At 67.8% G+C, this 44643-nt stretch carries 38 protein-coding genes and 1 pseudogene; 27 read left to right on the plus strand and 12 right to left on the minus strand.

Translation table 11 applies throughout. The features are described 5' to 3' along the window. Positions 1–206: 206 nt before the first annotated feature. Positions 207–671 (minus strand): VanZ family protein, encoded by a 465-nt coding sequence (locus LQZ87_RS14125; protein WP_230104087.1) that lies wholly within the window; start codon positions 669–671, stop codon positions 207–209. A gap of 96 nt (positions 672–767) precedes the next feature. Between LQZ87_RS14125 and LQZ87_RS14135 the strand changes: the two genes are divergently transcribed. Further along, entirely contained in the window at positions 768–2195 is a 1428-nt protein-coding gene (locus tag LQZ87_RS14135; RefSeq protein ID WP_363317991.1) for a DUF1524 domain-containing protein, read from the plus strand. A gap of 176 nt (positions 2196–2371) precedes the next feature. Here LQZ87_RS14135 and LQZ87_RS14140 read toward each other — a convergent pair. After that, a pseudogene (locus LQZ87_RS14140) lies at positions 2372–2492 on the minus strand (transposase); the annotation flags it as partial. On the opposite strand from LQZ87_RS14140, the gene LQZ87_RS14145 reads away from it, so the two are divergent. The 12 genes from LQZ87_RS14145 to LQZ87_RS14200 all read left to right on the plus strand — a co-directional run bounded on the left by LQZ87_RS14145 (position 2476) and on the right by LQZ87_RS14200 (position 11946). Next, positions 2476–2949, plus strand: coding sequence for a hypothetical protein (locus LQZ87_RS14145; RefSeq protein ID WP_230104124.1), 474 nt, complete (start codon positions 2476–2478; stop codon positions 2947–2949). The pseudogene LQZ87_RS14140 and the gene LQZ87_RS14145 overlap by 17 nt on opposite strands. Positions 2950–3065: 116 nt before the next feature. After that, positions 3066–3911, plus strand: a complete 846-nt coding sequence (locus LQZ87_RS14150; protein ID WP_230104088.1) for a DUF2690 domain-containing protein — start codon at positions 3066–3068, stop codon at positions 3909–3911. 176 nt (positions 3912–4087) lie between these two features. Beyond that, positions 4088–4324, plus strand: a complete 237-nt coding sequence (locus LQZ87_RS14155; RefSeq protein WP_230104089.1) for a hypothetical protein — start codon at positions 4088–4090, stop codon at positions 4322–4324. Position 4325: 1 nt separating this feature from the next. Next, positions 4326–4700 (plus strand): hypothetical protein, encoded by a 375-nt coding sequence (locus LQZ87_RS14160; protein ID WP_230104090.1) that lies wholly within the window; start codon positions 4326–4328, stop codon positions 4698–4700. Positions 4701–4704: 4 nt separating this feature from the next. Next, positions 4705–6111: a hypothetical protein gene (locus tag LQZ87_RS14165; protein ID WP_230104091.1), complete on the plus strand. Its 1407-nt coding sequence runs from the start codon at positions 4705–4707 to the stop codon at positions 6109–6111. A gap of 44 nt (positions 6112–6155) precedes the next feature. Then, complete coding sequence (locus LQZ87_RS14170) at positions 6156–6686, plus strand: hypothetical protein (protein ID WP_230104092.1); 531 nt, start codon at positions 6156–6158, stop codon at positions 6684–6686. Between the two features lie 14 nt (positions 6687–6700). Beyond that, the gene (locus LQZ87_RS14175) at positions 6701–7600 is read left to right on the plus strand and encodes a hypothetical protein (protein WP_230104093.1); all 900 of its coding nucleotides are present in this window, start codon (positions 6701–6703) and stop codon (positions 7598–7600) included. A 172-nt stretch (positions 7601–7772) separates the two neighbouring features. Then, positions 7773–8048 (plus strand): hypothetical protein, encoded by a 276-nt coding sequence (locus LQZ87_RS14180; RefSeq protein ID WP_230104094.1) that lies wholly within the window; start codon positions 7773–7775, stop codon positions 8046–8048. Positions 8049–8446: 398 nt separating this feature from the next. Next, positions 8447–8689, plus strand: coding sequence for a hypothetical protein (locus LQZ87_RS14185; RefSeq protein ID WP_230104095.1), 243 nt, complete (start codon positions 8447–8449; stop codon positions 8687–8689). A 139-nt stretch (positions 8690–8828) separates the two neighbouring features. After that, positions 8829–9479: a carboxymuconolactone decarboxylase family protein gene (locus tag LQZ87_RS14190; protein ID WP_230104096.1), complete on the plus strand. Its 651-nt coding sequence runs from the start codon at positions 8829–8831 to the stop codon at positions 9477–9479. Next, a complete protein-coding gene (locus LQZ87_RS14195) occupies positions 9476–10351 on the plus strand; it encodes an RNA polymerase sigma-70 factor (RefSeq protein WP_230104097.1) in 876 nt (291 codons plus the stop codon). Before LQZ87_RS14190 ends, LQZ87_RS14195 begins: the two co-directional genes overlap by 4 nt. Before the next feature lie 62 nt (positions 10352–10413). Beyond that, on the plus strand, positions 10414–11946 hold the full coding sequence (locus tag LQZ87_RS14200; protein WP_230104098.1) for an HNH endonuclease signature motif containing protein: 1533 nt from the start codon (positions 10414–10416) through the stop codon (positions 11944–11946). Positions 11947–11990: 44 nt separating this feature from the next. Here LQZ87_RS14200 and LQZ87_RS14205 read toward each other — a convergent pair whose 3' ends face one another. Beyond that, a complete protein-coding gene (locus LQZ87_RS14205; protein WP_230104099.1) occupies positions 11991–12959 on the minus strand; it encodes an acetylxylan esterase in 969 nt (322 codons plus the stop codon). A gap of 175 nt (positions 12960–13134) precedes the next feature. Between LQZ87_RS14205 and LQZ87_RS14210 the strand changes: the two genes are divergently transcribed. Genes LQZ87_RS14210 through LQZ87_RS14225 form a run of 4 tightly spaced genes read left to right on the plus strand, consistent with a single transcriptional unit; the run spans position 13135 to position 18488 of the window. Further along, the gene (locus tag LQZ87_RS14210; protein ID WP_230104100.1) at positions 13135–14727 is read left to right on the plus strand and encodes a glycoside hydrolase family 43 protein; all 1593 of its coding nucleotides are present in this window, start codon (positions 13135–13137) and stop codon (positions 14725–14727) included. Beyond that, entirely contained in the window at positions 14724–15728 is a 1005-nt protein-coding gene (locus LQZ87_RS14215; RefSeq protein ID WP_230104101.1) for an ABC transporter permease subunit, read from the plus strand. The genes LQZ87_RS14210 and LQZ87_RS14215 overlap by 4 nt, the downstream gene beginning before the upstream one ends. Before the next feature lie 13 nt (positions 15729–15741). Continuing rightward, positions 15742–16701, plus strand: a complete 960-nt coding sequence (locus LQZ87_RS14220; protein ID WP_230104102.1) for a carbohydrate ABC transporter permease — start codon at positions 15742–15744, stop codon at positions 16699–16701. A 32-nt stretch (positions 16702–16733) separates the two neighbouring features. Continuing rightward, positions 16734–18488 (plus strand): ABC transporter substrate-binding protein, encoded by a 1755-nt coding sequence (locus LQZ87_RS14225; RefSeq protein ID WP_230104103.1) that lies wholly within the window; start codon positions 16734–16736, stop codon positions 18486–18488. A gap of 59 nt (positions 18489–18547) precedes the next feature. Here the strand turns inward: LQZ87_RS14225 and LQZ87_RS14230 are convergent, their stop codons facing one another. The 3 genes from LQZ87_RS14230 to LQZ87_RS14240 are packed head-to-tail and all read right to left on the minus strand — an operon-like array spanning position 18548 to position 22554. Then, positions 18548–19165 (minus strand): DUF624 domain-containing protein, encoded by a 618-nt coding sequence (locus tag LQZ87_RS14230; RefSeq protein WP_230104104.1) that lies wholly within the window; start codon positions 19163–19165, stop codon positions 18548–18550. Continuing rightward, positions 19166–20140 (minus strand): LacI family DNA-binding transcriptional regulator, encoded by a 975-nt coding sequence (locus tag LQZ87_RS14235; protein ID WP_230104105.1) that lies wholly within the window; start codon positions 20138–20140, stop codon positions 19166–19168. Continuing rightward, positions 20134–22554, minus strand: a complete 2421-nt coding sequence (locus tag LQZ87_RS14240; protein ID WP_230104106.1) for a glycoside hydrolase N-terminal domain-containing protein — start codon at positions 22552–22554, stop codon at positions 20134–20136. The genes LQZ87_RS14235 and LQZ87_RS14240 overlap by 7 nt, the downstream gene beginning before the upstream one ends. A gap of 60 nt (positions 22555–22614) precedes the next feature. On the opposite strand from LQZ87_RS14240, the gene LQZ87_RS14245 reads away from it, so the two are divergent. Genes LQZ87_RS14245 through LQZ87_RS14255 form a run of 3 tightly spaced genes read left to right on the plus strand, consistent with a single transcriptional unit; the run spans position 22615 to position 29527 of the window. Continuing rightward, positions 22615–24642 carry a beta-galactosidase gene (locus tag LQZ87_RS14245; protein WP_230104107.1) on the plus strand — a complete coding sequence of 676 codons (2028 nt, stop codon included), beginning with the start codon at positions 22615–22617 and terminating at the stop codon, positions 24640–24642. Then, complete coding sequence (yicI, locus tag LQZ87_RS14250; RefSeq protein WP_230104108.1) at positions 24639–26978, plus strand: alpha-xylosidase; 2340 nt, start codon at positions 24639–24641, stop codon at positions 26976–26978. Before LQZ87_RS14245 ends, yicI begins: the two co-directional genes overlap by 4 nt. Next, a complete protein-coding gene (locus LQZ87_RS14255; RefSeq protein WP_230104109.1) occupies positions 26975–29527 on the plus strand; it encodes a glycoside hydrolase family 3 C-terminal domain-containing protein in 2553 nt (850 codons plus the stop codon). The genes yicI and LQZ87_RS14255 overlap by 4 nt, the downstream gene beginning before the upstream one ends. 23 nt (positions 29528–29550) lie before the next feature. On the opposite strand, the gene LQZ87_RS14260 is transcribed toward LQZ87_RS14255, so the two are convergent. Together LQZ87_RS14260 and LQZ87_RS14265 are read right to left on the minus strand one after the other, a co-directional pair. Then, positions 29551–30861 carry a UDP-glucose/GDP-mannose dehydrogenase family protein gene (locus LQZ87_RS14260; RefSeq protein WP_230104110.1) on the minus strand — a complete coding sequence of 437 codons (1311 nt, stop codon included), beginning with the start codon at positions 30859–30861 and terminating at the stop codon, positions 29551–29553. Between the two features lie 115 nt (positions 30862–30976). Continuing rightward, positions 30977–32725 carry a DUF4012 domain-containing protein gene (locus LQZ87_RS14265; protein WP_230104111.1) on the minus strand — a complete coding sequence of 583 codons (1749 nt, stop codon included), beginning with the start codon at positions 32723–32725 and terminating at the stop codon, positions 30977–30979. A 442-nt stretch (positions 32726–33167) separates the two neighbouring features. On the opposite strand from LQZ87_RS14265, the gene LQZ87_RS14270 reads away from it, so the two are divergent. Beyond that, positions 33168–33488: a response regulator gene (locus tag LQZ87_RS14270; protein ID WP_230104122.1), complete on the plus strand. Its 321-nt coding sequence runs from the start codon at positions 33168–33170 to the stop codon at positions 33486–33488. A 27-nt stretch (positions 33489–33515) separates the two neighbouring features. Here the strand turns inward: LQZ87_RS14270 and LQZ87_RS14275 are convergent, their stop codons facing one another. From LQZ87_RS14275 to LQZ87_RS14285, 3 genes are read right to left on the minus strand one after another with little or no spacing between them, the layout of a single operon-like run. Continuing rightward, positions 33516–34241 (minus strand): aquaporin, encoded by a 726-nt coding sequence (locus LQZ87_RS14275; protein WP_230104112.1) that lies wholly within the window; start codon positions 34239–34241, stop codon positions 33516–33518. Then, the gene (locus LQZ87_RS14280) at positions 34238–34651 is read right to left on the minus strand and encodes an arsenate reductase ArsC (protein ID WP_230104113.1); all 414 of its coding nucleotides are present in this window, start codon (positions 34649–34651) and stop codon (positions 34238–34240) included. Before LQZ87_RS14280 ends, LQZ87_RS14275 begins: the two co-directional genes overlap by 4 nt. 21 nt (positions 34652–34672) lie before the next feature. After that, the gene (locus LQZ87_RS14285; protein ID WP_230104114.1) at positions 34673–35590 is read right to left on the minus strand and encodes a metalloregulator ArsR/SmtB family transcription factor; all 918 of its coding nucleotides are present in this window, start codon (positions 35588–35590) and stop codon (positions 34673–34675) included. 115 nt (positions 35591–35705) lie between these two features. On the opposite strand from LQZ87_RS14285, the gene LQZ87_RS14290 reads away from it, so the two are divergent. Then, positions 35706–37751: a heavy metal translocating P-type ATPase gene (locus tag LQZ87_RS14290; protein ID WP_230104123.1), complete on the plus strand. Its 2046-nt coding sequence runs from the start codon at positions 35706–35708 to the stop codon at positions 37749–37751. Continuing rightward, positions 37748–38188 (plus strand): hypothetical protein, encoded by a 441-nt coding sequence (locus LQZ87_RS14295; RefSeq protein WP_230104115.1) that lies wholly within the window; start codon positions 37748–37750, stop codon positions 38186–38188. Before LQZ87_RS14290 ends, LQZ87_RS14295 begins: the two co-directional genes overlap by 4 nt. 115 nt (positions 38189–38303) lie before the next feature. On the opposite strand, the gene LQZ87_RS14300 is transcribed toward LQZ87_RS14295, so the two are convergent. Then, positions 38304–39245, minus strand: coding sequence for a Ppx/GppA phosphatase family protein (locus tag LQZ87_RS14300; RefSeq protein ID WP_230104116.1), 942 nt, complete (start codon positions 39243–39245; stop codon positions 38304–38306). A 121-nt stretch (positions 39246–39366) separates the two neighbouring features. Between LQZ87_RS14300 and LQZ87_RS14305 the strand changes: the two genes are divergently transcribed. From LQZ87_RS14305 to glmS, 4 genes are all read left to right on the plus strand, one after another. Next, positions 39367–40401: a hypothetical protein gene (locus LQZ87_RS14305; protein WP_230104117.1), complete on the plus strand. Its 1035-nt coding sequence runs from the start codon at positions 39367–39369 to the stop codon at positions 40399–40401. Positions 40402–40459: 58 nt separating this feature from the next. Further along, on the plus strand, positions 40460–41413 hold the full coding sequence (gene coaA / locus LQZ87_RS14310; protein WP_230104118.1) for a type I pantothenate kinase: 954 nt from the start codon (positions 40460–40462) through the stop codon (positions 41411–41413). 107 nt (positions 41414–41520) lie between these two features. Beyond that, entirely contained in the window at positions 41521–42732 is a 1212-nt protein-coding gene (gene lhgO / locus LQZ87_RS14315) for an L-2-hydroxyglutarate oxidase (RefSeq protein ID WP_230104119.1), read from the plus strand. 50 nt (positions 42733–42782) lie between these two features. Continuing rightward, the gene (glmS, locus tag LQZ87_RS14320; RefSeq protein WP_230104120.1) at positions 42783–44624 is read left to right on the plus strand and encodes a glutamine--fructose-6-phosphate transaminase (isomerizing); all 1842 of its coding nucleotides are present in this window, start codon (positions 42783–42785) and stop codon (positions 44622–44624) included. Positions 44625–44643 lie beyond the last annotated feature (19 nt).

The raw sequence follows: 44643 nt of genomic DNA on the forward strand, positions 1-44643 counted from the left end.
GACGGGGGCCGGTGCGGGGGCGGCATCCGTCGTCGATGTCGGCGGCGTCGTCTGAGTGTTCCGGCGGCGCCATTCGCGGCGGCTGATGCCCTCGGGCGGGCGGTCGGACGAACGGAAGATCATGGGGTCAAGCGTACGGGGTGGGGCCTTCCTCACCCTTCGACAGGCTCAGGGATCGGACGGCGGCTCAGGGATCGGAAGTCGGGTCAGCGCGCAGCGACAGCGACAGGCGCCGTGCGGAGCGCGGGGCGGCGCTGGACGAACAACCGCACCAGCAGGCATCCGATCGCGGTGCCGAGGGTGTTGGCGATGACGTCGGACAACGTCGGGTAGCGGCTCGGCAGCAGCGTCTGCACGAGTTCGATCGTGGCGCTCGCCGAGTAGCCGATCAGCAGCACCACCCAGGCGTTCGATCGCGGCCAGGCGGCCACGAGAAGCAGACCGAGCGGCACGAACAGCGCGATGTTCGCCAGGAACTCGAAGACGGTGTAACTCGTGCCCAGAGCGACGCCGAAGTGCTCGCTGACGTACCGCGCCAAGCGGAAGGCGATACCGGTGACCTTCGAGGCCATGGTCGCCGGCAGCCAGACGATCAGTGCCACACCGATGAGGTACGGCACGAGCAGCACGCGCGCCACGATCGCGAACGGGGGAGTGCGGGTGTCGGGCATGAGGGGAGTCTAGGGCGGGTGACCTTGGGAACGGCTTACCGGCAGATGCCGCTGGTCGATTGTGACAGTTGACGGACTTCGCAAGGAGCTGGGGACATGACATCGATTCCGCCGGCCGGGTGGTACCCGGATCCCTCTGCCGACGCCGCTGGCCAGCAGCGCTGGTGGGACGGCGCCGCGTGGACCGCGCAGGTGCAGTCTGCCGCAGTGCCGGCGTACGCGCTGCTGCCACCGCCATCCGCACCCGACGTGAGCAGCCCCGCCAAACGTCGGATGCCGCTGTGGGCCTGGCTCGTGATCGGTATCGCCGCCGTCCTGCTCGGTGTGGTCCTTTCACCGATCTTCGCGCCGCTGTGGCTCGTCGTGCTCATCACCGGCATCGTCGCGCTCGTGAAGAACACGCCTACCTGGCTGCGGTTCCGCGACCGCAAGGTCGCGACGATCGTCACGGCCATCTCAGCCGTCGCCTTCCTCCTCACCGGAAGCATCGCCAACGCCGTCATCGGCGGGACTGCGAACCCGCCAGCGGCGGAGCCGGCGCCGGCGGCCGCCACGGAAGCACCGGCGACTCCGGCGTCGACGCCGACCCCCACCTCCACGCCGCTCGAGGATGACGCCGAGCCGGCCGCCTTCGTGGGCGAACTCGGCACGGCTTCGGACGCGTCAGCGACCGAGGGGCTGACCGCCCTCGAGGTGCTCGACACACTCCCCATCAAGGGGCGCGCACCGAAGACCGGATACGACCGCGACCAGTTCGGCCAGCGCTGGCTCGACGTCGACCGCAACGGATGCGACACCCGCAACGACACGCTCGCGGCGCAGCTGACCGACATCACCCGCTCCGGCCCCTGCCGCGTCACCGCCGGCATCCTCGACGATCCGTTCACCGGGCGGACGATCGGCTTCGAGCGCGGGCAGGGGACGTCTGAACTCGTGCAGATCGATCACGTGGTCGCCCTCTCGGACGCATGGCAGAAGGGCGCTCAGCAGCTCACCGCAGACCAGCGCGCGTCGTTCGCGAACGACCCGCTCAACCTCCTCGCCGTCGACGGCAAGGCGAACGCCCAGAAGAGCGATGGGGATGCCGCCACCTGGCTGCCCTCGAACAAGAGCTTCCGGTGCGAGTACGTCGCTCGCCAGGTCTCGGTCAAGGCGACCTACGGACTGTGGGTGACCCAGGCGGAGCACGACGCGATCGCACGAGTGCTCGGCGGCTGCTCCGATGAACCCGCCATGACCTCGAAGTACGCGGCCGCGGCGCCGGTCGTCGAGGTCACGCCCGAGCCTGCGCCTGTCGTGCCGCCGAAGCCGGTTCCGGCGAAGCCCGTACCCGTCGCGCCGGCGCCCCCGAAACCGGCTCCTGCGCCCGCGAAGCCCGTGCCGGTTGCGCCGGCGCCGCCCTCGAACGTGTACTACGAGAACTGCACGGCGGTCCGCAACGCGGGCGCCGCACCCATCTACGCGGGCGACCCCGGGTACAGCCGGAAGCTCGACAGGGACGGGGACGGCGTCGGCTGCGAGTGATGCGTACGGACGTCTCTCTTCGCACGGTCAGCGGTCCGGAACGATCCGGGAATCCATCCCGACCGTCGACGATCGCAGGAGGACATCATGACCACCCAGCGCGTGAGCACGACCGAGACCGCACAGACCCGCGTCCCGCCGACCGACTTCACCGGCGTCTTCGGCACAGTCGTGGGCTGCTCGGCGAGGACGGCGCGGACGAGGCGGATGATACTGTCACGGTTCGGGACGATCCCGCCGTCGGTGCGGCGGCGGATCGCCCGCTTGAGGCGCGTTCGGGTTGTTCGACCAGACCTGCCGCCGGCCTTTCTGGCCATCCCCCGTTGCGATCGCCGCAGGGTGCGCGGCTGATACGTCAGAGTCCGCCGCAGACGAACCGGCCGAATCGGTAGTCGCTGGCCTGATCGGAACGTGGAGTTGCGCCTCCAGCGTCGCGGAGAGCGCCGACGTTGTGACTGCCGACGTGATCATCACGGGAAACAGCATCGCGCTCAATCCCGGCGAGGGCTTCGGCGACCCGATGACGGTGAACTTCGTCCCCTCGACGGACCGATGGACCTTCGACGGCGGCAATTACGTCGAAGTCCCTGCTGTGATGCCCGACGTCGGGCAGTCGCTTGAAATGAGGCTTCTCGATAAAGCAGGTGCGTTCGCCGGCGCTTCGTTCACGATCACCACGCAAGCGATCGATTCAGCGACCGTCGAGCAGGTCGTCCCTGATCGCAAGATCACTTACAACTGCCAGCGCGAATAGTTGAGAGAGCGCGGCCGGATGCGTATCAGTCCCGTAACGTACGCGGAGGCGCAATTGCGGTCGTGGTATTCAAAGAGGGTAATCACCCGAGTTGCACCTCGAGAAATAGATCGCAGATGACGAACATGCCCGAAGCGGACTCGATCGCTGAGTTCGCCGCATCTCTACGCGCGCTCCGCCTGGAGGCCAACAGTCCCACGTTGAGTCGCTTGCATCACGACACCGACATCTCACGAAGCGTTCTCTCTGATGCCTTCGGTGGCAAACGCCTCCCGTCCGCACGGACCGTCGACAGGATTGTCCGCTCGCTCGATAATGACAGCACCGAGTGGGTGCGGCGTCGTGATCTGCTCGCAACGTCACTGCTCGAAGGCGAGTCCGCAGACACTTCAACTGAGCCACACGAAAGTCTGACGGCTACGGGGTGGCCACGGCGCACGGCCTTGATGGTCGCTGCTGCAGCGTTCGCATGCGGACTCATTGTCTCTGGCGGGATCAGCTGGGCGGTCACGAGTACCGTCGTCGAGCAGGCGAAGTTCACCGCGGCGCAGGCGGTGCGCGACGAGCTGGCCAACGCCTCCACGAACCCACGCGCACAGATCAATGTGCACAACGGCGTGGACCCGGCGATGACGGAATGCGTGAACGATGCAGAAGTCGCTACGTCCTCGCCGCGGACGAACGACACGCTTCTCGAAATTATCTGGTCGAACAAGTGCTATGCCGGCTGGGCTCGCGTCACCCGTTACGACGAACAGATCTCAGGTAACTCGGTGACGGTGGCCATCTATCCGGAAACTGCCGCGCAAGGACCAGACCGTCAGGCCGCAACAGAGCCCAACGTGCAAGGGGCGTACACGACACTCGTCGTGCGCCCGACCCCTCAGACTCGGCTGTGCACAGTGGGGGCGATCACCGTTGACGGGACGAGTATCGACTTGGGCGAGCCCCTCTGCATCTGAGCTGTCGGATACTTCCGGACACAACCGAAACAGACGGTTCCGGACGCCCTCGAGCACACCGCAACGCTTGAATGGCGCCTGGGGAAGTCGCCTGCCTGGCGCGCCGCCATGGGGGGCACGAAGGTAACCAGGTAGGTGCACCCGTTCTTTCTGACTAACGAAGAATGGATACCGCTGTGGAAACCAAGAGTCCTGTTCTCGGCTACGTGCTTATCGGCATAGGCGCCGTCCTCGCAGCCATCGGCCTCATCTGGGGCGTGGTCGTCGGCTTTTACGCAAGTGACCTACCTCTTCTGCTCGGCCTGCTCGCCGTCGGTGCGGGCCTGTTGTGGTTCGGGCAGCGCTTGTCGCAAGCAGCCAAGCGAAGCAATGTCGAGCGGCGTATCGCCGATCGCGATGCGACGGAGCAGTGAGATGGCCGCGATCGATGACAAGATGAGCGCCTTGAACTTCGCAGTGACATCGACGAAGCCTCTGGAGAAGATCGCACAGTCGATTACTGACGCCGCGGATCTGGCCGGTGCCGGTGGCGGGAAGCTCACGATCACACAGAAGAACCCGACGACCTTCACCGGCGTGGTGAAGAACTTCGTTCGAGTCGCACACGGAGACTTCACACTCACGGTCACCGATGCGCCGGATGGTGAAAGTCGCCGAGTGCAGTTCTCTGTTGGGGACTACATGCGTGTACGGGACACGATGCTCGCGTTCATCCCTGTGTCGCCGTGGAGCGCGCCGGCGTACAAGCCATTCCGCACGTTCAGCGAACACCTGCGCCAGAAGCTCTGAGGCGATGAGCGACGCACGCTCACCGGCAGCACGCCGAGCCAAAGCGGGTCGTCGACGCTGGATCAGAAAGCTGGCAATGCCCGCGGGTGCGATGCTGCTTGCACTCACTGCAGCGCTGGCTGGGTGTGGAGCTGGAGAACCGGCGCAGACGTCAACGACGCCGGCGCCGGCGGCTGAGTCGCCGCCGCCTTCAGCGTCACCGTCTCCGCAGGCGCCGATAGCTTTCACCGACGCGGTGCTGCAGGGAGACGTTTACGAATCAGGCATGGGAGCCGAACTTGTCCTCGTCCGGCCGGATGACGAGCCGGATCAGGCATATCTGTATTCGATGACGGCGCAGGTGCCAGGTCTGATTCACCTCGACGTCGCTGCGGACGAAGAGATCGCGGGAGTGCACTGGGCGGTCGAGCAGGATCCCGACTCGGACCCGAAGGCCGTGGCGCTGGTCTACGTCACTACAGAGGCCTCCGGACTCAACGCTGTTCCTGACCGGGTTCAGATGCGAGTGTACGACGAGCGCGGCGACGAGCTTTTACGCGAAGATCTCGGGAACGGCATTGTCGGCACGCCAATCGAACCAGGGTGGGATTTCACAGCAGATCCGTCCGCATACGGAACACTTGTCGCCGGCGTCTTGGTTTTCAGCACCGAACTCGAGGACGGCACATTCGCCGTCGTCGGCTACGACATCGAAGACGCGAGCGAGCTCTGGCGCACAACCGGTGCCATCAGGCCAGAGGAAGCAGGTGCCCCTCTGGCGAACGGACTGGTTGCGCTTGATTGGCAAGAGACTCTGAGCGCTTTCGACCCGCGCACTGGTGCCATCCGGTGGACGGCGCCACAGATGAATTCCGTCCATGCTCAGGGCGCCGTGTCTCAGTACCTCACCGCTTACGAGTCCGCGTCTGCGTGGATCGGCCCCGATCCCGTCACGTTCCTCGACATTGATACGGGAGGCGTGCTGGACCCTGCGCAGAAGTTTCACTCGTATGCCGTGGACCAGCTCACCGGGGGCATGTCATTCGCGTGGTATGTCCTTGACGGGGGCAGCTCCGATGAGCCTGGGTTCCTCGTCCGCAGCGCCGACGGTGAGGAGACGATCTCCCTCGATGCGAACAGCGCACACGCCGCCGGCGTCGAAGACGTGGTCGGGATGTGGAACGGGCTCATCTGGCTCACCAACAGCTCAGGTCTCGACGTGGTGGACGCGAGCACGGGAGACCGCATCAGCCAGATAACCGAGTCGAACGAGGTGCTGCGCGTTCCCGAAGACGCACGAGCCAGCTGGACGCTTCTTCGCATCGACGGCGGAACCTTCAGCGACGACACGCTCATTCTCGCCAGACATCCCCAGGGGGAACCAACCGTGGACGATCTCAACATCTTCACCCGGCCGGAGGCACCCCAATGAACCGCTCATGCGCAACATCACTGAGGGTCGTCGTTGACGATTCAATGATCCGCTTCAGGCGTGGCGGTCCGCTGATGGCATTGGTTGTATCAAGCGCGGTACTCGTCGGATGCAGCGCGGCCGGCGTCCCCGAGACAGAGAAGCCGCCCACTCCGGCGAAGTTCATCGAGGGAGACTGGCAGTGCCTGACCACAAGCGAAGACGGCAACTCCGACAACGAGTACACCTATCACCTGAAGGTAACCGCTTCGCACATCTCAATCGGCACGGCGCGTACGGGCGAAGATCTCTACTGGACGCAGTACGACTACACGTTGGCAGTAAACGGAACACTCACAACAGTGCCCGAGAACGGCGGCCCGGGATGGGTGATTCAGCTTCCGGACGAGCTCAGCTATGAGAGTGTCAACGCCGCGCGAATCGCGGAGGGATGGGCCGAGAGTCTAGAGGTATCTGTAGCGCCCGATTCGGCTCGATGGACAGGCCAAACGGGCCTCGATTGGGACTGCGAACGAGGCGACTTCGAGGACGATGGCAACACGTTCGTATCGGCCGAGCACAGCACAGGAAACTAATGGAGAAGCATCAGATGAAGATCGACGCCCTGAACACGCTCGGGCGCTACTCAAGCGCATTCATTGTCGCTGCCGCCTTGGTTCTCGTATCCGGGTGTGCAAATAGCACGTCGGCCGGATCTGCGGTGACCGACGGTGGCGGTGGCGGTGGCGGTGGCGATGTCGATTCGGCAACAGAGCAGACCATCGTGACGGAACCGACCGGCCTCCCATTCAGCCATTGGCCGACGTGTTTCGATTTCAACCAACTCGAGTCGACCGACGCCGCCATTCAACTCATCGGTGAAGCGTATGGCAACCCCGATCTCTCTGAAGAAGAGGGCTGGGACACGATGGCGGGCCTCCAAGACGCGTGCGCTATGACATATTCATCCGATACCTCGATTCTGCGCGTTCTTCAGGATTGGCAACCTGACTCTCCTCTCCAGACCGTCGCCTGGACCGCTACCGAGGGCGAAGGCTCCTGGGGTGGTCGGAACTTTCCCGCTCGGGTCGACGACTACCGGTTAGTCAGCGAAGCGGAGTATGCCGAGTTCTCTGCGATGTACCCAGGCGGAACCGTGTGCACGTTCCTCGGCGGCGCACTCGCAGGCGAAACAGTAGCGAGCGACGGCGTCGAATTGAGCAACGTGGAGTACGCCAAGGCCTACTACACCTCATCCTCAGACAGCATGGCCGCACAAGGTTGCGATTCAATCGGAAGTATCATCTCGGTCACATATACCGCGTCCGAGAATATCGGTTTTCTAGCGGACCAACCGGCAGATAATAACGGCAATCACTGCCAAACCGTCGCGACGAACATGTGCGGTGTTTCTGTTGCCGGCGGCAGTTGGAACGCAGCAGACCTGTCCAGTGATGCCCCGCTGGACCGGGTGTCAGGCGTCCTGCAGACCGTCATGGCTGCGAATTGAACTCATCGACGAGTTGTTGGCAGTGCTCGCCGCCCGCTTTTTCTGCACGTAGTTGTTCACCTGAGGATTGTGCACCGATGCCGGGATCCGCTCTGATCGAGCACCGGGTTCGGCAGTATCGTCGAAGCTCGCGCTGTTCGAGCCGGGACTCGGGCACAATGGGAGGGTGTACATGTCAACCGAAACGATCACAGTGCTCATCAGCACCGTGTCGATGCTGCTCGCATTCGCTGGCGCGTTCGGTTGGATGATCCATCGCATGGATGCGGGCAACGCCGACGTGAAGGCCGAGTTGAAGGCCGACTTCGGATCGAGGATCGATGAGCTCGGTTCGCGGGTCGACAGGCTCGGCACACGGGTGGACAACCTCGCGGGTGAGCTGGTCGAGGTGAAGATCGCTGTTGCCCGCATCGAGGGGACGCCGCGGCATCTGATCACCGGCCGGTGATCGCCGACGATTGACGTCGGCGCGCTGGAGCGCACGGGGGACTGCGCCCGCGGCATCCGCGGCAGTGCTGGACGCGGCCCTACTCAGGGATCGGTCTGCGGATCAGCACATCGCCCGCCATCCGCAGATTGACCACGTAGGCGCCCTTCGGATGCGTGGCAGAAGGGTGCCTAGTAGCTCTCCGCCGACCAGCGAGCGTCGTTCGCGAACGACCCGATGAACCTCCTCGCCGGCGTCGCCTGCGAGTGATGCGTGCGGGTGACTCCTCCTGCACAGTCGGCGTTCCGTAGCGTTTCTTGACGATTCTTGGGACCCGCTCTGCTTGCGTCCGGGGCCGTCGGTAGTGTCATCCGCAACGGCCATTCGAGTCGGAACTCGGGCACAATGGGAGGGTGTACATGTCAACCGAAACGATCACAGTGCTCATCAGCACCGTGTCGATGCTGCTCGCGTTCGCCGGCGCGTTCGGTTGGATGATCCATCGCATGGACGCGGGCAATGCCGAGCTGAAGGCCGATCTCGGCTCGCGGATCGACAGGCTCGGTACGCGAGTGGACAATCTCGCGGGTGAGCTGGTCGAGGTGAAGATCGCTGTTGCCCGCATCGAGGGGACGCCGCGGCATCTGATCACCGGTCGGTGATAGCGGGTCCGTGAACCCTGCCGCTTGACGTCGAGTCTTGACTCAGGTTCGACACGTGTCACACGCACGCGGCATCCGGTGTCTTCATGTCGACGGACTCACCGGGACCCATCCCGGCCGTCGATCGCAGGAGGACATCATGCCCACCCAGAGCGCGCCCACGACCGAGACCTCGCAGACCCGCATCCCGCCCACCGACCTCACCGGCGTCTTCGGCACAGTCGTGAAATTCGCCGCCCGCCGCATGGTCGGCCGTGTGCCGGACTCGATGGGCGTTCTCGCCCACCACCCCGCGCTCATGCGGGCGTCGATGGGCATCGGGCGCAAGATCGAGGCGCTCGACGAGCTCGACAGCGACCTCGCGACCTACGCCGTGATGGCGACGGCCGCGCGCGTCGGGTGCAGCTGGTGCCTCGACTTCAACTACTACAAGGCGCACAACGACGGGCTCGACGAGGTCAAGGCGCGGCAGGTGCCGAATTGGCGGGCAGCATCGGTCTTCACACCGCTCGAGCGCAACGTCATGGAGTACGCCGAGGCGATGTGCGAGACCCCGCCGGCCGTCACGGACGAGTTGTCGGCCGCGTTGCTGGCTGAGCTCGGACCGGCAGCGCTCGTCGAGCTCGCGGCCCGGGTCGCGTTCATGAACATGAGTTCGCGCATGAACGTCGCGCTCGGCATCCATTCCGAGGGTTACGCGGAATCGTGCGAGCTGCCGCCGCTGGCGACGCGAGCGACGGGTGCCGCCTCCGAGCCCGCACGAGGCGTCGGCGTAGGCTCGCGGTCATGACCGACGACCCGTTCGTCATCCACCGCAACCTGCTCTTCACCGTCGCCTACGAGATGCTCGGATCGGCGGCAGATGCCGAGGACGTGCTGCAGGAGTCGTGGCTGCGATGGGACGGAGCCGACCAGTCCGACGTGCGCGATCCGCGTGCATACCTCGTGCGGATCGTGACCCGCCAGGCTCTGAACCATCTGCGCGCCATCTCGCGCCGGCGCGAGACCTACGTCGGAGAGTGGCTGCCCGAGCCGCTGCTGACGAGTCCGGATGTGGCGGACGACGTCGAACTCGCCGAGAGCGTGTCGATCGCGATGCTCACCGTGCTCGAGACGCTCGGGCACACCGAACGGGCGGTGTTCGTGCTGCGCGAGGTGTTCGACGTGCCCTACGACGAGATCGCATCGGCCGTCGACAAGACGCCCGCTGCGGTCCGGCAGATCGCTCACCGGGCGAAGGAGCACGTCGCGGCACGGCGTCCGCGGGTGAACGTCGAGCGCGCGGAGCAGGAGGCCGTCGTCGCGCGGTTCGTCGCGGCGGTCAACTCCGGCGACCTGCAGGGGCTCATGGATGTGCTCGCCCCCGACGTCGTATCGGTCGCCGATGGCGGCGGGGTGGTGCGCGGTGCTGCTCGACGGCCGATCGTCGGCGCCGACAAGATCAGCCGTTACCTGCTCGGCGGACTCGCGAAGCTCGGGATGCCGTTCGAGGCGCGCCCGACATGGGTGAACGGCCACCCGGCGATCCGCGGCGAGGTCGATGGTGCGCTTGCCGGCGCGATCTGCTTCGAGATCGAGGGCGGACGCATCACGCGCATCTTCTCGATCGCCAATCCGCACAAGCTCGGCCGGCTCGATGTGGAGGCGGAGCTGGCGCGGTAGGGATGCTGTCCTTCGACCAACCGTCTCCATTCGAATGTCGGTGCCCCCTGGGACTATGAAGTATGGCCACTTTCACCGACGTCGCGGCGCTGATCCCCACTCTGTGCGGGCAGCTCGTCGACGGTGGCGATGCCGACTGCGCGCGTGCGTCGATGATGCGGATGACGGATGCCGACGTCGTGAAGGTCCTCGAAGAGACGGCGTTTCTGGCTCGGCAGCTCGAGCAGATCCAGACCGCTGCTGCGGGTGTGATTGCGGTGCGGTCCACGCGCGATCGCGGGCATTCGGGTCTGTCGGCGTCGCGCGGGCACCGGTCGGCGGCGTCCCTGATCCAAGACGTGACGGGGTCGACGAAGGCGGATGCCAATCGGGTGGTGCGCGTCGGCGAGGCGCTGCTGAACGATGCGCTGCTGCACGATGAGGCGGATGCTGCGGATGACATCTCGCAGGGTGGGCAGTCGCGCGACGGTCGGCCGGTCGCGACGCCGTGGCATCAGCCGCTCCGTGACGCGCTGCGCGACAGTCGTGTGACGTCGGCGCAGTTCGACGCGATCAAGCGCGGGCTGGGCGACCCGCCCCAGATCGGAGCCGACGCTGTGCCGGCTTCGGGCGCCGATATGGCTGCTGACGCTCTCGCCCAGGCGGAGGAGGTGACGCGGGCGGCATGGTCGCAAGCGGCTGAGCATCTCGTGGGCGAAGCCGCGCAGCGGACGGTCGAGGAGTTGTGGCAAGCGGCGCGGACGGTGCGCGATCTGCTCGACCCCGAGGGTGCTGAAGCCCGATTCCTCGCGCGGTTTGAGAATCGCTCGTTCAGAACGTTCCGTGGGCAGGACGGGCAGAAGCGCGCGTCGATCGTTCTCGAGGACGAAGGCGACCTGTTCCTCGAGACGATGATGGCCGCAGCACTGCGTCCCCGGAGAGGTGGCCCGCGATTCGTGGACTCTGACGAGAAGGAACAGGCCGCGTCCCTCGTGGATGACCCGCGCACGAACGACCAGCTCGCCTACGACCTGATCATGGACGTGATGCGCGCTGGGGCGTTCGCCGATGCGGAGTCGGTGTTCGGTGCCCGGCAACCCGGCGTACGCCTCGTCCAGGTCGTGGACGCCGACGGCCGCGGTGCGCCCGTCGCTCACACCGAAGACCACCTGGTGTCGATGCCCGGGGTCGTTGCCGAGCAGCACATCTGCGACAGCGGGTTCGTGCCTGTCACGGTCGATGCGTGCGGGAATCCGCTCGACGTCGGGCGCGAGCAGAGACTTTTCACACCGAAACAGCGCATCGCGCTCGCGATCCGCGACGGTGGATGCAGATGGCGAGGCTGCGACAGGCCGGCGTCATACGGCGAGGCGCATCACATCGATGAGTGGGACAGAGATCAAGGCCGGACCGACATCGATCGCGGCATTCTGCTGTGCCGATATCACCACATGACCTTGCACCACGGCGGCTGGCGGATCACCCGTCAAGGTCAGAGTGACTTCGTCCTGCATCACACGTCGGGGGAGACGTTCGCGATGAGACCTCGAACAGCGCTGAGGTACGCGTGGGGCGGGATCGATCCGCCGCCGAAACGATTCCGACCCGCCGCGTGACGCCCGTGCGCCACGCGGGCGGCGGAGTGCACGCGGGCGGCGGATCAGCCGAGGCGCTCGCCGAGCCAGCCGACCTGACGCACCCAGTGCGCGTGCTGCCCGCCCTCATGACCGTTGAACGAATACACCTCGATCTCGGCATCCGGTGACGCCACCTGGTTGTGGGCGGCGAACACGCTCGAGGGCAGCACGATGCCGTCCATCAGCGCGACCGAGAACAGCGCGGGGCGCGCGAGACGCCGGGCGAAGTTCACGCCGTCGAAGTACGACAGGGTCTCGAAGACCGGCTCGATCGCCTCGCGGTGCACAGCCAGATAGCGCTCGATCTCGCGGTACGGGTTGTCGGGCGTCAGTTCGACCGACCGGCGGAAGTGGCAGAGGAACGGCACGTCCGGCATCGCCGCGAACACGTCCTGGTTCAACGCCGCAGCAGCGAGCGAGATGCCGCCGCCCTGACTGGCGCCCGTGACGCTGACCCGTGCGGCATCGACGAACGGCAGCGACCGAACGGCATCCACCGCCAGCACGGCATCCGTGAACACCCGCCGGTAGTAGTACTGGTCCTTGTCGAGGATGCCGCGGGTCATGAACCCGGTCGTCGAGCCGTCTGAGCCGTGCGGGTCTGGCGTGTGCCCACCCGAACCCCAGTTCGATCCCTGACCACGCGTGTCCATGAGCACGTGCACGTATCCCGCGCTCGCCCACTGCAGACGCTCGCCGGGGATGCCGCGCCCACCGCCGTACCCGATGTACTCCACCACCGCGGGCAGGGCCGCATCGCTGCGCGGCCTGGTCACCCACGCGCGGATCTGCTCGCCGCCGAAACCCGAGAACGTGAGGTCCTCGACGACCAGCTGCGTGATCGGCGTCTCGGCTGCCACGAGCGTCGGGTCGGATGCCGCGGTGCGCGACTGCGCGATCGTCGACGCCCAGAACTCGTCGAAATCGGACGGCTCGGCCACATCGGGACGGTACGAGCGGAGGTCTTCCAGGGGCATGTCAGTCAGCGGCACCCGGTCACCGTACCGCATCGGAGGCGACCTTTCGAAACGCTTCGCCAAAAGTGTTGCGGAGACGCCATCGACCGTCTAGTCTTTCGAATCGAAGCGTTTCGACTTCTTGAGGAACTCGACCTCGCGGGAAGCAGCGCAGACACGTCCTCAACGACGAGAGGTGAGTGGAGACTCGATGACGACCCTCCAGGGCCAGGCCCCGTCCGACTCCGCGCTGCGCGCGGACGAGCGGGCAGTCAGTGCTGCGGAGCATCCGATCATCCCCGGATTCCACCCCGACCCCTCCATCTGCCGCGTCGGCGACGACTACTACATCGCGCACTCGTCATTCGAGTACCACCCCGGTGTGCCTCTGTGGCACAGCACCGACCTCGTCTCTTGGAACCTGGTCGGGCACGCACTCGCCGACGAGCCGCGCTTCCCCGCCGGCCGCGCCGGCGCGAACGGCGGGGTCTACGCGCCGACGTTGCGCCACCACGACGGCCGCTTCTGGATGATCACCACCGACGTCTCGGGCGGCGGAGGGCAGGTCGTCACCTCGGCGCCGTCGATCACCGGCCCGTGGGGGCCGGCCACGGTCATCTCCGGCATCATCGGCATCGACCCCGACCTCGCATGGGATGAGGACGGCACCTGCTACGTCACCTACAGCTCGGACGACGACAGCGCCCCGGACATCGCTCAGGTTCGCGTCGACCTCGAGCGCGGCGAGATCATCGGCGAGCCGTACACGATCTGCCGCGGCATGGGCATGGCCTACCCCGAGGGCCCGCACATCTTCCGCCGCGGCGACTGGTGGTACCTGCTCTACTCCGAGGGCGGCACCGAACGCGGACACTGCGTGAGCATCGCGCGCGCGACCGCACCGGACGGACCGTTCATCCTCTCGACCGAGAACCCGATCTTCACCCGTCGCAGCATGGTCTTCCCCGTGCAGAACACCGGTCACGCCGACATCGTCGAATGCGCGGACGGCAGCTGGGCGATGGTCTACCTGGGCGTACGCGCCCGCGGCACCACCCCGATGTTCCACGTAAACGGACGAGAGACGTTCGTCGCCGGAATCGCATGGGAAGACGGATGGCCGGTCCTCGTCCCCGATGCGTACTCGTTCACCCCGGACGCCACCGACTTCACCGACCGGTTCGACAGCGACGCTCTCGACCTGCGCTGGATCTCGCCCGGGGCCGAAGTGACGTCGTTCGCGCGCGCAGTGCCGGGCCGCGGCATCCAGATCTCGTCCGCCTCGTCGCCGAACGGCGCGCCGGCGATGCTCGCCGCGCGGACGACGGATCTCGAGTGGCGATTCGAGGCCGACGTCTTCGGTTTGGATGCCGGCGGTGCGGATGCCGTCGCCGCTGATGCGGCAGCCGGGGGAGTGCCGGCGGTACGGCTGCGCATGGACGAGGCCCACTGGGCGGAGATCCGCGTCGACGACGGGCGCGCAGTGCTGCACGTCCGGATCGGCCCGGCCGAACGGATCGTCCGGGACGAGGCGCCTGTGAGCGCCGCGGCGCGCGGCGTCGTCACGCTGCGTATCGAGGCGGCCTCGCCCACGCACCGCGGCCCTGACGACCTGATCTTCACCGTCGTCGACGACGCCGGCGAGCGCGAGCTCGACCGCATCGACGGCCGCTACCTGTCGACCGAGGTCGCCGGTGGCTTCCTCGGCAGAACGATCGGGCTTCGAGCCGACGGTGCTCCCGGCGGCGCTCCCGTCGTGTTCACGGAGGTCCGGTACACCGGCGCGAAAGGCAGTACGCGATGACCATCACCACACCCACGTCGGTCACGAGGACCGTGGCCGAGCAGCTCGATCAGAAGGGCGAGCGCTCGCCGCGTGCGCGCAAGCGCCTCGAGAAGCGGGCCGGCGGGCGCAAGTCGTTCGGGATGTTCCTCGTCATCGTGCCGTTCCTGGTGCTCGTGTTCCTGTTCAGCTACTTCCCGCTGTACGGGTGGATCTACTCGCTCTACGATTACAAGCCGGCTCTTGGCCTTGAGGGCAGCGAGTTCGTCGGCCTGCAGTGGTTCCAGCTGCTCGTCAGCTCACCGACGCAGATGGCGCAGATCGGGCAGGTGCTGCTGAACACGCTGGCGATCAGCTTCCTCGGCATCCTCACCTCGATCCTCCCGCTGGCGTTCGCCGTGTTCCTCAACGAGGTGCGCACCAAGTGGTTCCGCAACGCCGTGCAGACGCTCACGACCCTGCCGAACTTCATCTCGTGGGTGCTCGTCTACATGATCGCGTTCTCGCTGTTCTCGAGCTCCGGACTCGTGAACAACGTGCTCACCGACTTCGGCGTCATCACCGCGCCCATCAAGTTCCTCGACACCAGCGACAACATCTGGCTGGTCATGACCCTCTGGAGCATCTGGAAGGGGCTCGGCTGGGGCGCGATCATCTACCTCGCCGCCATCAGCGGCATCGACCCGTCGATGTACGAATCCGCGCGGATCGACGGAGCCGGCCGCTTCCAGACGATGTGGTACATCACCGTCCCCGCCCTCATGCCGACCTACCTCGTTCTGCTGCTGCTGTCGGTGGCGAACCTGCTCAACAACGGCATGGAGCAGTACTTCGTGTTCCAGAACGCGTTCAACATGCAGTGGATCCAGGTGCTCGACCTCTACGTCTACAACATCGGCATGACGGGCAACAGCCTGTCGATGGCCACCGCGATCGGAATGCTCAAGAGCATCATCTCGGTCATCCTCCTGTTCACCGTCAACGGCATCGCCAAGCGTGTGCGCGGCGAAGCGATCGTCTGAGAGGGGCCGGACCATGACCGCGCTCGACACCGCTGCTCTGAAACTGCGACCCCCGCGCCGCCCCGATCACCGCCCGACCCACCGCTCCGGTGGAGACATGCTGTTCGCCATCGTCAATTACACGGTGTTCGGGCTGCTCGTGGTGATCTGCGCCTACCCGTTCTACTACCTGATCATCAACTCGGTCAGCGCCAACGACGTCTCCGCCCTCGGCGATGTGCGGCTCCTGCCGACCGGGTTCCACCTCGGCAACTACCAGCAGGTCTTCCAGCTCAACGGGCTGCCGCTGGCCGCCGTCGTCAGCGTCGCGCGAACCGTGATCGGCACGATCGCCACGGTGCTGGCATCCGCCTTCCTCGGGTTCATGTTCACCCAGAGCCGGATGTGGGCGCGCAAGTTCTGGTACCGCTTCGTCATCGTCACGATGTACTTCAGCGCCGGGCTCATCCCGATCTTCATCATCATGAAGAACCTTGGACTCACGAACAACTTCTGGGTGTACGTGCTGCCGTTCATCGTGCAGCCGTTCTTCATCATCCTCGTCAAGACCTACGTCGAGTCGATGCCGGAATCGCTGCAGGAGGCCGCCGAGCTCGACGGCGCGAACATCGTGCAGATCTTCTTCAAGGTGTACCTGCCGAACATGACGCCGATCCTCGCGACCGTCGCGATCTTCTCTGCCGTCGCGCAGTGGAACAGCTTCCAGGACACCCTGATCTACATCACCGACCAGAGCCTGTACACCCTGCAGTACCTGCTCTACATGTTCATCAACCAGGCATCGAGCCTCGCCCAGGCGGCGCAGAACGCCGGCGGCGACCTCAGCGCGATCGCCGGGGCCGCCACCTCGCAGACGCCGACCTCGATCCGCATGACGGTGTCGGTGCTGGTCGTGCTGCCCATCATCTTCATCTACCCCCTGTTCCAGCGCTTCTTCGTGAAGGGCATCATGCTGGGCGCCGTCAAGGGCTGACGCGCCTCGCACCATTTGAGAAAGGAAAAGCAATGAAGCTGAAGCGGAAAGCCGCGGCGGGTGTGATCGCACTCCTCGCGATCGGACTGCTCACCTCCTGCACCGGTGGCGACGCCGACCAGACCACGGAGAAGATCGACGCGTTCCCCAGCAAGTGGGACGAGGAGATCACGATCGACGTGTTCGACGGCCTGGCCAACTACATGGGCGTGCAGGAGGGCTGGTTCGGCAAGATCGTGAAGGACAAGTTCAACATGAAGTTGAACATCATCGCCCCGAACGTCGCCGGTGGCGGAGACACCCTCTACAACACTCGCGTCTCGGCCGGCGACCTCGGCGACCTCATCATCACCGACAAGGGCGAGAAGCTCGACGAGCTCATCCAGGGCGGGCTCGTCGCCGACACGTCCGCCTACTACCCGGCCATGGAGAACGCCGGCCGCTTCGACAAGGCGATCGAGAAGCTCAATGAGAACGCCGACGGCGTCTACGCGTTCCCGACGTCCGTCTCCAGCATCCCGCCCACCGAGTCGTCAGAGGGCATCGACCCGACGTTCGGTCCGTTCCTGCGGTGGGACCTGTACGCGGAACTCGGTTACCCGAAGATCGAGACGCTGGAAGACCTGCTGCCGGTCCTCAAGGACATGCAGGATCTGGAGCCCACGGCCCCGAACGGTCAGAAGGTGTACGCCCTGTCGCTGTTCAAGGACTGGGACGGCAACTTCATGAACAACGCCAAGCAGCCGATCACGTACTACGGCTACGACGAGGTGCAGTTCGCGCTCGCCATGGCAGACGGCTCGGACTACCAGGGCATCCTGGACGACGACGGCATGTACGAGCGGGTGCTGAACTTCTTCCACAGGGCGAACGAGATGGGCCTGGTCGACCCCGAGTCGACGACCCAGAACTACGACACGCTGTTCTCGAAGATGCAGAACGGGCAGGTGCTCTTCACCTGGTGGCCGTGGCTCGGTCAGTCGGCCTATAACACCGACGCGAACATGGCCGAGGGCAAGGGCTTCATGATCGCCCCGCTCGAAGACCAGAAGATCTTCTCGTACGGCGCAGAGGCCTACGGAGGCAAGCAGGTGCTCGCCGTCGGCTCGAAGGCCGAGGACCCGGAGCGCGTGGCCGCATTCATCGACTGGCTGTACTCGGCCGAGGGCTCGTTGACCAACAGCAGCCAGACCATGGGCGCCGCGGGGCCGGAGGGGCTCACCTGGGAGATGAACGACGCTGGGGAGCCGGCGCTGACGGACTTCGGCAAGCAGGTCTTCCTCAGCGGTGACGCGCCCGTCCCCGCCGAGTGGGGCGGCGGCGCGTACCTCGACGGCGTCTCGGCGCTGAACGTGAGCGTCGTGCTTCCGATCGACACCGACCCGGACAGCGGGTTCCCCTACAGCTACAAGCTGTGGGAGTCGTACCAGGAGCTCACCGCCAACCCGCTCACCGAGGACTGGTCGGAGCACATGGGGGGAGCTGCGACGACCATGGAGTACCTGAAGAACAACGACCAGGTGATCGTCGCCCCCGGTGCGAGCTTCACGATTCCGGCGGACGACTCTGAGATCGAGACGCTGCGCAACCAGGTCAAGGCCGTGATCGTGCAGTCGTCGTGGCAGGCGACCTTCGCCGAGAGCGACGCGCAGTTCGACCAGATCTGGTCCGACCTGCAGAAGACCGCGACAGGACTCGGGTACGACAAGGTGCTCGAGGTCGACCTCGCGACCGCGAAGGCTCAGGACCAGCAGCGCAAGGCCGTCGCGAAGGAGTTCTCCGAGTAGGCGGATGCTGTGGATGGGCCCGGAGCGCGTGCGCTCCGGGCCCTTTCGCGTGCGGAACCTCAGGCCCCGGGGGTGTGGCGGGCGAAGACGCTGCGGAACAGGAACGCCGAGGCGTAGGCACCCACCGAGAAGCCGACCGTGGCGATGATCACGCCGAACATCGGGAAGATGATCGTGACGCATACCAGCGTCGCAGGGATCAGCAGGATGCCGATCGTACGGACCGGCTCGCTCGTCGGCAGCAGCAGCGCGTTCTTCCACGTCGCCCGCACCGGGTTGTCGTACACCGCGGTCAGCGCCATCGCGTACAGGAATGCGGCGAAGAAGTGCACGCCGGCGAGGATGGACACGACCATCGCGATGCCGCCGAGCACGGTCGGCGAGCCCGCCCAGAACACGGCGCTGAACGCGAGCAGCAGGACGGGCAGCAGCAGCGCCAGCCCGAGCAGCGACGCGGACTGCCAGTTGCGCCCGAACGCCGGAAGGTAATCCTTCAGAGGCCGGCCGCTCTCGTCATCCGAGTAGCGGATCGTCACCTCGTACAGCGCCGCGGTCGCCGCAGGGATCGTCAGGATCGGCAGGCACAGCGCGATGTAGAGCAGGTTGAGCGCGACGAAGCTGAGGAACCCGGTGACGCCCTGGGCCGTGCGCCCCTCCGGGTCGATGCCGATGCGCACTCAGACCACCGATGCGCCGGCGAGTCGCGGAGGCAGCAGGTGCACTCGCTCGGTCTCCTGGCCTGCGAGCTCGGCGAGGATCGCCCGCGCAGCCGCCGCGCCGATCTCGCCCGCGGGGATGTCGATCGTGTCGACGAGGCCGGATACGCCGTGCACGAGCTGGAGCGGGCTCAGCGCGATCACGTCGCGCTTCGCGCTGTCCTCCCTGACATGCGCGGCGACATGGGGGAGCGCGGCCTCGTTGTGGAACAGGATGCCCGTGATGTCGGCATCCGCATCGAGCACGGCATCCACCGCCTCGACGGCATCCGCCGAACTCGGGCAGGCGTGCACGGTGCCCGTGATCCCGAGCTCGTCGCACGCCGTGAGGAACCCGCGGTTCAGGCGCTCCACGTAGGAGGTGTGCCGCTCGACGACCTCGGCCGGAGCGCCGAACAGCGCAATCCTGGTGTGCCCGAGCGCGCCGAGACGCTGCGCGGCCAGGCGTCCTGCTGCTTCGAAGTCGAAGTCGACGCAGATGAGCCCCTCGGCGCCCGACGGGAGTCCGATCAGCACGCTGGGTGTCGTGAGATCCCGCAGCGAGGCGATGCGGGGGTCGTCGGATTCGATGTCCATGACCATCAGTGCATCGACGCGCGATCCGCGCGCCGCGTTGATCAGGCCGTCGGCGTCGTCGCTGGTCAGCAGCAGGATGTCGTACTGGTTCTCGCGCGCCTCTTTCACGACGCCGGCCACGATCTCCATGATCACGTGCACGTCGACGCCGGCGCGCAGCGGCGCCTGCAGCCCGATCACGTTGGTCGACCGGGAGGCCAGCGAGCGAGCACTGGCGTGCGGGCTGTACTCGAGCTTCGCAATCGCGGACTCGACCCGGTCGCGGGTGTCCTGCGAGATCGTGCGCTTGCCGCTCATCACGTACGAGACGGTCGAGATCGACACGCCGGCGGCCGCTGCGACATCGGCGATCGTCACCATGAAAGCTCCTTCTCTTCGGCCGGCTCGTGTGCAGCCTCGACCGTCGTCTGCCAGCCGGGAACGAGCTCGACCGTCCGTTCGGCCACTCCGGGTCCGCGGAGGCGCACCTCACGCGCACGTGCGCTGCGCAATGCTATCCGGCTCATGCGACCCGCCGCCCACACCACGTCGACCTCGACACCGCCGCGGGCGCGGATGCCGCGCACCGAGCCCTCGGGCCATGCCGACGGCAGCGCAGGGAGCACGTCGATCACGCCTTCGTGCGACTGCACGAGAGCCTCGGCCACCGCGGCCGTGAACCCCAGGTTGCCGTCGATCTGGAACGGCGGATGCGCGCTGAAGAGGTTGCGATAGACGCCACCACGGTGGGCTGCGGTGTCGGAACCGTGCGCGCTTCGCAGCAGCATGCGCAGCTGTTCGTACACGCGCTCGCCATCGTGCAGGCGCGCCCACATCAGCGCCCGCCATGCGAGCGCCCAGCCCGTCGATTCCGGGCCGCGCCCGAGAATCGACCGCGCCGCGGCCTCAGCGAGCCCGGGGGTGGCATCCGGAGTGATGAGACCGAGCGGGAACAGCCCGACCAGGTGCGACAGATGCCGGTGATGCGGCTCGGCGTCCGGAACGTCAGATACCCACTCCTGGATCCGCCCGCGGGCGTCCACCGACAACGGCGGCAGCAGCGCGACGAGCTCGGCGAACTCGACCACCCAGGCGTCATCACGATCGAGGATCGCGGCAGCCTCGGTGCACGCGTCCGCCAGAGCGCGCAGAAGCTCGGCGTCCATGCTCGCCATGAGCCCGAGCGGCCGCGGCGTGCCGCCGGCATCGACCCAGCCGTGCTCCGGAGACGTCGACGGGCTCGTCCATGCGCGGACGCCGTCCGTCTGCACCCAGCTCAGAGCGAAGTGCGCCGTGCGCTCGAGCACCGGCCAGGCGGTGCTCGCCAGCCACTGCGTGTCGCCGCCGTCCTGGTCAGCACCGCTGAAGCGGGCGTGCTCCCACAGGTGCAGGCTCAGCCAGACGCCGCCCATCGGCCAGGTCGACCAGGCTGGATCGCCCGCTCCCTGCCCGACCGCTGCCGCATGCCCCCACGGGTCGGTGTTGTGGTGCAGCACCCAGCCGTCAGCGCCGTACAGCTCGCGGGCGACGGTCGCTCCGGCGCCTGCCGAGACGCGGCCGATGAAGTCCAGCAGCGGCTCGTGACATTCAGCGAGTCCGGTGGTCTCGGCCGGCCAGTACGCCATCTCGAGGTTGATGTTGGTCGTGTAGCCGCTCGACCAGGGGCCGGGGAGCTCGGCGTTCCAGATGCCCTGCAGGTTCGCCGGCAGCCCGCCGGGGCGCGACGACGACATCAGCAGGTAGCGGCCGTAGTGGAACGACAGCGCCGACAGCGCCGGGTCATCGACACCCTGCGCGCGGATGATGCGTTCGTCGGTGTCGAGCGCCGCGACCTCAGTCGTGACCGGCAGGTCGAGAGCGCAGCGGTCGTACAGTTCCCGGTGGGCGGCGATGTGCGCGGCGCGCAACGCGGCCGCGTCGCTTGCGTCGGAGTCTCCGGCGGATGCCACAGCCGCTGCCAGCGCGACGACGTCGGTGCCTGCATCCGCTGTCGCCGTGCCGATCAGGAGCAGGTGCTCGCGGGCAGCCTCGGTGCGCAGCACGCCGTCGGTATTGTCGGACGCCGTGGATGCATGGATGACCACGGCACCCTGTCGTCCGCGCTCGACGTCGTAGCGGATCTCGGCCGGCGGCTCGGCGTGGCCAGGAGGGACGTCGACGGGCAGGTGCCAGTGAGCGACGAGCGCGCCGCGCGCGTTCCCGGGCGCTGAGCCCGCCGAAGCGTCAGGGAACGGGCCTGTCACACGCACCTCGAGCCGCACCGGCGCCTCGGCGACGATGCGATGCGTGAGAGCTCCGGTGACGGCATCCGCCCACGTCTCGTGCTGCATTCGACCGATGCCCGCCATGGCATACGTGTGCGCGGCGATGCCCGTGCGCAGGTCAAGCGTGCGCTCGAGGTCGACGGCGGAGTCGGGCTTTTCGACGACGGCGGAGCCGATTTGGTCGACGAGGGCGATGTCGACGGTTCCGAACGGCAGGAACGCCTGCGCCCACGGCGTCTGCTGTCGCATCGCCAGCTGCTCGGCACGATCCAGATCCCCTGAGTCGATGGCCGTACGCAGGGTTGCCAGAGCTTCGACGCCGGAATCCTGAGCGCCGGCCAGCAGCCCCTCGGGAACCGGCCCCGACCACGCGGACCCGTCGTTCAGATGCAGGCGCTCGCCGAGTGGGCGGCCCTCGCACATCGCCGCTCGATGCCCGTTGCCGACGGGCAGAGCGTCCGTCCAGACCGTCGAGGGACGGCGGTATCGCAGAACGTGCAGGGCGTCTTCGCCCGGCGTGGACATCGGCATGTGGTTAGTATATGTTCTCGTTGTTGAAACGCTTCGACAATTCGACGGGGAATACAGAAAATGTCATCGACGACCACGGCACGAGCGGCCTTCGACGCGCTCATCGCCGAGCGCGGGCTGGCCTTCGGCGGCGACTACAACCCCGAGCAGTGGCCGCGGGAGACGTGGCGCGAAGACGTGCGCCTCATGCGCGAGGCCGGCGTGAACTTCGTCACCGTCGGCGTCTTCAGCTGGGCGACGATCGAACCGCGACCCGGTGCCCGTGAGTGGGACTGGCTCGACGAGATCCTCTGGTTGCTGCACGAGAACGGCATCGCCGTCGACCTCGCGATGCCGGTGGCCTCACCGCCGCCGTGGCTGGGAATCCAGCATCCGGACGTCCTGCCCGTCGACCGCGACGGTGTGCGCCTGATCGCCGGATCCCGCAACCAGTTCTCGCCGGCCTCGCGGACGTATCGCGAGCACGCGCTGGCCATCACCCGCGACATCGCCACGCGCTACGCCGGGCATCCGGCCGTGCGCATGTGGCACGTCGGAAACGAGTACGGCCAGATCGACCACGGCGACGAGGCCGCGCGCGAGTTCCGCATCTGGCTCGAGCGTCGCTACGGCGGGATCGACGCCCTCAACGCCGCCTGGAACACCGCGTTCTGGTCGCAGCGCTACGACTCGTTCGACGAGATCCTCCCGCCCCGCCGGACGCCGTACCTGGTGAACCCCGCCCAGTCGCTCGACTTCCGCCGCTACAGCTCGGACCAGCTGCTCGCCTGCTACACCGAGCTGCGCGACGCCATCAGGGCGTCCGGCGCCGCACAGCCGATCACGACGAACTTCATGGGATTCTTCGCGCACGCCGACTACCACTCGTGGGCCGCCGAGGTCGACGTCGTCTCGGACGACCAGTACCCCGATCCAGCGAATCCGGATGCCGCGAGCGAGATCGCCCTCGTGCAGGACCTGATGCGATCGCTCGGTCAGGGGCGCAGCTGGATGCTCATGGAGCAGTCCATCAGCGCCGTCTCCTGGCGCGAGCACAACCTGCCCAAGTCGCCGCTGCGCGCACGCCGCGACTCGCTGCAGGCTGTCGCCCGCGGTGCCGACGCGATCTGCTTCTTCCAATGGCGTCAGGCGCGGTCCGGCGCCGAGCGGTTCCACTCGTCGATGCTCCCGCACGCCGGCGCCGACAGCGATGTGTTCCGCGGCGCGTGCAGGCAGGGCGCCGACCTGCAGAAGCTCGCCGCTGTCGCCGGCACCGAGATCGCGACGGACGTGGCGCTGCTGTTCGACTGGTCGGCATGGTGGGCGGGCGAGGAACCGGCGCGTCCCACCGAGCGGCTGTCGACGATGGAGCAGGTGAACCGCTGGTACCGGTCGCTGTGGCGCCGCGGCATCCCCGTCGACGTCCTGCATCCCGATGCCGGCCTCGACGACTACCGTGTGATCCTCGTGCCGCACGCCTACATCCTCAGCGACGCGGCCGCCCAGGCGCTCGCCGGCGCAGCCGCACGCGGCGCGCAGGTCGTGATCGGACCGTTCAGCGGGGTCGCCGACGAGAACGCGGGAATCCTGCAGGGGCGCTCGCCCGTCCAGCTGCGTGAACTGATCGGCGCGAGCGGCGAGGAATGGTCGGGCATGCTCCCTGGCGCGCTGCAGCTCGCGGACGGATTCAGCGCTGATGAGCGGGGGCCGACCGCGAGCATCCTCGCCGAACGCCTGCGCGCAGAAGGCGGTGAGGTGCTCGCCGCACACGCGGACGGCGATCTCGCCGGCATCCCCGCCGTGATCCGGAACGACAACGCGTGGTATCTCGGCGCCGTGGTCTCGGACGGCGTGCTGGATGCCGTCCTCGCGCGGGCGCTCACCGCGGCATCCGTCACCGGCCCGATCGACGGACTCGACACGCTGCCCGACGGGCTCGAGGCCGTGCGACGCGGAGACGTGCTGTTCCTGCTGAACCACACGCAGCACCCCATCGAAGTGCCGGTGACGGCGGGTCTTGTCGACCTGCTCACCGGAGAAGAGACCGGAGACATCGTCGGCATCGCGCCGGGCGACGTCCGAGCATTGAGCGAAAGGCAACACAGGTGAAGTTCACCGACGGCTACTGGCTGACCCGACCGGGGCTCACCCCGCTGTTCGCGATCGAGGTCGACGACATCCGCATCGACGAGGCGGCTGGCACGCTCACCGTCTTCGCGCCCACGACGCACATCCGCCATCGAGGTGACACGTTGAACCGGCCGATGCTCACGGTGACGTTCTCGTCGCCGGCACCAGGGGTCGTGAAGACGCGCGTGCAGCGGCACGCCGGCGGTGTGCACCGCGGGCCGGACTTCGCTATCAACGCCGAGAACGGCTTCGTGCCCGCCGTGTCGGTGACCGACGGCGAGGGCGTGCTGCAGACCGGCGACCTCACCGTGCGCATCGCACGCGGAGACGGCTGGAACGTGACGTTCGAAGAGGGTGGGCGCGTGCTCACGCGCTCCGAGCCCCGGTCGATCGGGCACTACAGCGCGCCCGCTCAGGGCGGCGTCGAGCCGGAGACCTGGGTGCACCAGCAGCTCTCGCTCGCACCCGGTGAGCGCGTCTACGGATTCGGCGAGCGCTTCGGCGCGTTCGTGAAGAACGGGCAGGTCATCGACAGCTGGAACGCCGACGGCGGCACGTCCAGCGAGCAGGCGTACAAGTCGGTGCCGTTCTACGTCTCGGCGCGCGGCTACGGCGTGCTCGTCGACAGCCCGGACGCGGTGTCGTTCGAGATCGGCAGCGAGGTGAACTCCCGCGTGCAGTTCTCGGTGCCTGGCGAGACGCTCGACTACTACGTCATCGGCGGCGGCACGCCCAAGAACGTGCTCAGCCGGTACACCGCGCTCACCGGCCGCCCGGCACGCGTGCCGGCCTGGTCGTTCGGACTCTGGCTGACCACGTCGTTCACCGCGGACTACGACGAGGCGACCGTCAACGAGTTCATCGCCGGTTTCGCCGAGCGCGACCTGCCGCTGAGCGTGTTCCACTTCGACTGCTTCTGGATGCGCGAGTACCAGTGGACCGACTTCGAATGGGACCCTCGTACCTTCCCCGACCCCGAGGGCCAGCTCGCGCGGCTGCACGAGCGGGAGCTGAAGGTCTCGGCCTGGATCAACCCGTACATCGCCCAGCGCTCCGTCCTGTTCGCCGAAGCGGTCGAGAAGGGGTACCTGCTCAAGCGCACCGACGGCAGCGTGTGGCAGTGGGATCTGTGGCAGGCCGGCATGGGCATCGTCGACTTCACGAACCCCGAGGCGGCCGACTGGTACGTGGCGCACCTCGAGCGCCTCATGGGGCAGGGCGTCGACACGTTCAAGACCGACTTCGGTGAGCGGATCCCGCACGAGGGCGTCGTGTGGTTCGACGGCTCCGACCCAGCGCGCATGCACAACTACTACCCGCAGCTGTACAACGAGATCGTCTTCCGCGCGCTCGAGAAGCACCGAGGAGCAGGCGACGCCGTGCTGTTCGCCCGCTCGGCGACAGCTGGAGGACAGCAGTTCCCCGTGCACTGGGGCGGCGACTCAGACTCGACGTTCTCGTCGATGGCCGAGTCGCTCCGAGGCGGGCTGTCGCTCGCGATGAGCGGCTTCGGATACTGGAGCCACGACATCGGCGGATTCGAGGGGACCCCTGACGCCGGGCTCTTCAAGCGCTGGCTGGCGTTCGGTCTGCTGTCGTCGCACTCGCGTCTGCACGGCTCGGACAGCTTCCGCGTGCCGTGGATCTTCGACGACGAGGCCGTCGAGGTCACGCGGCTGTTCACGAATCTCAAGATGCGGCTCATGCCGTATCTCGCTCGGGTCGCCGAAGAGGCGCACACGGACGGCATCCCGATGATGCGCGCGATGGTGCTCGAGTTCCCCGAGGACCGCTCGGGGCACGACGCCGACACGCAGTACATGCTCGGTGACGCGCTGCTTGTCGCACCGGTGTTCACCGCCGAGGGCGAGGTGTCGTACTACCTGCCGGCCGGGGCGTGGACGTCGCTGCTGGACGGTTCGGTCGCACCCGGATGCCGTTGGGCGACGGAGAGTCATGACTTCCTGTCGGTGCCGCTGCGCGTGCGGCCCGGCACCGTGCTGCCCTGGGGCGCCGTCGACTCCCGTCCCGACTACGAGTGGGCCGACGGCGTCACGCTGCGCTGCTTCGAGCTGCCGGACGGACACGACGCGGTGACGGTGGTCCCAGGGTTCGACGGGGCATCCACGTCGTTCCGCGTCCGTCGCTCCGGCGCGACGATCACCGCCTCGAGCTCGGATGCCGTGGCGTCGTGGTCTGTGCAGGTGGGGGAAGCCGTGGCATTCGCCGATGGAGCCGGTGAGATCTCCGTGTCCATTCCCGAAACCGACTCCCACTCTGATTCCGTCTCGAACCCCGTGGAGGGTGACCGATGAACTTCCGTCGAACCGATCTGACCGTCAGCGAACGCGCGGCCGACCTGCTGGCACAGCTGACGCCCGACGAACGCGTCGCGATGCTGCATCAGGCGATGCCGGCGATCGAACGGCTCGGCATCGCCGAATCGCGCACCGGTGCGGAGGCGCTGCACGGTGTGGCGTGGCTCGGCACCGGTACGGTTTTCCCGCAGCCCGTGGGCCTGGCTGCGACCTGGGACCCGGAGCTGATCGAGGCGATCGGCGACGTCGCATCGACCGAGCTGCGCGCCAAGCGGGCCGAGAACCCGCTCGTGAGCCTGAACGCGTGGGCGCCGGTGGTGAACACGCTTCGCCATCCGCTATGGGGTCGCAATGAGGAGGGGTACTCGGAGGATCCGCATCTCACAGGGCAGCTCGGCTGCGCCTACGCCCAGGGGCTGCGCGGTCGGCACGAGCGGGTGTGGAAGACGGTGCCGGCGCTCAAGCATTTCCTCGCCTACAGCAACGAGACGGACCGCTCGGCGACGTCGAGCGAGATGTCGCTGCGGACCCTCCACGAGGAGGAGCTGGCCGCGTTCCGTCCGGCGATCGAGCGGCAGGCGGCAGGGTCGATGATGCTCGCCTACAACAGGGTCAACGGCACGCCGGCGCACACGCAGCCCGAGCTCGTCGCCGAGGCCCGGAGCTGGACGGACGGATCGATCGCGATCGTCTCGGATGCCGGAGCACCGACCTTCACCGTCACGATCCAGGGCGCGCAGCCCGATGGCGCGCACGCCGCGGCGGCGCTCGTGACGAGCGGAATGGACTCGTTCACCGACAACGACGCCGATGCGAAGCCGACGATCGCGAACGTTCAGAGTGCGCTCGACCAGGGGCTGCTGACCTGGGACGACGTCGATCGTGCGGTGACCCGCATCCTCGAGATGCGCATCCGCACCGGGGAGTTCGACGGCGATGGATTCCATGGCGCCGGCTCTCACGGCGGCGGTGCTCATGAGGGCGGTGACCCGTACGCCGGTATCGGCGTCGACGCGATCGATGCGCCCTCGTCGCGTGCACTGGCGCGGGAGGCGGCCGGTCGTTCGGTCGTCGTGCTGCGCAACGACGCCGGGGTGCTGCCGCTGCAGGAGCCGACGCGGCTGGCGGTCGTCGGACCGCTGGCGGATGCCGTGCTCACGGACTGGTACTCGGGAACGCCTCCGTACGTCGTCGGCATCGCGTCCGGGCTGCGGGGCCGGTACCCGTCGGCTTCGGTCGCGGTCGAGACCGGGGCTGACACGGTCACGCTGCGGGCCGCCAGCGGTCTGCACGTGGTGGTGTCGGACGATGGCGGACAGGTGGCGGCAGTCGCTGCCTCTGGTTCTGCCTCTGGTTCTGGCTCTGGCGAGGCGTCGCTGTTCGACGTGACCGACTGGGGCGACGGGCTGCTGACCCTGCGCTCGCACGCGAGCGGTGGTCTGCTCACCGGAGGCGCCTGGCCGATGAGAGCCGACGCCGAGCGCGTTGGCGGGTGGGTCGTGCAGGAGAGCTTCCGCAGACACGAGCACGCCGACGGCACCTGGTCGCTGCTGCACCTGGGCTCAGGACGCTGGGTGCGCGCCTCGCGCGACGTCGGACTGCTGCTCGCCGAGGGCGTGACGCTGGACGACGCGGAACGGTTCAGCGTCGAGGTCGTGCGGTCGGGTGCCGAAGCGGTGGCGGCGGCTGCAGCATCCGCTGACGTCGTGATCGTCGCGGTGGGCAATGATCCGCATCTGGCCGGACGCGAGGCAGCCGATCGGCCGCACCTCATGCTGCCCGATGCCTTCACCCGCATCTGGCGCCTCGCGCATGGCGCGAACCCGCAGACGGTGCTGACGATCGTTTCGAGCTACCCGTATGTGCTGGGCGAGGCGGATGCCGCGGCATCCGTCGTCTGGTCGAGCCACGGCGGGCAGGAACTCGGGTCGGGCATCGCCGACGTGCTCAGCGGAGACCGCGAACCAACCGGACGACTCGCGCAGTCGTGGCCGTCCGACCCGGCGCAGGCCGGTGACCTCTTCGACTACGACACGCTGCGGCAGCAGGCGACGTACCGCCATCAGCCGAAGCCGTACGCGTTCGCATTCGGGCACGGGCTGACGTACTCGCGGGTGTCGTACTCGGCCGTCACCGCGACAGCCGAGGCCGTCGCGCCGGAGCCGACGCACCGGCATCCGGCGCTCGGCGAAGACGGCGACGTGCACGTCACCGTGACTGTGACCAACGAGGGGGGTCGCCCGGCCGAGGAGCTCGTCCAGGTGTACGCGCTCGCCCCGTCGCTCCCTCTGCCCGCACCCCGTCGGCTGCTCGTCGCGTACCGACGCGTGCGCCTCGAGCCGGGGGAGAGCCGGGAGGTCGAGCTGACGTTCGACGTCGCGAGGCTCGCGGTGTGGGACGAGTCGCTGCGGCTGGATGGCGCCGTGGACGACTGGGTGCACGAGGGCGCGCTGCGGGTGCAGCCCGGGACATATGTGCTCGCGGCCGGTCCGAGCGCTGACGACCTGCCGGTCTCGGCGGAGCTGCAGGTGAGTGCGGGCGGCTGAGGTGGTCGAGTCATCTGAACCGACTACGGGCGCCCCATGCCGTAGTAGCTCCATCCGGCGGCGCGCCAAGCCGCGGCATCCAGGCCGTTGCGTCCGTCCACGACGACGCGTCCGTGCGTCAGCGTGCTGACGTGTTCCGGCGACATCTCGCGCCGGTACTCGTCCCACTCGGTGACGAGCACGACGGCATCCGCGTCGCGAAGCGCGGTGTCGCGGTCGACCTCGTACGCGAGTTGCGGGTGCAGCCGCCGGGCGTTGTCGATCGCCTGCGGGTCGGTGACGACGATCTCGGCGCCGAGGCCGTTCAAGCGGACCGCCACGTCGAGGGCGGGGGAGTCGCGCACGTCGTCGCTGTGCGGTTTGAAGGCCGCGCCGAGCACCGCGATCTTCTTGCCGAACACCGAGCCGCCGAGGCCATCGACCACCAGCTCCACCGCGCGGTCGCGGCGGCGCATGTTGATCGCATCCACCTCGCGGAGGAAGTTCACCGACTCGCCCCGCCCGAGCTCTTCGGCACGGGCGGCGAACGCGCGGATGTCCTTCGGCAGGCATCCGCCGCCGAATCCGATGCCGGCACCGAGGAACCGCCGTCCGATGCGCACGTCATGCCCGATCGCGTCTGCGAGCAGCGTGACGTCGGCGCCGGTCACCTCGGCGATCTCGGCCATCGCGTTGATGAACGAGATCTTGGTCGCGAGGAACGCGTTCGCCGAGACCTTCACGAGCTCGGCGGTGGCGTAGTCGGTGACGATGAACGGCGTGCCCTTGGCGACGGCCGGCGCGTACACCTCTCGGAGGATCTCGGCGGCGCGCTCGCCGCCCGGCCCCTCGTGGACGCCGGCGACGAGACGATCGGGATCGATCGTGTCCTGCACGGCCCAGCCCTCGCGGAGGAACTCGGGATTCCAGACGAGCGTCGCGCCCGCAGCATCCACCTTCGGGGCGAGCGTCGCCGCCGTGCCCACCGGCACCGTCGACTTGCCTGCGACGATGTCGCCCGCGCGCAGGTGCGGGATGAGGGCGTCGAACGCCTCGTTCACGTAGGTGAGGTCGGCGGCATGACCGCTCTGCTGCTGCGGGGTGCCGACCCCGATGAAGTGCACGGCCGCGCCCTCGGCCGCGGCGATGTCCGTGGTGAACCGCAAACGGCCGGCAGCGACGCCCTCGGAGAGGATCTCGTGCAGCCCCGGCTCGAAGAACGGCGCCTCTCCCCGCGACAGCGCGTCGATCTTGCGCTGGTCGATGTCGATCCCCACGACATCGTGGCCGATGGATGCCATGGCCGCGGCGTGCACCGCACCCAGGTACCCGCATCCGATCACTGAAAGCTGCATCGCTGTTCCTTCCCAAGGAGAACGCTGGCCCCATCATCGGCCGTCTGGATGATTCCGAGAGGACGCCTGTCGTCCGCCCAATGAACAATGGGCGAAGACGCGGCGTCGAGACCGATCACGGCTCGCACCCCTCGGCCGTCAGCTCGACGCCGACCGGCCGCACCATGGGCGTGTGCTGCAATTCGAGCGGGCCGTACTCGCCCTCGGCGCCGGTGAACGTCGCCGCGACCGTGTGGGTCTGCGTGGGCGCGTTCTCCACCGCGATCTTCACGGCGCCGCGTCCGAGATGCTCGGCCACTGTGCCGCGCACGGGCTCGCCGTCGACCGTCGCGCCCGTGAACGTGGACCCCACTGGGCCGTAGAAGACGAGGTACGTGGCGACGTGGCCGCGATGGAAGTACCGAGGCGGATCCACGGACTGCGACAGCGCAGGGACCTCCTTGCGCGTGATCGTGTTCGTCAGCGTCGCCGTCGTCGTGAAGACCGGACTCTCGGGTGCGGTGCACTGGGTGGATGCCGCGGCGACATCGAGCTGCATGAAGTAGTCCATCTTCGCCGCCGTGAAGTCGTTCGCGTAGACCCCGACGAGCGTCCTGTTCTCGTTCGAGTCAGGGAGGCGCCCCGAGAGCTTCGAGTCGCCGACGAGCTTCGCCTCCTCCTCAGTCGCAGGCGAGTACAGCAGCCGGCTCTCGTCGACCGCGTGCGTGAGGCTCTCGAACAGCGCCCGCGGCACGGCTCCTCCCGACACCACGGCGTCGAAGACCGATCGCGCGGTCGCTGCGAAGAACACGTCCTGCTGCTCCTGATCGAACAGGTTGTAGGCATCGTGCAGCAGCATCTGCACGGCGTTCTCGCTCGTGATCGTGACCGGCTCCCCGGTGCCCGTCGGAACGCTCACCGGCCCCGTTGCCTGCAACAGGTAACTCAGCGCCACGGGGTCGAACGAGATGACGGCATCCACTTGCGTGCCGAACGACTCCGCCCAGTACGCGCGCAGGATGTCGACCGACTCGCTGAAGTCCGGGCTCATCGTGGCATCCATCACCCACCGGCCGACCTTGTCGCCGTACAGCCTCTGCAGTCCCGGATCGAGCGGCACGATCGGTGTCGCCCTGTCGTTGCGGAAGTTCGTGCTCGCCGCCTGCTGCGTGATGCTGAGCTTGCCCTTGTCGGCGGTGACGAGCGCGAACGCCGCCGGGATGCCTCCTGTGCTGCGTGACTCGGCGTTGTTCTGGAACACCAGCAGGTAGTTGCGCGGGGCGTCCGCGCCGAGCGCGGCCGGGAGCACGCCGATGATCTCGCTCGCCCCGCCGAGCAGCGGGCGCACCGCGGTGACGGCTTCCGTCAGCTGGGTCAGGGCGCCGTCGACCTGCGGGATGAGGTCGGCGCGATCGAGCGTTGCGAGATCCGCTGCTGCGGTGTCGAGGGCGGCCGACGCTGCCGCCACCGTCGACTGCATGCCGGCCACGGCCGCGATGTCGACGGCGCCGTCGACGGGGCGCAGCGCGTTGAGATTCAGGTCGTTCGCGGGAGCGATGACCGCGGTGGCCAGATCGTCCGTGACCGCGGATGCCACGCGGATCGCGTGGAGGTCGTCGCCGACGAAAGGCAACCACTCGAGGCTCTTCCACATGCGGTCGTCGGTCTGCGACCGGGCGTCCGACGTCAACGCGGTGAGCTGCGCGATCGTCGCGCTCGCAGCCTCCGTGTCGCCGGACAGGATCTGGTCGCGCACCGTCGATGTCAGCGGCATCACCTGCTCGAGCGACGACTTCGCCTCCATCGCCTGCGCGTACACGCGGTTGCCGACGACCCCGCCGGCGGTACCGATGACGACGAGCGCGAGCACGATGCCCAGCTCCACCCAGACGGCGGTGCGACGCGCACGAGGCTTCGAGCCGGTTCGCTTGCGCGGTTTCCCCCGAGCAATCCATGCAATTGAATGTGAATTGCGCCTACGCGCGGACAGCTCTGACATCTGTCAACCCCTCCCCAGTGGTCGACGACTGGCACCTCCCCAGGTGATCAGTCGACGGGCACAGCGTCCCCAGAACGCCGAATGCTCCGCCAGGCGGAGCGGTGAGCTGCGACCCCACGTCGCGGCTCGAGTGTGCCTGTTCAGAGTGACGCTACCAATTCGACGGCGATTGCGATAGAGCAGGGTGGCGCGAGTCGTACTGCACAGGTGCCGCCGCACTCCCCATCTGCACGCTTCATGTTCTGTCGTCGGCCGTCTGTCCGGCCTGCGCGATACCGTCTTTCATCTGCCATCCGCGGCAAAGCTCGGGCACAATGGGACGGTGTACATGTCAGTCGAAATGATGACGATGCTCATCGGCATCGTCTCGATCCTGCTCGCCTTGGCGGGCGCTTTCGGCTGGATGATTCACCGGATGGATGTTCTCGAGAACCGGCTCGAGGGCAAGCTCGGCGCTCGGATCGACGCGGGCGATGAGCGGCTCGGCGCTCGGATCGACGCTTTGGACGAGAAGCTCGGCGCTCGGATCGACGCTCTGGACGAGAAGCTCGGCGCTCGGATCGACAAGGTCGCTGACGAGCTCGTCGAGGTGAAGATCGCCCTCGCGCGAGTCGAAGGTCCGCCGCGGCACCTGATCACCGCGCGTTGAGTTGCGCGTGACCACCCCTCGACAAGTTCAGGGACCGGTTCGGGCTCGTGGAACGACAGCGCTTCGGCGAGGAAACAGGGCGATCGTGAGGCCGGCGGCGACCGCTCCGCCGAGGATCTGCGCTGCGATGAAGGGCAGGACGGATGCGTGCGCGACGCCGGCGAACGTGTCCGTGAACATGCGGCCGATCGTGACGGCTGGATTCGCGAACGACGTCGAGCTGGTGAACCAGTAGGCGGCGCCGATGTAGCCTCCGACCGCCGTGGCGATCACGGTGATCGACTGGTGCGTCCGGATCAGCCCCGTGATCACGAGAACCAGCCCGGCGGTCGCGACGACCTCGGCGAGGAACGTGGCAGGGGTTGCACGGTCGGTCGTGGACAGGGCGGTCGGCACGGCGAACATCAGGTTCGCGAGAATGGCGCCGCCGATGCCTCCGGCGATCTGTGCGGGGATGTACGCGGCGATCTCGCGCAGCCGCATCCGATCGGGGGCGCGACGTTCGAGGATGGCGATCACCAGCGTCACGACCGGATTGAAGTGCGCGCCGGAGACCGGGGCCAGCAGCACGATGAGCACGCCGAGGCCCATCGCCGTGGCGAGGGCGTTCTCGAGCAGCTGTAGCCCGGTGTCTGCGGACAGCCGTTGCGCGGCGATGCCGGAGCCGACGACGATCGTCACGAGAAGCCCGGTGCCGAGGAACTCGGCGAGACTGCGGCGTGCGAGGCCGCGTCCGCGAGAGTGGCCGCTCACGCGGTGAGTTCGTCGATCAGCGTCTCGACGCGCGCGCGGATGTCATCGCGGATGCGGCGAACGGTCGCGGCATCCTGCCCGGCCGGGTCATCGAGCTGCCAGTCCTCGTAGCGCTTGCCGGGGAAGATCGGGCAGGCGTCACCGCATCCCATCGTGATGACGACGTCCGACTCTTTGACGGCTTCGACGGTCAGCAGCTTGGGGGTGTTGTTCGCGATGTCGATGCCCGCCTCGGCCATGACCTCGACGGCGACGGGGTTGATCTGGTCCTTGGGTTCGGAGCCGGCGGAGAGGACTTCGACGCGATCTCCGGCGATCATCTGCAGGAAACCCGCGGCCATCTGGGAGCGGCCGGCGTTGTGGACGCACACGAACAGGACGGTGGGCTTGGCTGCGGTCTCGGCGCTCATGCCTAAAGCATAGATGAGAGTCTATGTGTTGGCGAGTGCCGGGTTGGCGAGCACCGGGTTCGCAAGCACCGGGTTCGCAAGCAGAGTGCGGACGCGGCGGTCGATGTCGTCGCGGATCTCACGGACGGCGGTCAACGGCCTGCCCACCGGGTCGTCGAGGTCCCAGTCCTCGTAATGCTTGCCGGGCAGCACCGGGCAGGCGTCGCCGCACCCCATCGTGATGATGACGTCCGCCGCCTTCACGGCTTCTTCGGTGAGCGGCTTGGGGAACTCCCCGCCGATGTCGACGCCGATCTCGTCGAGCGCGGCGACGATCACCTGACGCACGTCGGAGGCCGGGGCGGAGCCGGCCGTGCGGACGGTGACGTGGTTCGACAGCTGGCGCAGGATGCCGGCCGCGAGCTGCGAGCGCCCGGCGTTCTGCACGCACACGAAGAGGACCGTTCTGTTCGTCGAGTGCTGCTTCACGCTCGAGCGGTCGTCGAGCCGGTCTGAGGCGAACCGGGCCGTGCGCGAGGCGAGGAGGTGTGTACCGCCGGTCTGCTTCAGCAGGTCGTGGCTCTCCCGAACGCAGCGGGCGACGGTCTGGCGATTGAACGTGCCGCGGTAGCGAGCGGTGAGGTCGTCGATGATGCGATCGAGGTCTGGTTCGGCCGCGGGTTCCGAACTCTGAGGCCCGAGGAGAGCGGACACGCGATGGGCCTGGTCGACGCTGATCGAGTACCAGACCCGTCGCCCGTCTCTCTCGCGGGCGACGACGCCTTCGGAGTGCAGGATGCCCATGTGATGGCTGACTGTCGGCTGGCGCAGTTCCAGCGCCTCGGCGAGTTGTCCGACCAGTGCGCGGCTGCCTTCGGCGTCCCGGATCAGGCGAACGATGCGCGCGCGAGTCGGATCGGCGAGGGCTGTGAGCGCCCCGGCATCCTCGATCTGACTCATAGATGGAAGTCTATCCGGGAGCGTGTGGAATGCTGGAGGCAGCTCACGCCTTATACCCCCTAGGGGTATTCGATCTCGAAATCGAGGAGTCTTGATGAGCCAGCACGAGCACATGATGAGTCACGGTGATCACGAGCACGTCGATCATGAGCAGGGCGGCGCCGAGCACAGTGAGCACGCGGGGCACGGCGGGCATGCGGGTCACGGCGATCATGTCGGGCAGTTCCGGCGGCTGTTCTGGATCATGCTCGTCGTTGCGATTCCTGCGGTCGTGTTCTCGAACGCGTTCGCGATGCTGCTCGGCTATCAACTGCCCTCCGCCTGGGTGATGTGGATCTCTCCGGTGCTCGGCACCGTGATGTACGTCTGGGGCGGAGCGCCGTTCCTCACCGGCGCCGTGCAGGAGCTGCGCTCGCGCGCCCCGGGCATGATGCTGCTCATCGCACTCGCGATCACGGTCGCCTTCTTCGCCTCGTGGGGCGCGACCCTCGGGATGCTGCACCACGAGCTCGAGTTCTGGTGGGAGCTCGCGCTGCTGATCGTGATCATGCTGCTCGGGCACTGGATCGAGATGCGCTCGCTCGCGCAGACCACCTCGGCGCTGGACTCCCTGGCCGCTCTGCTGCCCGATGAGGCCGAGCGCGTCGAGGGGGAGAGCACAGTCACGGTCGCCCCGGCCGAGCTGCGGGTCGGCGACGTCGTGGTGATCCGGCCAGGGGGACGTGCGCCGGCCGATGGGCGCGTGGTGCAGGGAACGGCGAGCATGGATGAGGCCATGATCACCGGAGAGTCCCAGCCGGTGCGCCGCTCGGAGGGCGACCATGTCGTCGCGGGAACCGTAGCGACGGACTCGGGACTTCGGGTCGAGATCACCGCGATCGGCGATGACACGGCGCTCGCCGGCATCCAACGGCTCGTGACCGAGGCGCAGAACTCGAGCTCCCGCGCGCAGCGCATCGCGGATCGCGCAGCCGCCCTGCTGTTCTGGTTCGCGCTCGCCGCCGCTGCGATCACCGCCCTCGTGTGGACGCTGATCGGGATGCCGGATCAGGCCGTGGTGCGGACGATCACCGTGCTCGTCATCGCGTGCCCGCACGCGCTCGGGCTCGCGATCCCGCTGGTGGTGTCGATCGCCACCGAACGTGCCGCGCGCAGCGGCGTGCTGGTGAAGGACCGCCTGGCGCTCGAGAGCATGCGCACCGTCGACACGGTGCTGTTCGACAAGACGGGAACGCTGACGAAGGGTGCTCCTGCGGTCACAGGCATCCACCCCGTGGAAGGGATCGACGGCGATCGGCTCATCGCGCTCGCCGCGAGCGCGGAGGCCGATTCGGAGCATCCGCTGGCGCGCGCGATCGTTCAGGCGGCCGCGCACGTGGCCGTGCCGTCGTCATCGGGGTTCGCATCGTCGCCGGCCGTCGGCGTGCGCGCCACCGTCGACGGCCACCGGGTGCAGGTCGGCGGGCCGCATCTGCTCGAGCAGGAGGGCGTCACCGAGTTGCCCGTCGCCGACGAGTGGCGGGCGGAGGGCGCGATCATCCTGCACGTGCTCGTCGACGGACGGGTGGTCGGAGCGCTGCGGCTCGCCGACGAGGTGCGCAGCGAATCGCGGCAGGCGATCGCCGCACTGCATGCTCGTGGCGTGCAGGTCGTGATGATCACGGGCGACGCCGAAGCCGTGGCCGCGTCGGTGGCGAGCGAACTCGGCATCGACCGGTACTTCGCGGGCGTGCGACCGGAGGACAAGGCCGCCACTGTGAAGCAGCTGCAGGACGAGGGGCGCCGCGTGGCGATGGTCGGCGACGGCGTGAACGACGCGCCGGCTCTGGCGCAGGCGGATGTCGGGGTGGCGATCGGCGCCGGAACCGACGTGGCGATCGCGTCCGCCGGCGTGATCCTCGCGAGCGACGACCCGCGTGCTGTGCTGTCGATCATGGAGCTGTCGCGTGCCAGTTACCGCAAGATGAAGCAGAACCTGTGGTGGGCCGCCGGGTACAACCTCATCTCGGTGCCGCTGGCGGCCGGTGTGCTCGCACCGGTTGGGTTCGTGCTGCCGATGTCGGTCGGCGCGATCCTGATGTCGCTGTCGACGATCGTCGTGGCTCTGAACGCGCAGTGGCTGCGGCGGCTGGACATTCGGCCTGAAAGACTCGCTGCATGAGCGACGCGATGCTGCAGGGCACCTGGCACGTGGTGACGACGAGTCTCAGCATGTGGCAGCGGCGCAGTGAGCCGAGCATCACCTACGCACCGCTGCCGGACGGACGCATCAGCGACACCGTGCTCTCTCGCGGACGCCGGTGCTGGAGCGTCATCGCGGGCATCGACGAGCAGCAGCCAGACGGCTCCTACGTCTGGCGCGGCGTGCAGCCGCTGACCCTGCTGGTGCGCAGCCGCTGGCGCGTACTGCTGCACGATGAGCCGTTCGCGGCGATCCGCTTCGCGCGCACGCCGTTCACTGCGGCGGGCGTCGACGTGCTCGCGCGCGACCCGGCGGCGGATCGGGATGCAGTGGCCGCGGTCGTCGAGCGCCTGAGAGGGGATGCGACAGCCGCGCCCTTCCTCGACAAACTGCGGCCGCCGCTGGGGCGTCGGTAGCTACCCCGCCCCGCGCCGGCCGCACCTCGCCGGGAGGTGTCGCGTTGTGTCGCTATAGGCGCGCGGAGGCGACCGTCGCGACCCCTCCAGGGCGGGCGGTGGAGTGAGCGGCGACTCAGATCCCGGCGCCGCCCCAGTTCATCGACTCGGTGTAGCGCAGCATCACGCCCTCGCGCAGCGCCCACGGCGACACCTCGATCTCGTCGATGTCGAGCATCTTCATCGCCGTGTGCAGCACGACGGCGGCCGCGACGATCTGGAACGTGCGATCCGGCGTGATCCCCGGCAGCTCCTGACGAGCGGATGCCGGAATCCGGGCGAGCCGCGGAATCCACGACTTCAGGCTCGAGCGGGACATCACAGTGCGGTCGAAGCCGAGTCCTGACACCTCGCGACCAGCGAGGTTCGCCAGCGAACGGATGGCCTTGGAGGAGCCCACCAGGTGATCGGGGGAGGGAAGCGCATTGAGCTTCGCGGCCACCGGCGCGAGGACCTCACGGGCGTGCGCGCGCAGCAGTTCGACAGCATCCTCACCCGGCGGGTCATCCGGCAGGAACTGCACGGTCATGCGCCCGGCCCCCAGCGGAACGGATGCCGCGACCTCCGGCAGCTCGTCGCCACCGGCCGCGAACTCGAACGAACCGCCGCCGATGTCGAGGAGCAGGATGCGCCCGGCATCCCACCCGAACCAGCGCCGCACGGCGAGGAAGGTGAGCTCGGCCTCCTGTTCGCCGGTCAGCACCTGCAGCGGCTGGCCGAGCGCGCGCTCGATGCGCGCGATGACCTCGTCGCCGTTGATGGCCTCGCGGACAGCGCTCGTCGCGGTGGCGAGCAGCGTCTCGACTCGTTCTGTCTCGGCGATCCCGCGGGCGCGGGTGACGGCATCCTCGAGGGCTCGAACGCCCTCTTCGCTGATCGCACCCTCCGGGGTGAGGAAGCGCATCAGGCGGACGACGCTGCGGTCGCTCGTCGTCGCGAGCGGTCTTCCGCCCGGGCGGGCGTCCGCCGCGAGCAGGTGGACGGTGTTCGACCCGATGTCGAGGATTCCCAAGCGCACGGACTGAGACTACTCGGGCAGTGGCCAACGTCCGCACCGTCTGCCATGATGACTGCAGATTCGTATGGGGCGGATCCTGATCCGACGACCGAGGTCGGTTCTGCAACGCACTGGGGGCGGCATGCGTGTGATTCTGGGATCAGTCGTTCTGTGGGCGGTCGTCGGAGCGGTCGTGCTGCTGGTCACCGGCGAGCACGTGCGGGGTGAGTGGACGTGGACGGCGGCTCCGATCTGGCGCGACAACGCGGTCGGCTCGTTCGCGATCGGCGTCGCGGCGATCGTGGTCCTGGTGCTGCTGGCGATGCCGTGGGCGCGTGAGATGGACGAATTCCGAACACCGTGGATCGCGGCTTCGAGCGCGGCGGTGGCGCTGCTCGTCGCGCTCGGCGTGTGGAGCGCGTTCGCGCTGTGGGTCGTGAACGCCGAGATACGGCGCGCCGCCGACCCGAGCGGCACGGCGCTCTGGGTCGCCGTGATCTGGTTCATCGGAGCGACGCTGTGGCTCGCGTACTTCGTGTGGGACTACGGCCGCTGGCGGGTGCTCCGCCGGGTGCAGCGCCGCGATCCGACGACGCCGGGGATCCGGAGTTTCGCCGGCCGCATCGTGGCGGCTCCGGGCGAGCGGATGCTGCGCGACCCGATCTACGGAGGTGCCTGCGTCTCGTGGACGGCTGACGGCACGAGCCAGGAGGTGTGGCAGACGAATGTCGGCAAGCACGATGTGAACACCGGATACCTCGAGGACCACTGGGTCACGTCCATGCGAGTGCTGAAGGATCACGCGGGCATCGACGGCGAGGCATCCCCGTTCTACGTGCTGTTCGGCGACGTCTTCGTGTACGTGCGGCCGGACGGCGTGAGCATGCGCGGCCGTCCCGGCGACCAGGCCGTCGTCGGGACCACTCGCGTCGGCCACCACCGACTCGCTCAGCGCGTGCGCGAGCTCGGTCTGAAGTACGTGCGCACCCGGTTGCTCGCCGACGGAGACGGCGTCGTCGCCACGGGCGTGATCGTGTCGGATGCCACGGGCAGACTGATCCTGCAGGCGAAGCCCGTCGGGCGGCGGGTCGCGCTCGTTCCGCGAGCATCCGTGCGGATGGTCGGCCGAGGGTTGGCCGACCGCCGCCATCGACAGGCGCTGCACGCCGGAGGGTGAGTCGCGCCGTGCACGCCGATGGTGCGCGGGCCGATGTGCGGGAGCGTGCGCCGATACGATGGATGCCGTGACCGCCGCTGACCCCACCACGCCACTGTCGCCGTACCGCGAGATCGGACGAGCAGAGTGGGCGCGATTGGCCGCGGGGCTCGACCAGCCGCTCAGCGAGACCGAGGTCGTCGAGCTGCGCGGAATCGGCGACCGGCTCGACCTCACAGAGGTGCGCGAGGTGTACCTGCCGCTGAGCCGCCTGCTCAGCCTGTACGCGACCGCGACCAAGCAGCTGGGCGCGGCGACGAGCTCATTCCTGGATGAAGTCGACGTCACCACGCCGTTCGTGGTCGGCGTCGCAGGCTCTGTCGCGGTCGGCAAGTCGACCATCGCGCGTCTGCTGCGCGAGCTCATGAGCCGCTGGCCGGGCACGCCGCGCGTTGAACTGGTGACGACGGACGGGTTCCTGTACCCGAACGCCGAGCTCGAGCGCCGAGGGCTCATGGATCGCAAGGGGTTCCCCGAATCGTACGACCGGCGCGCGCTGCTGGAGTTCCTCACCGAGGTGAAGTCCGGAGCCCCCGAGGTGCGTGCGCCCTTCTACTCGCACATGCGCTACGACATCGTTCCCGATGCCCGCGTCGTCGTGCGCCGGCCGGACGTCGTGATCGTCGAGGGCCTGAACGTGCTGCAGCCGCCGCCCGCGCCGAACGACGTCGCGGTGAGTGACCTGTTCGACTTCTCGGTGTACGTCGACGCCGACCCCGCCCACATCGAGAAGTGGTACGTGGATCGGTTCCTGGCGCTGCGCCAGGGGGCGTTCAGCAACCCGTCGTCGTACTTCAACGTCTTCGCACACCTCACGGATGCGGAGGCAGAGACGACCGCGCTCGGGTACTGGCGCGACATCAACATGCCGAACCTCATCGAGAACGTGATGCCGACGCGCCACCGCGCGACACTGGTGCTGAACAAGGGCATCGACCACAACGTCGAGAGCGTGCTGCTGCGCAAGCTCTGACCCGTGCGTGGGGCGGTGAGCGAGCCGCAAGGCGAGACGAAACGGGTTGAGCGAGCGAAGCGAGTCGAAACCTGGGCGCAGACCGACCCCGTGAGTATGCTCGCCCCATGGGGAACATGGGGGTTCCGGGCGCTTCGGGAAGCCGGTTCGGCGTCATCGGCGGAGGCATCGTCGGCATCGCACTCGCGCGCGCTCTCGCCCGGCGCGGCGACGAGGTCACGGTGCTCGAGAAGGAGCAGCGGCTCGCCGCGCATCAGACCGGCCACAACTCGGGCGTCGTTCACGCCGGCCTCTACTACGCGCCGGGTTCGCTGAAGGCGACGCTGTGCGCCACCGGCCGCGACCTCTTGCAGGAGTTCTGCCGGCAGAAGGGGCTGCCGTACCGCGAGGTGGGCAAGCTCGTCGTCGCCGTCGACGAGACGGAGATCCCCGCGCTGAATGAGATCGAACGGCGCTCGCGCGCCAACGGCGTGCCCGACCTCGAGCGGATTGACGACATCCGTCGCATCGCCGAACTCGAACCGCACGCTCAGGGGGTGGCGGCCGTGCATTCACCGCACACCGCCGTCGTCGACTACGCCTCGATCACCGAGGCGATGGCGCAGGACGTGCGGGCAGCCGGCGGCAGCATCCTGCTCGGTCATGAGGTCACCGCGATGACGGCCTCGACCGATCGGGTGAAGGTGCGCACGACGGTCTCCGACCACGTGTTCGATCACGTCGTCGTGTGCGCCGGACTGCAGTCCGACGTCGTCGCCCGGTTCGTCGGTGCGGACCCTTCGCCGAAGATCCTGCCCTTCCGCGGAGAATACTGGGCACTGCATCCCGACCGCACCTCGCTCGTTAGCGGCATGATCTATCCGGTGCCCGATCCTCGGTTCCCGTTCCTCGGCGTGCATTTCACCCGCGGCGTCTATGACGACGTCCACGTCGGGCCGAACGCCGTTCCTGCCCTCGCTCGCGAGGGCTACAGCTGGGGCCGCATCTCGATCCGCGACACGTGGGAATCGCTGCGCTGGCCGGGAGCAGCGCCGCTGGCTCGCCAGCACTGGCGCATGGGAATGGACGAGGTCAGCGCCTCGGTGCTCAAGCCGCGCTACTTCCGCAAGGCGCAGCGGTTCATCCCCGAACTGCGGATGTCGGACCTGCGCCGCACCTCGACCGCCGGCGTCCGCGCGCAGGCCTGGGGGAGAGGCGGCGAACTGCTCGACGACTTCGCGATCGACCGGGTGGGCGCTGTCACTCTGGTGCGCAACGCGCCATCGCCGGCGGCGACGAGTTCGCTCGCGATCGCCGAGCACCTGGTGGCGCAGTTGTAGAGCAAGATTGTTCGGAACCCTCGCAAAATCGACCGCTTATTCTTGATCGCATGTGTGGAATCGTCGGATACGTGGGCCCGCGCCCCAGCCAGGACATCCTTATCGCCGGCCTCGCCCGCCTCGAGTACCGCGGGTACGACTCCGCCGGTATCGCCGTCATCGACAGCGACGGACACCTCGGAATGCGCAAGAAGGCCGGCAAGCTGGCCGTGCTGCGCGACTCGCTCAAGGATGCTCCTCTCGGAGAGGGCACCACGGGCATCGGCCACACGCGCTGGGCGACCCACGGTGGCCCGACCGACCTCAACGCGCACCCGCACCTCGCCGATGGCGGCAAGCTCGCCGTCATCCACAACGGCATCATCGAGAACTTCGCCCCGCTCCGCGATGAGCTCATCGCCGAGGGCGTCGAGTTCCTCAGCGAGACCGACACCGAGGTCGCCGCTGCCCTGCTCGGCCGCGAGTACGCGAAGAACCCCGACCTGCAGGCCGCTTTCCAGGCCGTCGTGAACCGTCTCGAGGGCGCGTTCACCCTGCTGGCCACGCACCAGGACCACCCGGGCCTCGTCGTCGGCGCCCGCCGCAACTCGCCGCTGGTGATCGGCCTCGGCGAGGGCGAGAACTTCCTCGGATCCGACGTCGCCGCCTTCGTCGAGCACACGCGCAAGGCGCTCGCGATCGGGCAGGACCAGATCGTCTCGATCACGCCCTCCGAGGTCACCGTCACGGACTTCGCCGGCAACCCGGTCGAGGCCGAGCCGTTCGACGTGTCGTGGGATGCCGCAGCCGCCGAGAAGGGCGGATGGTCGTCGTTCATGGCCAAGGAGGTCGCCGAGCAGCCCGAGGCCGTCGCGAACACGATCCGCGGCCGCGTGCAGGACGGGCAGGTCGTCATTCCCGAGCTCGATGGGCTGGATGACCTCTTCGTCGGCATCAACCGCGTGATCATCACGGCGTGCGGCACAGCATCCTATGCGGCCCTCGTCGGCAAGTACGCGATCGAGCAGTGGGCCCGCGTCGCGACGGACGTCGAGCTCGCGCACGAGTTCCGCTACCGCGACCCGGTGATCGGCGACGACACGCTCGTCATCTCGATCAGCCAGTCCGGCGAGACCATGGACACGCTCATGGCAGTCAAGTACGCCCGCGAGCGCGGCGCCCGCACGCTGTCGATCTGCAACACGCAGGGCGCGACGATTCCGCGCGAGTCGGATGCCGTCGTCTACACCCACGCCGGCCCTGAGGTCGCCGTGGCATCCACCAAGGCGTTCTCGGCGCAGATCACCGCCCTGCTGCTGCTCGGCCTGCACATGGGCCGCGTTCGTTCGGTCCTCACCGACACTTCTGCGGTGGCCGAGCTCGCCTCGCTGCCCGAGAAGATCGCGTCGGTTCTCGAGAAGGAGAACGACCACGTCACCCAGCTCGCGAACTGGATGGCCGACACACGCTCGGTGCTCTTCCTCGGCCGCCACGTCGGATACCCGATCGCCCTCGAGGGTGCGCTGAAGCTCAAGGAGATCTCGTACATCCACGCCGAGGGCTTCGCCGCCGGTGAGCTCAAGCACGGTCCGATCGCGCTCATCGAGCCCGGTCAGCCGGTGTTCGTGATCGTGCCGTCGCCGCGTCACTCGTCGCTGATCCATTCCAAGGTCGTCTCGAACATCCAGGAGATCCGCGCCCGCGGTGCTCGCGTGATCGTCGTGGCCGAAGAGGGGGATGCAGCCGTCCTGCCGTTCGCGGACGAGGTCATCCACATCCCGCTCGCGGGCGCGATGTTCGAGCCCGTGCTCGCGGTCGTTCCGCTGCAGATCTTCGCCATGGCACTCGCCACGGCCAAGGGCCTGGACGTCGACCAGCCCCGCAACCTCGCGAAGTCCGTCACGGTCGAGTAGCCCGTTCCCGGTCGGCCCC

Origin of the sequence: Microbacterium sp. Bi121 (assembly GCF_918698005.1) — a bacterium.
Taxonomy (GTDB): domain Bacteria; phylum Actinomycetota; class Actinomycetes; order Actinomycetales; family Microbacteriaceae; genus Microbacterium.

What these genes read in the sequence shown, in the direction of transcription:
- LQZ87_RS14195 (WP_230104097.1), top strand. Translation starts at nt 9,476, where the DNA reads ATGACCGACGACCCGTTCGTCATCCACCGCAACCTGCTCTTCACCGTC.
- LQZ87_RS14295 (WP_230104115.1), top strand. Translation starts at nt 37,748, where the DNA reads ATGAGCGACGCGATGCTGCAGGGCACCTGGCACGTGGTGACGACGAGT.
- LQZ87_RS14215 (WP_230104101.1), top strand. Translation starts at nt 14,724, where the DNA reads ATGACCATCACCACACCCACGTCGGTCACGAGGACCGTGGCCGAGCAG.
- LQZ87_RS14255 (WP_230104109.1), top strand. Translation starts at nt 26,975, where the DNA reads ATGAACTTCCGTCGAACCGATCTGACCGTCAGCGAACGCGCGGCCGAC.
- LQZ87_RS14135 (WP_363317991.1), top strand. Translation starts at nt 768, where the DNA reads ATGACATCGATTCCGCCGGCCGGGTGGTACCCGGATCCCTCTGCCGAC.
- LQZ87_RS14305 (WP_230104117.1), top strand. Translation starts at nt 39,367, where the DNA reads ATGCGTGTGATTCTGGGATCAGTCGTTCTGTGGGCGGTCGTCGGAGCG.
- LQZ87_RS14180 (WP_230104094.1), top strand. Translation starts at nt 7,773, where the DNA reads ATGTCAACCGAAACGATCACAGTGCTCATCAGCACCGTGTCGATGCTG.
- LQZ87_RS14200 (WP_230104098.1), top strand. Translation starts at nt 10,414, where the DNA reads ATGGCCACTTTCACCGACGTCGCGGCGCTGATCCCCACTCTGTGCGGG.
- LQZ87_RS14240 (WP_230104106.1), bottom strand. Translation starts at nt 22,554, where the DNA reads ATGCCGATGTCCACGCCGGGCGAAGACGCCCTGCACGTTCTGCGATAC.
- LQZ87_RS14225 (WP_230104103.1), top strand. Translation starts at nt 16,734, where the DNA reads ATGAAGCTGAAGCGGAAAGCCGCGGCGGGTGTGATCGCACTCCTCGCG.
- lhgO (WP_230104119.1), top strand. Translation starts at nt 41,521, where the DNA reads ATGGGGAACATGGGGGTTCCGGGCGCTTCGGGAAGCCGGTTCGGCGTC.
- LQZ87_RS14210 (WP_230104100.1), top strand. Translation starts at nt 13,135, where the DNA reads ATGACGACCCTCCAGGGCCAGGCCCCGTCCGACTCCGCGCTGCGCGCG.
- coaA (WP_230104118.1), top strand. Translation starts at nt 40,460, where the DNA reads ATGGATGCCGTGACCGCCGCTGACCCCACCACGCCACTGTCGCCGTAC.
- LQZ87_RS14175 (WP_230104093.1), top strand. Translation starts at nt 6,701, where the DNA reads ATGAAGATCGACGCCCTGAACACGCTCGGGCGCTACTCAAGCGCATTC.
- LQZ87_RS14170 (WP_230104092.1), top strand. Translation starts at nt 6,156, where the DNA reads ATGATCCGCTTCAGGCGTGGCGGTCCGCTGATGGCATTGGTTGTATCA.
- LQZ87_RS14260 (WP_230104110.1), bottom strand. Translation starts at nt 30,861, where the DNA reads ATGCAGCTTTCAGTGATCGGATGCGGGTACCTGGGTGCGGTGCACGCC.
- LQZ87_RS14220 (WP_230104102.1), top strand. Translation starts at nt 15,742, where the DNA reads ATGACCGCGCTCGACACCGCTGCTCTGAAACTGCGACCCCCGCGCCGC.
- LQZ87_RS14125 (WP_230104087.1), bottom strand. Translation starts at nt 671, where the DNA reads ATGCCCGACACCCGCACTCCCCCGTTCGCGATCGTGGCGCGCGTGCTG.
- LQZ87_RS14270 (WP_230104122.1), top strand. Translation starts at nt 33,168, where the DNA reads ATGTCAGTCGAAATGATGACGATGCTCATCGGCATCGTCTCGATCCTG.
- LQZ87_RS14290 (WP_230104123.1), top strand. Translation starts at nt 35,706, where the DNA reads ATGAGTCACGGTGATCACGAGCACGTCGATCATGAGCAGGGCGGCGCC.
- LQZ87_RS14245 (WP_230104107.1), top strand. Translation starts at nt 22,615, where the DNA reads ATGTCATCGACGACCACGGCACGAGCGGCCTTCGACGCGCTCATCGCC.
- LQZ87_RS14160 (WP_230104090.1), top strand. Translation starts at nt 4,326, where the DNA reads ATGGCCGCGATCGATGACAAGATGAGCGCCTTGAACTTCGCAGTGACA.
- LQZ87_RS14280 (WP_230104113.1), bottom strand. Translation starts at nt 34,651, where the DNA reads ATGAGCGCCGAGACCGCAGCCAAGCCCACCGTCCTGTTCGTGTGCGTC.
- LQZ87_RS14165 (WP_230104091.1), top strand. Translation starts at nt 4,705, where the DNA reads ATGAGCGACGCACGCTCACCGGCAGCACGCCGAGCCAAAGCGGGTCGT.
- LQZ87_RS14235 (WP_230104105.1), bottom strand. Translation starts at nt 20,140, where the DNA reads ATGGTGACGATCGCCGATGTCGCAGCGGCCGCCGGCGTGTCGATCTCG.
- LQZ87_RS14150 (WP_230104088.1), top strand. Translation starts at nt 3,066, where the DNA reads ATGACGAACATGCCCGAAGCGGACTCGATCGCTGAGTTCGCCGCATCT.
- LQZ87_RS14185 (WP_230104095.1), top strand. Translation starts at nt 8,447, where the DNA reads ATGTCAACCGAAACGATCACAGTGCTCATCAGCACCGTGTCGATGCTG.
- LQZ87_RS14285 (WP_230104114.1), bottom strand. Translation starts at nt 35,590, where the DNA reads ATGAGTCAGATCGAGGATGCCGGGGCGCTCACAGCCCTCGCCGATCCG.
- glmS (WP_230104120.1), top strand. Translation starts at nt 42,783, where the DNA reads ATGTGTGGAATCGTCGGATACGTGGGCCCGCGCCCCAGCCAGGACATC.
- LQZ87_RS14190 (WP_230104096.1), top strand. Translation starts at nt 8,829, where the DNA reads ATGCCCACCCAGAGCGCGCCCACGACCGAGACCTCGCAGACCCGCATC.